The 57671-nt window shown below is 67.1% G+C and carries 53 protein-coding genes (2 of these 53 cut by a window edge); 15 read left to right on the forward strand and 38 right to left on the reverse strand.

The annotated features are described in order from the left end of the window. Both AB0O71_RS07985 and AB0O71_RS07990 read right to left on the reverse strand, forming a co-directional pair. Positions 1–593, reverse strand: partial view of a response regulator gene (locus AB0O71_RS07985; protein WP_363744016.1) — the 5' portion only. It extends 169 nt beyond the left edge of the window; only the first 593 of its 762 coding nucleotides appear in the window; it begins with the start codon at positions 591–593; its stop codon lies beyond the left edge, outside the window. Beyond that, positions 593–1945: an ATP-binding protein gene (locus AB0O71_RS07990; protein WP_363744018.1), complete on the reverse strand. Its 1353-nt coding sequence runs from the start codon at positions 1943–1945 to the stop codon at positions 593–595. The genes AB0O71_RS07985 and AB0O71_RS07990 overlap by 1 nt, the downstream gene beginning before the upstream one ends. A gap of 178 nt (positions 1946–2123) precedes the next feature. Between AB0O71_RS07990 and AB0O71_RS07995 the strand changes: the two genes are divergently transcribed. Next, the gene (locus AB0O71_RS07995; protein ID WP_363744020.1) at positions 2124–3506 is read left to right on the forward strand and encodes a cation:dicarboxylase symporter family transporter; all 1383 of its coding nucleotides are present in this window, start codon (positions 2124–2126) and stop codon (positions 3504–3506) included. On the opposite strand, the gene AB0O71_RS08000 is transcribed toward AB0O71_RS07995, so the two are convergent. The 6 genes from AB0O71_RS08000 to lepA all read right to left on the reverse strand — a co-directional run bounded on the left by AB0O71_RS08000 (position 3478) and on the right by lepA (position 10598). Next, positions 3478–4254 (reverse strand): 16S rRNA (uracil(1498)-N(3))-methyltransferase, encoded by a 777-nt coding sequence (locus tag AB0O71_RS08000; protein ID WP_363744022.1) that lies wholly within the window; start codon positions 4252–4254, stop codon positions 3478–3480. The two genes, AB0O71_RS07995 and AB0O71_RS08000, sit on opposite strands and share 29 nt — an antisense overlap. Positions 4255–4256: 2 nt before the next feature. Beyond that, on the reverse strand, positions 4257–5360 hold the full coding sequence (gene dnaJ / locus AB0O71_RS08005) for a molecular chaperone DnaJ (protein ID WP_363744024.1): 1104 nt from the start codon (positions 5358–5360) through the stop codon (positions 4257–4259). A gap of 56 nt (positions 5361–5416) precedes the next feature. Further along, the gene (gene hrcA, locus AB0O71_RS08010; protein WP_363744026.1) at positions 5417–6454 is read right to left on the reverse strand and encodes a heat-inducible transcriptional repressor HrcA; all 1038 of its coding nucleotides are present in this window, start codon (positions 6452–6454) and stop codon (positions 5417–5419) included. 119 nt (positions 6455–6573) lie between these two features. Next, on the reverse strand, positions 6574–7800 hold the full coding sequence (gene hemW / locus AB0O71_RS08015; RefSeq protein WP_363744028.1) for a radical SAM family heme chaperone HemW: 1227 nt from the start codon (positions 7798–7800) through the stop codon (positions 6574–6576). Positions 7801–7848: 48 nt separating this feature from the next. Further along, on the reverse strand, positions 7849–8748 hold the full coding sequence (locus tag AB0O71_RS08020) for a DUF1990 family protein (RefSeq protein WP_363744030.1): 900 nt from the start codon (positions 8746–8748) through the stop codon (positions 7849–7851). Then, entirely contained in the window at positions 8745–10598 is a 1854-nt protein-coding gene (gene lepA / locus AB0O71_RS08025) for a translation elongation factor 4 (protein ID WP_363744033.1), read from the reverse strand. The genes AB0O71_RS08020 and lepA overlap by 4 nt, the downstream gene beginning before the upstream one ends. A 92-nt stretch (positions 10599–10690) precedes the next feature. Here lepA and AB0O71_RS08030 point away from each other — a divergent pair, with 92 nt between their 5' ends. Beyond that, positions 10691–11587, forward strand: a complete 897-nt coding sequence (locus AB0O71_RS08030) for an MOSC domain-containing protein (RefSeq protein ID WP_363744035.1) — start codon at positions 10691–10693, stop codon at positions 11585–11587. 168 nt (positions 11588–11755) lie between these two features. Beyond that, on the forward strand, positions 11756–12016 hold the full coding sequence (gene rpsT / locus AB0O71_RS08035; protein ID WP_363744037.1) for a 30S ribosomal protein S20: 261 nt from the start codon (positions 11756–11758) through the stop codon (positions 12014–12016). A gap of 72 nt (positions 12017–12088) precedes the next feature. Here the strand turns inward: rpsT and holA are convergent, their stop codons facing one another. The 6 genes from holA to AB0O71_RS08065 all read right to left on the reverse strand — a co-directional run bounded on the left by holA (position 12089) and on the right by AB0O71_RS08065 (position 21385). Then, a complete protein-coding gene (holA, locus tag AB0O71_RS08040) occupies positions 12089–13120 on the reverse strand; it encodes a DNA polymerase III subunit delta (RefSeq protein WP_363744039.1) in 1032 nt (343 codons plus the stop codon). 41 nt (positions 13121–13161) lie between these two features. Further along, positions 13162–13359: a hypothetical protein gene (locus tag AB0O71_RS08045; RefSeq protein ID WP_363744041.1), complete on the reverse strand. Its 198-nt coding sequence runs from the start codon at positions 13357–13359 to the stop codon at positions 13162–13164. Between the two features lie 62 nt (positions 13360–13421). Further along, positions 13422–15917, reverse strand: a complete 2496-nt coding sequence (locus AB0O71_RS08050; RefSeq protein ID WP_363744044.1) for a ComEC/Rec2 family competence protein — start codon at positions 15915–15917, stop codon at positions 13422–13424. A 53-nt stretch (positions 15918–15970) separates the two neighbouring features. Then, entirely contained in the window at positions 15971–16981 is a 1011-nt protein-coding gene (locus tag AB0O71_RS08055) for a ComEA family DNA-binding protein (RefSeq protein WP_363744046.1), read from the reverse strand. Between the two features lie 243 nt (positions 16982–17224). Beyond that, entirely contained in the window at positions 17225–19765 is a 2541-nt protein-coding gene (gene leuS, locus AB0O71_RS08060; protein WP_363744048.1) for a leucine--tRNA ligase, read from the reverse strand. Between the two features lie 189 nt (positions 19766–19954). Beyond that, the gene (locus AB0O71_RS08065) at positions 19955–21385 is read right to left on the reverse strand and encodes an anthranilate synthase component I family protein (RefSeq protein ID WP_363744050.1); all 1431 of its coding nucleotides are present in this window, start codon (positions 21383–21385) and stop codon (positions 19955–19957) included. A gap of 34 nt (positions 21386–21419) precedes the next feature. On the opposite strand from AB0O71_RS08065, the gene AB0O71_RS08070 reads away from it, so the two are divergent. Continuing rightward, entirely contained in the window at positions 21420–22142 is a 723-nt protein-coding gene (locus tag AB0O71_RS08070; protein WP_363744052.1) for a maleylpyruvate isomerase N-terminal domain-containing protein, read from the forward strand. Beyond that, positions 22139–22969 (forward strand): aminotransferase class IV, encoded by an 831-nt coding sequence (locus AB0O71_RS08075; protein WP_363744054.1) that lies wholly within the window; start codon positions 22139–22141, stop codon positions 22967–22969. The genes AB0O71_RS08070 and AB0O71_RS08075 overlap by 4 nt, the downstream gene beginning before the upstream one ends. Here the strand turns inward: AB0O71_RS08075 and cydC are convergent. From cydC to AB0O71_RS08095, 4 genes are all read right to left on the reverse strand, one after another. Next, positions 22944–24659 carry a thiol reductant ABC exporter subunit CydC gene (gene cydC, locus AB0O71_RS08080; protein ID WP_363744056.1) on the reverse strand — a complete coding sequence of 572 codons (1716 nt, stop codon included), beginning with the start codon at positions 24657–24659 and terminating at the stop codon, positions 22944–22946. The genes AB0O71_RS08075 and cydC overlap by 26 nt on opposite strands. After that, the gene (gene cydD / locus AB0O71_RS08085) at positions 24659–26365 is read right to left on the reverse strand and encodes a thiol reductant ABC exporter subunit CydD (RefSeq protein WP_363744059.1); all 1707 of its coding nucleotides are present in this window, start codon (positions 26363–26365) and stop codon (positions 24659–24661) included. The genes cydC and cydD overlap by 1 nt, the downstream gene beginning before the upstream one ends. Positions 26366–26470: 105 nt before the next feature. Further along, entirely contained in the window at positions 26471–27499 is a 1029-nt protein-coding gene (gene cydB / locus AB0O71_RS08090; RefSeq protein ID WP_363744061.1) for a cytochrome d ubiquinol oxidase subunit II, read from the reverse strand. Between the two features lie 9 nt (positions 27500–27508). Next, the gene (locus AB0O71_RS08095; protein ID WP_363744063.1) at positions 27509–28963 is read right to left on the reverse strand and encodes a cytochrome ubiquinol oxidase subunit I; all 1455 of its coding nucleotides are present in this window, start codon (positions 28961–28963) and stop codon (positions 27509–27511) included. Between the two features lie 262 nt (positions 28964–29225). Between AB0O71_RS08095 and AB0O71_RS08100 the strand changes: the two genes are divergently transcribed. The 3 genes from AB0O71_RS08100 to AB0O71_RS08110 are packed head-to-tail and all read left to right on the forward strand — an operon-like array spanning position 29226 to position 32032. Further along, positions 29226–29909 (forward strand): DedA family protein, encoded by a 684-nt coding sequence (locus AB0O71_RS08100; RefSeq protein WP_363744065.1) that lies wholly within the window; start codon positions 29226–29228, stop codon positions 29907–29909. A 9-nt stretch (positions 29910–29918) separates the two neighbouring features. Continuing rightward, entirely contained in the window at positions 29919–30968 is a 1050-nt protein-coding gene (locus tag AB0O71_RS08105; RefSeq protein ID WP_363744067.1) for a phosphatase domain-containing protein, read from the forward strand. Further along, a complete protein-coding gene (locus AB0O71_RS08110; protein WP_363744069.1) occupies positions 30965–32032 on the forward strand; it encodes an FUSC family protein in 1068 nt (355 codons plus the stop codon). The genes AB0O71_RS08105 and AB0O71_RS08110 overlap by 4 nt, the downstream gene beginning before the upstream one ends. 59 nt (positions 32033–32091) lie before the next feature. Here the strand turns inward: AB0O71_RS08110 and AB0O71_RS08115 are convergent, their stop codons facing one another. From AB0O71_RS08115 to ftsY, 10 genes are all read right to left on the reverse strand, one after another. Then, on the reverse strand, positions 32092–32649 hold the full coding sequence (locus AB0O71_RS08115) for a YceI family protein (RefSeq protein ID WP_363744072.1): 558 nt from the start codon (positions 32647–32649) through the stop codon (positions 32092–32094). 103 nt (positions 32650–32752) lie between these two features. Next, positions 32753–33481 carry a glutamine amidotransferase gene (locus AB0O71_RS08120; RefSeq protein WP_363744074.1) on the reverse strand — a complete coding sequence of 243 codons (729 nt, stop codon included), beginning with the start codon at positions 33479–33481 and terminating at the stop codon, positions 32753–32755. Beyond that, entirely contained in the window at positions 33478–34803 is a 1326-nt protein-coding gene (locus tag AB0O71_RS08125) for a MurT ligase domain-containing protein (RefSeq protein WP_363744076.1), read from the reverse strand. Before AB0O71_RS08125 ends, AB0O71_RS08120 begins: the two co-directional genes overlap by 4 nt. Before the next feature lie 50 nt (positions 34804–34853). After that, the gene (gene trmD / locus AB0O71_RS08130; RefSeq protein WP_363744078.1) at positions 34854–35591 is read right to left on the reverse strand and encodes a tRNA (guanosine(37)-N1)-methyltransferase TrmD; all 738 of its coding nucleotides are present in this window, start codon (positions 35589–35591) and stop codon (positions 34854–34856) included. After that, entirely contained in the window at positions 35588–36208 is a 621-nt protein-coding gene (rimM, locus tag AB0O71_RS08135; RefSeq protein WP_363744245.1) for a ribosome maturation factor RimM, read from the reverse strand. The genes trmD and rimM overlap by 4 nt, the downstream gene beginning before the upstream one ends. Before the next feature lie 56 nt (positions 36209–36264). Next, the gene (locus AB0O71_RS08140) at positions 36265–36552 is read right to left on the reverse strand and encodes an RNA-binding protein (RefSeq protein ID WP_363744080.1); all 288 of its coding nucleotides are present in this window, start codon (positions 36550–36552) and stop codon (positions 36265–36267) included. Between the two features lie 5 nt (positions 36553–36557). Next, complete coding sequence (gene rpsP, locus AB0O71_RS08145; protein WP_363744082.1) at positions 36558–36977, reverse strand: 30S ribosomal protein S16; 420 nt, start codon at positions 36975–36977, stop codon at positions 36558–36560. 141 nt (positions 36978–37118) lie between these two features. Then, the gene (gene ffh, locus AB0O71_RS08150; RefSeq protein WP_363744084.1) at positions 37119–38687 is read right to left on the reverse strand and encodes a signal recognition particle protein; all 1569 of its coding nucleotides are present in this window, start codon (positions 38685–38687) and stop codon (positions 37119–37121) included. 120 nt (positions 38688–38807) lie between these two features. Beyond that, positions 38808–39656: a 3-hydroxyacyl-CoA dehydrogenase gene (locus tag AB0O71_RS08155; RefSeq protein WP_363744086.1), complete on the reverse strand. Its 849-nt coding sequence runs from the start codon at positions 39654–39656 to the stop codon at positions 38808–38810. Between the two features lie 144 nt (positions 39657–39800). Then, complete coding sequence (ftsY, locus tag AB0O71_RS08160; protein ID WP_363744088.1) at positions 39801–40676, reverse strand: signal recognition particle-docking protein FtsY; 876 nt, start codon at positions 40674–40676, stop codon at positions 39801–39803. Positions 40677–40901: 225 nt separating this feature from the next. On the opposite strand from ftsY, the gene AB0O71_RS08165 reads away from it, so the two are divergent. Genes AB0O71_RS08165 through AB0O71_RS08180 form a run of 4 tightly spaced genes read left to right on the forward strand, consistent with a single transcriptional unit; the run spans position 40902 to position 44919 of the window. After that, complete coding sequence (locus AB0O71_RS08165; protein ID WP_363744090.1) at positions 40902–42218, forward strand: branched-chain amino acid ABC transporter permease; 1317 nt, start codon at positions 40902–40904, stop codon at positions 42216–42218. A gap of 7 nt (positions 42219–42225) precedes the next feature. Then, positions 42226–43212: a branched-chain amino acid ABC transporter permease gene (locus AB0O71_RS08170; protein WP_363744092.1), complete on the forward strand. Its 987-nt coding sequence runs from the start codon at positions 42226–42228 to the stop codon at positions 43210–43212. Next, positions 43205–44161, forward strand: a complete 957-nt coding sequence (locus tag AB0O71_RS08175; protein WP_363744094.1) for an ABC transporter ATP-binding protein — start codon at positions 43205–43207, stop codon at positions 44159–44161. The genes AB0O71_RS08170 and AB0O71_RS08175 overlap by 8 nt, the downstream gene beginning before the upstream one ends. Next, positions 44158–44919 carry an ABC transporter ATP-binding protein gene (locus AB0O71_RS08180; RefSeq protein ID WP_363744096.1) on the forward strand — a complete coding sequence of 254 codons (762 nt, stop codon included), beginning with the start codon at positions 44158–44160 and terminating at the stop codon, positions 44917–44919. Before AB0O71_RS08175 ends, AB0O71_RS08180 begins: the two co-directional genes overlap by 4 nt. Positions 44920–44983: 64 nt before the next feature. On the opposite strand, the gene AB0O71_RS08185 is transcribed toward AB0O71_RS08180, so the two are convergent. The 3 genes from AB0O71_RS08185 to AB0O71_RS08195 form a co-directional block, all read right to left on the reverse strand. Further along, on the reverse strand, positions 44984–46279 hold the full coding sequence (locus AB0O71_RS08185; RefSeq protein WP_363744098.1) for an ABC transporter substrate-binding protein: 1296 nt from the start codon (positions 46277–46279) through the stop codon (positions 44984–44986). Between the two features lie 117 nt (positions 46280–46396). Further along, complete coding sequence (locus tag AB0O71_RS08190) at positions 46397–50119, reverse strand: AAA family ATPase (RefSeq protein WP_363744100.1); 3723 nt, start codon at positions 50117–50119, stop codon at positions 46397–46399. A 107-nt stretch (positions 50120–50226) separates the two neighbouring features. Beyond that, positions 50227–50622: a DUF4260 family protein gene (locus tag AB0O71_RS08195; RefSeq protein ID WP_363744102.1), complete on the reverse strand. Its 396-nt coding sequence runs from the start codon at positions 50620–50622 to the stop codon at positions 50227–50229. A 178-nt stretch (positions 50623–50800) separates the two neighbouring features. On the opposite strand from AB0O71_RS08195, the gene AB0O71_RS08200 reads away from it, so the two are divergent. Then, entirely contained in the window at positions 50801–51382 is a 582-nt protein-coding gene (locus AB0O71_RS08200; RefSeq protein ID WP_363744104.1) for a chorismate mutase, read from the forward strand. A gap of 8 nt (positions 51383–51390) precedes the next feature. Here AB0O71_RS08200 and AB0O71_RS08205 read toward each other — a convergent pair whose 3' ends face one another. Continuing rightward, complete coding sequence (locus tag AB0O71_RS08205) at positions 51391–51702, reverse strand: hypothetical protein (protein ID WP_363744106.1); 312 nt, start codon at positions 51700–51702, stop codon at positions 51391–51393. Between the two features lie 215 nt (positions 51703–51917). On the opposite strand from AB0O71_RS08205, the gene AB0O71_RS08210 reads away from it, so the two are divergent. Then, on the forward strand, positions 51918–52205 hold the full coding sequence (locus AB0O71_RS08210; protein ID WP_363744108.1) for a helix-turn-helix domain-containing protein: 288 nt from the start codon (positions 51918–51920) through the stop codon (positions 52203–52205). Continuing rightward, complete coding sequence (locus AB0O71_RS08215) at positions 52202–53458, forward strand: type II toxin-antitoxin system HipA family toxin (protein ID WP_363744110.1); 1257 nt, start codon at positions 52202–52204, stop codon at positions 53456–53458. The genes AB0O71_RS08210 and AB0O71_RS08215 overlap by 4 nt, the downstream gene beginning before the upstream one ends. A 101-nt stretch (positions 53459–53559) precedes the next feature. On the opposite strand, the gene mutM is transcribed toward AB0O71_RS08215, so the two are convergent. From mutM to coaD, 6 genes are all read right to left on the reverse strand, one after another. Continuing rightward, a complete protein-coding gene (gene mutM, locus AB0O71_RS08220) occupies positions 53560–54552 on the reverse strand; it encodes a bifunctional DNA-formamidopyrimidine glycosylase/DNA-(apurinic or apyrimidinic site) lyase (RefSeq protein ID WP_363744112.1) in 993 nt (330 codons plus the stop codon). Beyond that, positions 54545–55213: a ribonuclease III gene (gene rnc / locus AB0O71_RS08225; protein WP_363744247.1), complete on the reverse strand. Its 669-nt coding sequence runs from the start codon at positions 55211–55213 to the stop codon at positions 54545–54547. Before rnc ends, mutM begins: the two co-directional genes overlap by 8 nt. A 73-nt stretch (positions 55214–55286) precedes the next feature. After that, the gene (gene rpmF, locus AB0O71_RS08230) at positions 55287–55490 is read right to left on the reverse strand and encodes a 50S ribosomal protein L32 (protein WP_090148415.1); all 204 of its coding nucleotides are present in this window, start codon (positions 55488–55490) and stop codon (positions 55287–55289) included. A gap of 13 nt (positions 55491–55503) precedes the next feature. After that, positions 55504–56106 (reverse strand): YceD family protein, encoded by a 603-nt coding sequence (locus AB0O71_RS08235; protein WP_363744115.1) that lies wholly within the window; start codon positions 56104–56106, stop codon positions 55504–55506. Between the two features lie 24 nt (positions 56107–56130). After that, complete coding sequence (locus tag AB0O71_RS08240) at positions 56131–57369, reverse strand: alpha/beta fold hydrolase (protein WP_363744117.1); 1239 nt, start codon at positions 57367–57369, stop codon at positions 56131–56133. A gap of 142 nt (positions 57370–57511) precedes the next feature. Next, a protein-coding gene (coaD, locus tag AB0O71_RS08245) for a pantetheine-phosphate adenylyltransferase (RefSeq protein WP_363744119.1) crosses the window boundary here: on the reverse strand, positions 57512–57671 show its final stretch. It continues 332 nt past the right edge of the window; only the last 160 of its 492 coding nucleotides appear in the window; its start codon lies beyond the right edge, outside the window; the stop codon is at positions 57512–57514.

Consider the following 57671-nt stretch of genomic DNA (forward strand, 5'->3'; position numbering starts at 1 on the left):
GAGAGCCCGAGCCGCCGGGCGAGCTCAGAAGCGGTGCACGACCCGATTTCGCTCAGTATCACCGAGACCTGATCGAGCGTGCTGGCGGCGAGCCCTTTCGGCAGTGTCGCGATCGGGGTGGTGCGCAAGGAGGCGAACATCGTGTCGATGTCGTGCTGCGTCGCGGCCCCGCCGGCGGCCAGGCACCGACGGTGATACTCGCGAAATGCCTCGATCCGGTCCCTGAACAGTGCGAAGGTGTACGGCTTGATCAAGTACTGCACAGCACCCAGCGCCACCATCTCGCGTACGACTTCGACATCGCGCACCCCGCTCACGGCGATGACTTCCGTGCGCACGCCTCGCGCGCGCACGTGGCGCAGCACGTCGAGGCCCGTGCCATCGGGCATCGTGATGTCGAGCAGCGCCAGGTCGGCCCGAAGCGTCGGTCGAGTGAGCGCAGCGACGGCAGACCTGGCGCCGGAGCACTCGGCCACCACGGAGAATCCGCCTACGCGATCCAGATGGGCGCGATGGAGTTCGAGCGCGAGCGCATCGTCATCGGCGATGATCACCCGTATCGAGTCGCTCGTGTCACGCACGCCTGGAGACATCACAGCTGCTCCGCCGCAGACGCCGAAATCGCACCTGACGATGGCGCGGGCGCCGGACTCGCCGTACGCCCGGTATCAGAGCGCGGCAGCCGCACGACGAAGGTGGTCGGCGCCTCGTGGGCAACGATGGTTCCGCCGCAGTCGCCGACGATGCGATGGACGAGCGCGAGACCGACACCTCTGCCTTCTGCCTCGCGGCCCGGGTGCGCCTGCTTCGTGGAGACGCCCCAGTCGAACATTCGCCTCCGAGCTTCGAGCGTGAACCCCTCCCCCGAATCCGACACGGTCAGTTGCACATGTCCGCGCTCTCCTGGATGCATCCGCAGTTCGACGACCCTGGGCCGGAACTTGCTCGATGCCGCGGCGTCGATCGCGTTGTCCATCAGGTTCCCGATGACGGAGACGAGTTCCATTGCGCCGAGCGCAAGTTTCGGGAGCTCCGGAGCGATGTCGACTGCGACAGAGACGCCCCGCTCGGCCGCCTGGGCGGTCTTGCCGACGATCAGAGCGCTCACGGCCGGGTCGAGCGCTTCGGGAGCGGCCACGACGTCGGCCAGTTCTTGGCTGCGAAGCGCAGTCGCTGCGAGCATGTCGATGGCTTCGTCTTGCCGACCGAGTTCGAGCAGCGCAATCGCGGCGTGCAAGCGATTGCCGTGTTCGTGGGTCTGCGCTGCGAGAGACTCGCTGAGCGAGCGCAACGAGTCGTGCGAGATCAGCGCGTCGCGCACCGCTTCGGCTGAAAGGTCGCCGGTAATGCGACGCGTGACTCGTCGGGCTGCGAAGGCGGCGAACCCACCGATCACCGCGAACGTTCCGCTCACCGCAAGGGCGAGCGGAATCTCATCTGAGATCTTTTCCGCAATCGAGCTGACGGTGATGCCGACCGACACCCACCCGACCGTCGCACCAGAAGACTCCGTGACCGGGGCAATGGTGCGCACTGACGGTCCCAGCGTGCCCGTCCATCGCTCCGTCAAGCGATGCGGCGCATCGGGAATCGTGCCTCGGTAGCGTTTTCCGATCTGCTCCGGATCCGGGTGGGTGAATCGTGTTCCGTCGCGGTCCATCACGGTGATGTAGCTCACACCGACGTCGCGCCTGAGCTCCGACACGTGCTCCTGCATCAGCGCGACGCGCTCGGATTCGAGGCGTTCAGAGAGCGCGATCGCGGTCTCAGGCGCCGAGGCGATCGCGATCGCGAGCGCCTGCGTCGTGCGCTCGGTGTGCCGGTACTCTGCCCGCCGGCTGTCCCACATCAGCAGCGCTGTGACGATGACGCTCACTGCCAGCACTCCGGCCATCAAAATCGCGAAGACGCGCGAGGTGGCACTCGATCGACCTTCGTGACTCATGAGTCACATCATCTCATGTCGACGGGCCTGCTGTACCGGCTGGGGCAGGCCGAGTCCGATATGCCCGAAAAGAGCTGAAGACGCGGATGCGGCCTAGCGTGATTGCGCACCGCGGGTGTGCCGCAGAGGCGCTCTCGGATCGGTGCACACGAACAACGGCGTTCTCAGGAGGAACATCATGGCCGCGACAACACCCAGTGAATTCGGATCGTCACCGCGGAAGCAGCGAAGGAAGGCGTGGGACAGGCACACCTGGCTCTACGTCGCCGTCATCGCTGCCGTTGTGCTCGGCGCGGTCGTGGGGCTCGTGTTCCCGGGCTTCGCCGTCGGGCTCGAACCGCTCGGCAAGGCGTTCGTCGGCCTCATCAAGATGATGATCGCCCCGATCATCTTCTGCACCATCGTCATCGGCGTCGGCTCGATCGCGAAGGCCGCAACCGTCGGAAAGATCGGCGGGCTCGCCCTCGCGTACTTCATGACCATGTCGACCTTCGCTTTGGCGATCGGGCTCGTCGTGGGCAACCTGCTCCACCCGGGAACCGGTCTCGACATGCAGGGCGCGGAGTACGCGGTCGAAGGCGAAAGCAGCAGCACGCAAGACTTCGTGCTGGGAATCATCCCGACGACGTTCTTCTCGGCCTTCACAGGCGAGAGCGTGCTGCAGGTGCTCTTCATCGCGCTGCTCACCGGCTTCGCCCTCCAGGGTCTCGGCGATCGAGCGGCTCCCGTCATGGAGGCGATCCGGCACCTGCAGACGCTGGTATTCCGCATACTCAGCATGATCCTCTGGCTCGCGCCGCTCGGAGCATTCGGCGCGATCGCCGCCGTCGTCGGGAAGACGGGAGCGACAGCGATCTGGAGTCTCGGCGTGCTCATGATCGGTTTCTACATCACCTGCATCATCTTCATCGTCGGCGTACTCGGGACCCTGCTCTATGCGGTCACACGCATCAACATCTTCGCGCTGATGAAGTATCTCGGACGCGAGTACCTCTTGATCGTCGGCACCTCGTCGTCCGAGTCGGCCCTGCCGCGCCTCATCGCCAAAATGGAACACGTGGGCGTCTCGAAACCGGTCGTCGGCATCACCGTTCCCACGGGCTATTCCTTCAACCTCGACGGCACCGCGATCTACCTCACCATGGCCTCGCTCTTCATCGCCGCGGGCATGGGCGACCCGATGAGCGTCAGCGAGCAGATCGGGCTGCTCGTCTTCATGATCATCGCCTCGAAGGGGGCCGCCGGGGTGACGGGGGCGGGCCTGGCGACACTCGCGGGTGGGCTCCAGGCGTACCGGCCCGAGTTGGTCGACGGAGTGGGGGTCATCGTGGGCATTGATCGATTCATGTCCGAGGGACGAGCGCTGACCAATTTCACCGGCAACGCGGTTGCGACGCTGCTGCTCGGATCGTGGACGAAGCAGATCGATACTCAGCGCGTGCGTCGCGTGCTGAGCGGCGAGGTGCCGTTCGACGAATCGACGCTCAGCAGCGATGAGCACGGGGCGCGCACGCTCTCCGCAAGGCCCGCGGTCACCAGCGGGCGAATGCCGCGTTCATGACCGCAATCGCGGCGGGGCCGGCAGAGGAGGTACGGAGCACGGTGTCGCCGAGCAGCAGCACCGTTGCTCCGGCCTCCTGGAGCGCATCGAGCTCATCGTCGGAGAAACCGCCTTCCGGTCCGACCACGAGCAGCAGCTCCTCCGGCGGGCGCCCCGCTGTCGCTGCGGATCGCGCCCACGTCGAGAGTCTCGCGGTGCCGCGCGGGTGCAGCACGACCACCGCTCGATCCTCACGCGCGGCGAGCTCTTGCAGATCCCGCAGCACGAGAGGTTCGCGCACCACGGGAATGCGCGCGCGCATCGACTGCTTAGCGGCCTCGCGGGCGATGCGCTGCCACTTCGCGCGTCCCTTCGCGACCTTCTCCGGCCCGCCCGGGCCGTCCCAACGTGACACGGACCGCGCGGCCTGCCACGGCGCGATCGCGTCGACGCCGAATTCTGTGGACTGCTCGACGGCGCGCTCATCCCGGTCCCCCTTCGCGAGGGCCTGCACGAGCACCAACCTGGGCGTGCTCTCCGCTGCACGCGGGTGAGCGAGATCGATGCGCACCGTGAAGCGGTCCTTGGAGACGGCTTCGACCGTTCCCTCGGCGTACGCGCCCGCGCCGTTGCCGATCGAGGTGCGCTCACCGACCCGCAGACGACTCACCCGCACTGCATGGCGCGCCTCATCACCGCCGACCTCGACCAGCGCCCCAACCACGAGGTCAGCTTCGTCGAGATCTTCGCGGTAGTAGAGGTTCGCCACGATCAGCCCTGACGGAAGAAGCGATCGCGAATCTTGCCGAAGAAGCCCTGGTGGAACTCACCGAGGTGCGGAGCATCGTCCTTGCGCAGCGACGCGAGCTGCCGCACGAGATCCTTCTCCCGATTCGAGAGCTTCGTCGGAGTCGCGACCTGCACGGCGATCTTCAGATCACCGCGGGTGGTGCTGCGCAGGCCCTGGATCCCGCGACCGCGCACCGTAAGCATGTCACCCGACTGCACGCCGGGCTCGACCTCGACTTCGACCTCGCCGTCGAGCCCCGCGAGCTTCGCATCGGCGCCGAGAATCGCGTCGGTCATGGAGAGCTGCATCGTGCACAGCAGGTCGTTGCCGTCACGACTGAATATGTCGTGATGCATCACGCGGAACTCGATGAACAGGTCGCCATTCGGTCCGCCGCCGGGGCCGACCTCTCCGCCGCCGCGCATCTGCAGGCGCGTCCCGGTATCGATGCCCGAGGGCACCTCGATGGGGAACGTGCGGCGTTCGCGCACGCGCCCCTTACCCGCGCACTGCACGCACGGATGCTCGATGATGGTGCCGTAGCCCTGGCAGCTGCCGCACGGATGCATCGTGACCACGTTGCCGAAGAGCGAGCGCACCTGGCGCTGCACCTGCCCCTGACCACCGCAGACGTCGCAGGTGACGGGATGGGTGCCCGGCTGGCAGCAGCTGCCCTGACACACCTCGCAAAGCACGGCCGTGTTCACGGTGATCTCGCGCTGCGTGCCGAAGATGACGTCTTCGAGCGAGACGTCGACGCGGATCATCGCATCGTCGCCGCGCTCCGAACGTGACCGCGGTCCGCGCTGGCCCGCGCCCCCGAAACCGCCGCCTCCGAAGAACGTCTCGAAGATATCGCCGAACCCTGCCGCACCCCCCTGCGATCCTCCCATGTCGTAGTGCTGCCGCTGCTCGGGGTCGCTGAGCACGTCGTAGGCGTGAGTCACGCTCTTGAACTGCTCGGCCGCGTCCTCGCTCGGATTCACGTCGGGATGCAACTGACGCGCGAGGCGCCGGTAGGCCTTCTTGATCTCTTCGGCGGTCGCTTCGCGGGTGACGCCGAGGGTCTCGTAATGATCGGCCACGCTGTATCGCTCCTCAGGGTAGGGGGTGAAGTTCGGTCGGACGGGAGGTGCGGTGGCTACCGCTCCTCCCCCAGGAATCGGTTGAGGTAGCGCGCAATCGCGCGCACCGTGGCGATGTTGCCGGCGTAGTCCATACGCAACGGCCCCAAGACGCCGAGTTTGGAGATGGCGATGCCGTCCTCGTACTTCGAGGCGATGATCGACGTCTCAGAGAGGCCGTACGCCTCGTTCTCGCGACCGATCGACGCCGAAACATCGCGATCGTCGTGCACCAGCTCGCCGAAGAGCCGGAGCAGGGTGACCTGCTCTTCGATGGCCTCGAGCACCACCGGCAGCGATCCGGCGAATTCACCGCCGGGGCGCGACAGGTTGGCTGCCCCGGCGACCGCGATGCGATCGTTGCGGTTGGCCTGCAGCTGGCCAGATACCACCGCGAGTACGCGACGCACGAGATCGATCTCGTCGGGCTGCGACCACGCCGAAATGTCTTCTTCGAGCCGCGCCAACGCGGCCGTCGCCGTCTCCACATCGCTGCCAACTGCCGCATCGGCGATGCGTTGGCGCAGACCGTGCACCCAGGCCTCGGTCACTCGAGAAGCCGGCAGCAGGGCGACCTGCTGCTCGACCACGCCGCTTCCCAGGATGAGAACGCTGAGTACACGATCCTCACCGATGGCGACCAGGTCGATGTGGCGCACCACGGTGCGTCGCAGCGACGGATACTGCGCGACCGCGACCTGATTGGTGAGTTGCGAGAGCATGCGCACCGTGCGCGCCATGACGTCATCGAGATCGGAAGACTCGCCCAAGAACCGTTCGATGGCCGATCGCTGCGCAGAGCTCAGCGGGCGAATGCGCGCGAGCGTGTCGACGTAGAGGCGGTACCCCTTGTCGGTCGGGACGCGACCGGAGGAGGTATGCGGCTGGGCGATCAGTTCGTCTTCTTCGAGCAGCGCCATATCGTTGCGGATGGTCGCGGCCGAGACGCCGAAGCTGTGGCGATCGACGATCGCCTTCGATCCCACGGGCTCGTTCGACGATACGTAGTCGCCGACGATCGCGTGCAGCACCGCGAGGCTGCGCTCTGAAACCATCGCCCCTCCTGACCCTGGCACTCACTTGATCCGAGTGCTAAGTCTAGCGCAGCCCGGCCACTGCAGAGCCGGTCGCGCTCGCAGCGAACACGCCCACACACTGCGGCAGAAGTGCCAGGTTATGCGCCCAGCAGTCGGTGCACCACCGTGTCGGCGAGCAGTCGCCCGCGCAGCGTCGGCACGAGGCGACCGGCGATCGCGGAGCGCCCCTCCAGCAGCCCGTCAGCAATCAGCTGCGGGATCGCGCGGCGCTCTGCGGCGCTCAGCACATCCGCCGGCAATCCGTCGACGATCCTCGTCTCGAGCAGGATGCGTTCTTCGCGTCGCGAAGATTCCGAGAGCGTCTCACGAGAGTGCGCGGGCGAAATGCCCTGCGCCATTCGCTGCGCGTAGGCACCGGGATGCTTCACGTTCCACCAGCGCACTCCGCCCACGTGACTGTGCGCACCCGGACCGGCCGCCCACCAGTCCTCGCCCGTCCAATACGCCAGGTTGTGCCGCGAGCGCGTCTCGGGCGAACGCGACCAATTGCTGATCTCGTACCAGGAGAATCCCGCAGCTGCGAAGCGCGCCTCGGCCAGCTCGTACATCTCCGCGTGCAGATCCTCGTCTGGCTCGGCGACCTCTCCTCGTCGAATCTGGGCGGCCAACTTCGTGCCGCGCTCGATGATGAGCGCATACGCCGAGATGTGATCGGGCTCGCACGCGAGAGCCGCGTCGATCGAGCGCTCCCAGTCGCCGAGACTCTCGCCCGGCGTGCCGTAGATGAGATCGACGCTCACCTGGAGCCCGGCCTCGCGCGCCCATTGCGTGACCAGCGGCACGCGCTCAGGAGTGTGCGTGCGGTCGAGCGTGGCGAGCACGTGCGGCACCGCCGATTGCATTCCGAAACTCACGCGCGTGAACCCCGCGTCCGCGAGCGTCTGCAGGTATGCGGCGTCCACGGAGTCGGGATTCGCCTCCGTCGTCACCTCCGCTCCGGCCGCGAGCCCCCACTCCTCACGAATGCGACCGAGCATCGCGGCGAGGTCGGACGCGGGGAGGAGCGTGGGGGTGCCTCCGCCGAAGAACACGGTCGACACGGGCCGCTCGGGCAGCCCAGCACCGCGGAGCACTCGTGCGCCGAGCGCGAGCTCCTGCCCGACCTGCGCCGCGTAATCGTCGCGGGTCGTTCCTCCGAGCTCGCTCGCCGTGTAGGTGTTGAAGTCGCAGTATCCGCAGCGCACACGGCAGTACGGCACGTGCACGTACACGCCAAAGTTGCGTGATTCGGCGCCGACTGCGACTTCGGGCGGAAGGGAGCCGTCTTCGGGAGCCGGGTCGCCGTCAGGCAGCGCGCTGGGCACAGTGCTCTTCGGTGCGAATGTTACTCGCGATGCTCAACGTTCTCTGCGTCACGGGCGCTTGCTCGGCCGACGCTGATGAGCGACACCGGCCGGCTCAGCGCGATCGGCCGGCTCGGCGCGATCGGTCGGCTCAGCGCGATCAGTCGCGGGCGCAGTGTCGGGCTCCGGCTCCGGCTCTGCCTCCGTCGCGGGCTCTGGCGATACCGGCTGCTCCGGTTCGGGCTGCGGCTCAATATCATCAGCCTGCGCACTCTGGACCGCGGCCTGCTCGTCGTCAGCTGCCTGCCCGAGGTCGGGAGCGGGCTGCGCGCCAGGTGCGAGCGCGGCAATGCCGAGCTTCACGGCGTCAAGGGCAGCGCGCACGTCGGCGCGGCCGCGAAGTCCGAGCAATCCGTTCTTCGGCGCTGCGACGAATCCGCGCGCGACTGCCCACACCGTGTCGTCGGCGCGGAACTCGATGAGAAAGAGCTGCTCGCCGACGGCCCCCGCTTCGTCGCCCGTGCCCCACGCAAAGCCGACGCGGCGCTCCTCGTCGACGGTGTACACCACCAGCACGCTTCGGGGATCCTGACCCTCGACATGCAGCACCGCAGTGGTTCCCGCGACGATGTAGGGCTCTCCGTCGGGGCCGAACTGCTCCTCGACCTCCCCGGCGGCCTCGGGCATTCCATCATCCGTGAAGCTCGGGCCGACGTACTCGGAGCCGCCACCGCGAACGATATCGGTGACTCGAACGCCAGAGCCGCGCTGAGCTCCCCAGGTCATCAGCAGGCTCGACGCGATCAAGAATCGCTCCTGCCCGCTTCCGAGACGCAGTTCTTCCTCGTACGAAGTCATTCCCTCCGGGGGAAACCGAACGATGTCGGGATCCTTCGAGGCGCCGACCGCCGCGTAGGCGACCGGCATCTCCACGTGGCTGCTGCGGCGAGCAGGCTGACCCTTGCTCATCGCTTGCCCCCTTCCTTGCCCTCCACATCGCCCGAGAGTGCAGCGATGAATGCCTCCTGCGGCACCTCGACGCGTCCCACCATCTTCATGCGCTTCTTGCCCTCTTTCTGCTTTTCGAGCAGCTTGCGCTTGCGACTGATATCGCCGCCGTAGCACTTCGCGAGCACGTCCTTGCGGATCGCGCGGATCGTCTCGCGTGCGATCACTCGCGCGCCGATCGCCGCCTGAATCGGCACCTCGAACTGCTGTCGAGGAATGAGCTTGCGCAGGCGCTCGGCCATCATGGTTCCGTACGAGTAGGCGTTGTCCCGGTGCACGATCGCGCTGAACGCGTCGACGGCTTCGCCCTGCAGCAAGATGTCGACCTTGACGAGGTCGGCCTCTTGGTCTCCGCTCGGTTCGTAGTCCAGGCTGGCATACCCCTGGGTGCGACTCTTCAGGTGATCGAAGAAGTCGAAGACGATCTCCCCGAGCGGAATGCTGTAGCGCAGTTCGACGCGTTCGCCGAGGTACTCCATGCCCAGCAGGCTGCCGCGTCGACTCTGGCACAGCTCCATGATCGCGCCGACGTAGTCCTTCGGCGCCAGAATGGCCGTCTTCACCACGGGCTCGCGCACGCTCGAGATCTTCCCATCCGGGTACTCGGACGGGTTCGTCACCGTGATCTCGCGCCCATCGTCGGTGGTCACTTGATAGATCACGCTCGGAGCCGTCGCGATGAGGTCGAGATCGAACTCGCGGCGCAGCCGCTCCGAGATGATCTCGAGGTGGAGCAGACCGAGAAACCCGCAGCGGAAGCCGAAGCCGAGAGCCACCGAGGTCTCGGGCTCGTACTGCAGCGCCGCGTCCTCGAGCTTCAGCTTGTCGAGCGCCTCGCGCAGCACCGGATAGTCGCTGCCGTCGAGCGGATAGAGCCCCGAGAAGACCATCGGCTTCGGGTCGGTGTAGCCCGGCAGCGCCTCGGTCGCCGGGTGGCGCTTCGCCGTGACCGTGTCCCCCACCTTCGAGAGGCGCACATCCTTCACGCCGGTGATGAGGTAGCCGACCTCACCGACGGCGAGACCCTTGGTCGGGGTGGGCTCGGGTGCCGAGACGCCTACTTCGAGCGCCTCGTGCTCCGACCCCGTCGACATCATCTGCACCTTTTCGCGAGGCGACAGGTTGCCGTCGATCATGCGCACGTAGGTGACCACGCCACGGTAAGGGTCGTAGACGGAGTCGAAGATCATGGCGCGCGGCGGGCCATCGGCATTGCCGACCGGGGCCGGGATGCGCTTCACGACACTGTCGAGCAGCTCCTCGACGCCGGCGCCCGTTTTGCCCGACACCTTGAGAATGTCTTCGGGCCGACCGCCGATGAGGTCGGCGATCTCGCGCGAGACGCGCTCGGGATCGGCCGCGGGCAGGTCGATCTTGTTGAGCACGGGAATGATCTCGAGATCGTTCTCCATGGCGAGGTAGAGGTTCGCGAGCGTCTGCGCTTCGATGCCCTGCGCCGCATCCACGAGCAGGATCGCACCCTCGCAGGCCGCCAGCGAACGAGACACCTCGTAACTGAAGTCCACGTGCCCGGGGGTGTCGATCATATTGAGCGCGAAGTCTCCATCGTCGGTTCGCCAGTGCATACGCACCGCCTGCGACTTGATGGTGATCCCTCGCTCGCGCTCGATATCCATCCGATCGAGGTACTGCGCGCGCATCTCGCGATCGGGAACAGTACCCGTCACCTGAAGCATGCGGTCGGCGAGCGTCGACTTCCCGTGGTCGATGTGCGCGATGATGCAGAAGTTGCGAATCTTCGCGGGGTCGGTCGACGCCGGTACTGGAGGGTTCAGGCTGCGTGGAGACATTGTCCGCAATTATCGCACGCGCGGGCGACGGTTCGTACGCTGGACACGACGTCGCAATCCGGTGCGCGTCGCACTCCTGCGAGAATGTGCTCATGCCTCGCGTCGTCGCCCTGTATCGCTACCCGGTCAAGGGATTCACCCCGGAACGCTGCGATCGGATCACCGTGCAGCAAGATGGCCGCGTGGTCGGCGACCGCGTGCTCGCGTTCCGCTTCGCGCAAGCGGCGGTGCCCGAGCTGCGCGACGGGCTCGACTACTGGCCGAAGGCGCGGGGGCTCGCTCTGCAGGACTTTCCCGCGCTCGCCGCACTGCGACTCTCGTTCGACGCGGCGGAGCGCCGCATCACGATCTTTCAAGACGAATCGGTTGTCGTGACTACGGAACTGGACGATGCGGGGCGCGAGTGCCTGGTCGATGCGGTGACCGAGTTCGTGCTCGGCACGCACGAAGGAAAACGATTGCAGCGCCCAGGGCGACTGCCGCTCGAGCTCGTCGGCGACGGCGTGCACTCCCGCTTCCAAGATCGCGAACAGGGTTACGTCTCACTGCACAGTCGAGCGAGCGTGCTCGCGCTCAGCGCCGTGATCGACGAGCCCTCGGCCGCCCGTGTCGATCCCGCGAGCGGTGCCGGCGAAACGTCGGCGCTGGACGATCGCCGCTTCCGATCGAACATCGTGATCGACGGCGTCGAGGCGTGGGACGAGCTCGGCTGGAGTGGACGGGTGCGCATCGGCGCGCTCGAGTTTCGCGTCGCCGAGCCGATTGTGCGGTGCCTCGCGACGCACGCGAATCCCGAGACCGGTGAGCGGGACGCGCGGGTGCTCACCGCCTTGACGCAGCGCATCGGCCAGGAGGAGCCGACGCTCGGCACCCTCCTCCTCCCCCGCGAGTTGACCGCGCCCGTGCGCGCCGGAACGGAGCCGGGAACCGCCCGCTGGGGCGAGATCAGCGTCGGCGACGACGTGGAGCTCCTCGATCCGGCGGCCTGAGCGGCCTGAGCGCGCTGTGCGGCACGCCCCCGTGGACTGGGATCCGCTCACCGATTCTGCTAGACTCGGTTCTTGGCTTGCGTGTGGTTTTCACCACACCACCCGTAAGGTGCCCTCTCTCACCGCGCGGAACAACCCGTCAACCGGATCTAAAGGACACATCTCAACGTGGCAAATATCAAGTCGCAGATCAAGCGCATCAAGACCAACCGCAAGGCGACCGAGCGCAACAAGGCGTACAAGAGCGAACTCCGCACCGTTGTGCGCGCAGCCCGCGAGGCTATCGCCGGTGGCGACAAGTCGGTTGCCGAGGCGAAGCTGAAGGCCGCTGGCCGCAAGCTGGATAAGGCTGCCTCGAAGGGCGTCATCCACAAGAACCAGGCAGCGAACCGCAAGTCGAAGCTTGCCGCGCAGGTGGCAGCGCTCTAACTCGCGCTCGCAGTCGATTCAGGCCCCGCTTCGGCGGGGTCTTTTTCGTGCCCGGAGCCGGCATGGCGACAGCTAGACCCGCCCCCGTTTGGCGACGAACAAGAGGTACTTCTCGAGGGCGTACTCGGGGTCGCGGCTGCCACCCTTGAGCCGCCACTCGGTCTCCGCGGCGAGGTCGATCGCGCGGGCGAGATCTTCTTCACGCCACCCGCGCACCTCGCGCAGCGCACGGTCGACCTGCCACGGCGCCATACCGAGCTCCTTGGCCAACTGGCCGCCGGATCCTGCCGCGCCGTACACCCGCGCCATCGCCCGCACTTTCATATTGAGCGCCGCGAGCATCGGGATCGGGTCCGTACCGGTTGAGAACGCCTGGCGCAGCAGCACGAGCGCATCGGCCGCGCGCCCGGCGGTCGCAGCGTCGGCCACACGGAACGCGTTCGTCTCGACGCGGCCCTCGGTAGCCCGCGTGACCTGATCCTCTGAGATCCGCGTGCCCACATCCGACACGAGTTGTCCGATCGCACCCGCGAGCTCGCCGATCCCGCCCGAGTACGCCGCGGCCAGCTGACGCGCGGCGCCGGGCGTCACCTGGGCCCCCAGGCGCCGAAACTCGGCCTGCACGAACGCGAGGCGATCCTGATCCTTCTTCACCTCAGCGCAGACCACCTCGATACCGTCGCCGGCTCCCCCGCGCACGAGATCGAGCAGGGCCTTGCCGCGCTGGCCGCCCGCGTGCCGCAGCACCAGCGTCGTATCGTCTGCGGGTTCGGCGACGTATCGCTTCGTGTCCTCGAGAAACGCATCCGAGCACTTCTCAACGCTCTCAACGCGAATCAGCCGGGGTTCGGCGAACAGCGACGGGCTCGCGATCGTGAACAGTTCACCGGCCGTATACGCAGCGGCATCAACGTCATGGACCTCGAGATCGGTATGCGCATCGGTCAGCGCGGCACGAATCGCTTGCCCGGCGCGATCCGCGAGGAATCCCTCGGGTCCCGAGATCAGCACGACCGCCGCCGGACGCGCGTCGCTCCACTCGACCTGCGGAATCTTCGTCTTCGCAGACGCTGCTCTGGGAGCTGCTTTTCGTGCCTGTGCCACCCGTCCAGACTACCGTTCGAGCGGGCGCGGGATCGCGCAGGTTATCCGACGAGACCGCCGAAGAGCAGTGACACCATCATGGCCACGATGACCGAGTTGAAGGGGAACGCGAAGACCACGTTGATGCGGACCAGCGTCCAGGCCTTTCGCGATCGAACCCGCGCCGAGACTGTGGCTGCCATGGTCGAGAGCAGCACGGCGAGCGTGAGGTAGTCGGCAAATCGTGGCGCGCCCGGCAACTCGCGACCGTCAGCAACCCCAACGCGACGAACTGGGATTGTGTTGCCACAGGTACTCCCCACTACTCGCCGTCCTCGACCCAGATGTCGAGCGCGCCGGGCGCCCCGCTGACCGCGATCGCGCCCATCTGGTCGGTTCGCAGCACGGCCGTGCGCGAGCGCCGCAGACCAGCAATCGTCGACGGGGCCGGATGCCCGTAGGAGTTCTCCGCGCCCACCGAGATGAGCGCGACCTCCGCCGAGCTGGCGGCGAACACCCCGGGGTCGTGGTCTGCAGACCCGTGGTGCGCAACTTTGAGCACGTCGGCCTCGAGGCGAACACCGGTACGTTGCAGTGCGAGCTGCTCGTCCTCTCCCGTGTCGGCCAGCATGAGCACCGAGATGTCACCGGCTCTGACTCGAAGCACCAGGCTCGCCCCATTGGTGTCCGGCGGGGTCACGCCGGACTCTGGGGCGAGCACCTCCCATGACAGTCCGCCGACCGCGTCAGCCATTCCGCGTGTGCCGATCTGCGTGGGCACCTGCGCCGCATGGAGTTGTGCGAGCACCGGGCGCGCATCGCCGTCCTCCCGGTTGTTCGGGGCGACGATCGCTTGGTCCACACGGTCCAGGACCTCACTCAGCGCTCCGACGTGGTCGCGGTCGTCGTGAGTCAGCACGAGTATGGCGATGCGCTGCACGCCAAAGCGATCCAGGCAAGAGCCGAGCATCTCGCGATCGTCGCCGGTGTCGACGAGCATCACGGCCCCGGGGTTCTGCGGGTCGCGAAGCAGAAACGCATCGCCCTGACCGACATCGCAGGCGACCACGCTCCAGTCGTTCGGAATCGTGAGTCTCTCAGTCGTCGGAACGACGAGCGTCGGCCCGATGAATACTCCGATCGCGGCGCAGAGAAGACCCGAGATGCAGACGACGACGCGTCGGGGGCGCGGTAGCTTCCGCTCCCACGGCACCGGGCCGCTCGTCACAGGCGACTCGGCTCGCGCAACTGGACGTTCTTGGGCACCGCGCTCACCGAACCGCCGCTCCAGCAGCCACCACGCGACGAGCACCGCGGCTTCCACTGCTGCGAGCAGGAGCGCGCCGAACCAGCCGCCAGGCCACGCCCACCGTGCGCCGGGCAGCGCTGACGTGACTTCGGCCGTGGCCGCGATCCAGCGAGCCGGCAGGCTTCCCAGCCACACGAGCGCCGAGGCCGCCATCGGAGCCACGGGCGCGGCGAGCATCGCGAGGAGCCCGAGCCCAGTTCCCCAGGGCGCCGCCGGCGCCGCGAGAACGTTGGCGATGAAGCCGGCTGCGGGAAAGCCGGCTTGCACGAGGAGGAGCAGTGGTCCGCACGCGAACTGCGCTGCTACCGCGACGGCGATCGGAAGCCTCACCCATTTCGGACTCGGCACTGCACGCCCCAACGCCGCAGTGAGGTAGGGCACCCACAGCAGGATTCCGGCGGTCGCCGCGACGGAGAGCGCAAAACCCGGTTGCAGCGCCTGCCACGGATCTGCGACGAGGAGCACGAGGATCGCGAGCCCCAGTCCGGGAAGCGCAATCGCACGCTTCCCTCCGAACGAAGACAGCAGCACGACGCATGCCATGACGGCTGCCCGCTGGAGGCTCGGGTCGGGCCCTACGACGGTGACGAACCCCGCTAAGGCGAGACCGCCGAGCAGCAGTCTTCCGCGACGCGGAACGCCGAGCCAACCGGCCAAGGCGGTCATCGCGCCCACGACAAGGGCGCAGTTCGCACCGGATACCGCTACGAGATGTGTGAGCGAGCTCTCCTGCATCTTCGAATCGAGGCGCGCAGACACGAGCGATGTGTCACCCACCGCGAAGCCCGGGACGAGCTCTGCGCCCGCGATGCTCGAGGCCGCTTCGCGGAGCCCGACTCGGAGATGCGCCGCGAGTCGCGCTGTTCCGGTGCGCAACGAACCCCACGCTCCCGCCGCAAGGTCGTCGCGTGGTTGTTCGAAGGAAGCGATCCGTATCCCGTACCGCGCAGATGAACCAGGATCGAGGGCGACCAGCGTCCCCACGACGCGGAGCGGTGTGCCTGGGCCCCAGAGCAGGGCTCCTTCACTGTGCGAGGGGCCTGCCGGTCGCTCGTTCGATTCACCGCGGCGACTTCCTGGCGTCGCCTCCGAGATCGCCGCTGAACGTGCCGGCGAAACGGTCGGCGCAACGTCATCGTCGAACCAGAGCACAACGGGCATCTCACCGCGCTCAGAGTGCGCAGAGGCACGCACCCATGACGAACGATTGCCGCTCGAATCTGAGGAGCTTCTCGGAAACCCGCGCAACTCGAGATCGATGGTTTGCGCGCTCTGTCGTGCCGCAGCCTCGGCGAACTGCGGGTCCGCTCGAACGACTTCGAGCGCGTCGATTCGTGCGCTGAGGAGCACCAGCATCGCGCACCCCAGTGCGACGAACGGCAACAGCAGCCCGCCCCGTCGCGTGCGGACACACGCAATCCCGACGATCCCGACGGTGAGTGCCGCGAGCCCGAGCCAGCGGCCGCTTCCGGGAACCCCGATCGCACCCGCGACCAGTGCCCAGGCCAAGACTGCCGGAGCGAACACGCGCCATGTCCCGGGCGGGGACCGCGACGACTCGTTCATGGCACGACGAGATCTCTGAGGCCATCGAGGGTTTTCGTCCCGATGCCCGGCACTTCGAGCAATTGGTCGACCGCCGTGAATCCGCCGTTCGCGTCACGCCAATCAACGATCCGCTGCGCCAATGCCGGCCCGATGCGGGGCAGCGTGTCGAGGTCGGCAACGGTCGCCGCGTTCAAGGAGACCGTGCCCGCACCGGCGGATCCCGACTCTCCTCCGCCCGCCGATGCGGCTGCTGAGCTCTCCGCACCTCCTGCACCTTCTGCGCCTCCCGCACCTCCCGCACCTCCCGCGGCGAGCGACGGATTCGCCTTCCAGGCCTCGGCGAGTTCGGCGTCGGGCACCATCACCTGCTCCCCGTCGGCAACCGTGCGAGCGAGATTGACGACGTCGAGTACAGCACTCTGCGTCACCCCGCCAGCTGCGTCGAGCGCGTCGGCGACGCGCGATCCCGCTGGCAGTTCCACGACGCCGGCATCGTTCACCTCGCCGACCACGTGCACCATAACCGGCGCGCTCGACTGCTCCGCACTGGTAGCCCCCGGGTCGCCCCCGCCCGCGCGATCGGTCGAGTCGCCTTCGGTCCCGGCACCCTCGGCCGCTAGCTCTTCCACTGTGTCGCTTGCGTTCACCCGCGAAGCAGCAGGCGAGGGCGAAGACGCATCGGCGTGGACCCCGTGCCCGCGCGCCATCGTAATGCCGATCGCGATCGCGACTGCGGCGGTGAACACCACCACACCGACCAACACCGGAACTGCAACGCCCCGGCGGAGGCGCTCGCCGAGGCGCACATTCGGCTCCCACCGCAGTGCCGAGGTTCCGTCGGCTTTCGCCGTGTCGTTGACACGCCAGTGACCGCGGGACAGCACGGACTCACTGGTGAGGCGAGGCGTCTCGTCCGAGCTTTTCTCGTCCGAGATCTTCTCGTCTGGTAATTGAGGTACGTCGCCGGCAGGCGCGTCGTCCAGCGTGCTTCGCGCCGGTGATTCGAGTGCTTCGTGCGTTCGCATGCACTCACGCTAGAGCGGTGCACGGGCCGAGGAGCCGCGATCGCGCACACGGTGGAAAGCTGGCCATCGGCGACAGCTCGCAGCGCATTGTGAGCGACGATGTGCGCCCTCAGGAGGACGCCCGCGCCCACGTCCTCACCATCCTCTGCGAGCGGGGTCACTCTCGGTGCGTGTCGCGGGTCCGACACGCACGAAGAGTGACCCCGCTCGCAGAGGAGGAGGAGGAGGAGGAGGAGGAGGAGGTTAGGCGGCCGGCTTCGTCGCGATACTGACGATCTTCGGCACGCGCACGATCACGTTGACGACCTGTCGATCACCGATCGCGCGCTGCACCGCGGCAGACGCGCGGGCGGCCGCTTCGGCCTCGGCCTCCGACACCGACGCCGGCAGCGTCAGGCGATCCCGCACCTTGCCGTCCACCTGCACGACCATGGTGACCTCGTCTTCGACGAGCAATGCTTCATCGGCAACCGGCCACTCCACGAGCGCGACGCTCGGCTCGAACCCGAGCTTCGCCCACATGTCCTCGGCGGCATAGGGCGCGAAGAGCGAGAGGATGACGGTGATCGCCTCGGCCGACTCGCGCACCGCCGGATTCGCGGCGCCGACGCCCGAGTCGATCGTCTTGCGGGTCACGTTCACCTGCTCCATGAGGCGCGCGACGACCACGTTGAACTTGTAGGCCTCGATGAGCCCGGGCGCATCGGCGAGCAGGCGGTGCGTGGCTCTCCGGAGCCCGGCGTCGCCTTCGGAGAACGCTGCCCCGCGCGGCGCCCCCGCCGTCTGCACGTCGTCGACGACGCGCCAAGCCCGGGCGAGGAACTTCGCCGAGCCCTGCACCGATACGTCGGCCCAGTCGATGTCGTCTTCAGGCGGGCCCGCGAACGCGAGCGTCACGCGCAACGCGTCGGCGCCGTGCGCCTTGAGCTCGCTCGCGAACTCCACGAGATTCCCCTTCGACTTCGACATCTTCGCACCGTCTTGCAGCACCATGCCCTGGTTGAGCAGCGAGGTGAATGGTTCGTCGAAGTCGAGGTAGCCGAGGTCGTGCAGCACCTTCGTGATGAAGCGCGAGTACAGCAGGTGCAAGATGGCGTGCTCGACGCCGCCGGCGTACTGGTCGATCGGACCCCAGGCGTTGACCACCTCGGGGTCGAAGGCCCGCGTCGCATCGTTCGCTGACAAGAAGCGCAGGTAGTACCAGGAGCTGTCGACGAAGGTGTCCATCGTGTCGGGGTCGCGCGTCCAGGTCTCGCCGGTCTCGGGATCGACGACGGTCGCCCACTCCGTCGCGGCACCGAGCGGCGACGCTCCCTTCGGCTTGAGGTCCAGCCCCTCGGAGGCCGGCAGCTGAACGGGAAGCGCCTCGGAATCGACCGGGCGCATCTCGCCGTTCTCGTGATGGAGAATCGGGATCGGCGTGCCCCAGTAGCGCTGCCGCGAGATCAGCCAGTCGCGCAACCGGTACGTGGTCGACGCGCGACCGGTGCCGCGCTCCTCGAGCACCTCGATCGCACGGGCAATCGCCTCGCTCTTCGGCAGGTCATCGAGCTCGCCCGAGTTGACAAGCACCCCTTCGCCGGCCGTCGCGACGCCGCTCACCGCGGGATCGGGCAGGGCGGCGCCGTCAGCGTCGCGCACGTCGACCACCACGCGCACCGGCAGCTCGAACTTCAGCGCGAAATCGAGGTCGCGCTGATCATGCGCGGGCACCGCCATGATCGCGCCGTGCCCGTAATCGGCGAGCACGTAGTCGGAGGCCCACACCGGAATGCGTTCGCCATTAACCGGGTTCACTGCGAAGTGGTCGAGAAAGACGCCGGTCTTCTCACGATCCGCGCTCTGCCGCTCGATCTCCGTCTGCTTCTGCGTCTGGGCCAGGTACTCCTGGAAATTTGCGCGCACCTCTTCCGAGGCGCCGGCCGCGAGCTCCGCCGCCAGGTCGGCGTCGGGGGCGACCACCATGAAGGTCGCGCCGTGCAGCGTATCGGGGCGCGTGGTGAAGACCGGAACCTTCTCCTCACGGCCCTCGATCTCGAACTCGACCTCGGCCCCGCGCGAGCGCCCGATCCAGTTGCGCTGCATGTTGAGCACCTTGGTGGGCCACTGACCCTCGAGCGCGTCGAGGTCGTCGAGCAGGCGATCCGCGTAGTCGGTGATGCGGAAGTACCACTGCGTCAGCTTCTTCTTCACGACCATGGCGCCCGAGCGCTCGGAGGTGCCGTCCGCGAGCACCTGCTCGTTCGCGAGCACCGTCTGGTCCACGGGATCCCAGTTGACCCAGCTCGCCTTGCGGTACGCGAGGCCCTTCTCGTACATCTTCAAGAAGAGCCACTGGTTCCACTTGTAGTACTCGGGGTCGCTCGTGTGGAGCACTCGGCTCCAGTCGAAGGAAGGCGCGTAGAGGCGGAACGAGGCCTTCTGCTGAGCGATGTTCGCGTACGTCCACTCGCGAGGATCCACCCCGCGCTTGATGGCCGCGTTCTCGGCCGGCAGCCCGAAGGAGTCCCACCCGATCGGGTGCAGCACGTCGTAGCCGCGTCCGCGCCAGTAGCGCGCGAGCACGTCGCCGAAGCAGAACGCTTCTGCGTGCCCCATGTGCAGATCGCCCGAGGGGTACGGGAACATGTCGAGCACGTACTTCTTGGGGCGCGCCGCCCCGGGTGCGGAGGCGCCCTCGGTGTCGACCTCGAACGGCTTCAGCTCGTCCCACACGGGAAGCCAGCGATCCTGGATCGCCTGGAAGTCATAGCCCTCGGCGTCGCGCTCCTGCTGCTCGGTCACACATACCTCGATCTCGGTTCGAATCGCCCGCGTTCGCGAGCGCACACTTCCGACCAGAATACCCGGTAACGAGATTGCGGGGCGCCCGGCGCCACCCCCTTCCTCGCGGATCGGCGTCGAAATCCGGGCACCGGCGATCGCCGAACACCCCAGATTTCGCCCCCGATCCTGCAAATATCGGATCGCGCGTCAGGGTGCAGGGTCCGCCACGAGCGGCACGAGCGGCACGAGCGCGTCGAGCAGCGCGGCGGCCTTGAGGTGCTTCTCCGCGACCTCATCGGCGGCGACGGAATCGATGGTGATGCCTCCCCCAGCGCCGACAGTGGCTGCCGGCCGGTCGCCCCGCCGCATCTCGACGCTGCGAATCGTCATCGCGAGCTCCGCGTCGCCCCGGCGATCGATCCACCCGAAGCACCCCGAGTAGAACCCGCGCGGCCCGCCCTCCAACCGCTGCAGCAGCTGCACGGCCCGGAGCTTCGGGGCACCCGTCATCGAACCGCCGGGAAACGCGGCGACGATGGCGTCCCAGATGCCCTGGCCGCCCGCCAACGTGCCGGATACCGTGCTCACAAGCTGATGCACGTGCGCGTGGGTCTCGACATCGAGAAACCGGTCGACGCGCACCGAGCCCGGCTCGCACACGCGACTCAGGTCATTGCGCATCAGGTCGACGATCATCAGGTTCTCCGCGCGCTCCTTCGGATCGGCCGCGAGTGCCGCCGCGAGCGCACGATCGCTGCTCGGCGACCCTCCCCGACGACGGGTGCCCTTGATCGGGTGCGTCGAGACCGTCGCACCGCGGACCGACAGGAATCGCTCTGGGCTCGCGCTCACGAGCACGTGCGAGCCCGCGTCGATGATGCCACCCCGCACCGGTGCTCTCGACGCACCCAGGCGTCGGTACACCTCGATGGCGTCGAACACGCCCGCGGCCTCGGCGGTGTCGGTGAGGCAGAGCACGTAGGCGTCGCCCTCTCGAATGGCGTCCCGGCAGCGTTCGACCGCCGCAGCGTAGGCGCCATCCCCGCTGCGCCACTGGGCCGGGGCGGATTCGGGATCAGACGCCCGCGCCCGCATCTCAGCTCCGCGCTCCCGGACGCGCAGATGCTCTCCGTGCTCCGCGAGCCACGCGTCGACCGCGGCCGTGCTCGGTCCACGCAGTTCGACGGCTCCCGAGTCGTGGTCGACCGCTACCACCACGTCGCACCGAAGTGCAACGGCAGCAGGGCCGGCAGGGTCGGCAGGGGCGGCAGGGAGTCCGGGCTCCGCATCCGACGCCACAATCGGCTCGAGGAGCGCGACACCGAATTCATAGGTGAGCGCAACCACCCATCCTCCATCGAAACCTCGGTGCGGGCCAGGCATCCTGTCATCGGCATGCGCCCGATTTCCGGTCGCGCGCCGCATCGCGTCGAGATACGCGCGTTCGTCCCCGGGCACAGCGAGGCGCACCTCGCTCGCGATCCCGAGCGTCGACACCCGCGGCTCCCCCGGCGCTGCCCCGGCTCCGTCAAACCAGAACCAGGGCGACCCGGCTTCGGCGAAGCTGCGTGCGATCTCGGCGGCGCTCACGCGCGCACGCACGGCGCGAGCGGCCGGTTTACGCGTCGGGTCGGGCATCGTCTCAGCGTACCGCCGGTGCTACGCTCACGACATGCACGGGGCAGATGAGGTCGTTCAGTCGCGAACGGAATTCGCTGCGGCCACCGCGTGGGCGGTGAGCGTCGTCGACGCCGTGCCCGCCACCCTCTGGGGTTCGCCGGGACTCGGCGATTGGGACCTGCGTGCGCTCGTCGGGCACACGAGTCGCGCGCTCCTCACGGTCGAGCGGGGGCTGGCCGAGCCGCTCAAGGTCGATCTCGTCGGGGGCGCGGAGCAGTACTTCGCCCGAGCGGCCGACGCGACTGCGGCGAGCGGCACTTCGGTAAGCGCGCGCGGCGTCGAGGCGGGCGCGGCGCTCGGGGAAGACCCCGCCCTGCGCTTCGCCGAGATCGCTGCCCGCGTGCTCGGCTCCGTGCGAGACGCCGGCGACCCGATCGTCGGCACCATTGTCGGCGGCATGCGCTTGAGCGCGTACCTGCGGACTCGCACCTTCGAGCTGATCGTGCACGGTCTCGACATCTGCGAGGCGGTGCGTGCCGCGACTGACGCCGCGAGCACGCGAGTGGGTAGGCCTGACGAGCTCGCCGATCCTCCGACCACTCCGCTCCTGAGCGCAATGCGGCTCGCGGGAGCCCTCGCGGTAGGCAACGGAGACGGCCAGGAGGTGCTGCGCGCCCTCACGGGACGGAGTCCGCTACGACCGGGTTACACCGTGCTCGCGCAGCCGCGTGGAGGTCGCAGCGCGAGCGCCGAGACTCAGGACCGGGCTCAGTGACACTGGAGAGCGGCGCCCACGAGGTCACCGGCAGGCTCCTCGCGGCCGACTCGTTCCGCGTGCGCGGCACGGTGAGGGGCGGAGAACCGGGCGCACACGTCGGCGCACCCGCCGGCGCAGCGGCGCGCGGTTTCACGCGCCACATCGAGCGCTTCGCGCGGACGGCCCACGCCGCTTGGCTCGACGTGTCGCCAGAGGCGAACCCCGCGGAGGTCAGAGGTCGCGTCTCCGCGTTCCTCGATTCGGCGCGGACCCGTCTCGCGAGGAGCGGTGACGGGTTTCCTCGGTTCGAACTGTGGGAACCCGACCCGAGCGACGGCATTCGCGAACCCCGACTCGCTCTCGCGATCCGGAAGCTGCCGCAGTTGCAGCTCACGATCGCACTCCGATCGGGTCCGAGCGGGCCGCTGCCTCGCGCTCGCAGCAAGGGGCCCAACATCGCCCGGTATGCCGCACTCAGGCACGAGCTCGGGGCCGAGCCGCTCCTCCTCGATCGCGAAGGTCGTGTGCTCGAGGGAGCGACGACCAGCCTGATCTGGTGGAGCCGCGAAACGCACCGGGGCGCCGTTTCTGCGCTCCCCGACCGCGTTCCGTCGGTCACGGAAGCGCTCATCCGCGATGCTGCCGAGCTCGAGCCGCGGGTCGCAACGCTGAACGAGCTGCTGCACCACGAGGTCTGGGCGGTCAACGCCCTCCACGGCATCCGACCGGTATCGCACATCGACGGCGCCCGGTGCGCACCGCACGATAAGGAACGGCTGGCGCACTTCCGCGAGATGCTCGATCGCCGCTGGGAGCCGATCACAGATCCACGCGCGAGGCGCTGATCTCCTGCGGCAGCTCGGTATGGGTGATGAGGATCACCGCCCGATCATCGGGCACTGCCCCCAGCAGGTCGAGCACCAGTCGGTCGGCGAGTTCGCGATCGACGCCCGCGGTCGGCTCGTCGAGCACGACGACCGGGAAATCGGCCAGAATGGCGCGGGCGAGCGCGATCCGCTGCGCCTGACCGCCGGAGATCCATGCTCCGTCCGCACCGAGCCGAGCATCGAGGCCGCCGCGCTCGAGCGCCCAGTCGGCGAGGCCGACGCGATCCAGCACGGCCCAGAGATCGTCATCACTCGCGGTACCGCGGTCCACGCTGTCGCGGGCGAACTTGAGATTCTGGCGCAGATCGGAGTCGAAGAGGTAGGGCCGCTGCTCGCAGAGGCCGACGACCTCGCGCACGGCGTCGGCAGGCAGCGCCCGCGCATCGAGGCCTCGCACACGGTACTCCCCGCGCGATTCGAGGAATCTCACGAGGGCGAGCGCGAGGGTGCTCTTGCCCGCTCCGCTCGCACCGCGCACGACGAGCGTCTCGCCCGCATCGAGAACGAAATCGACGCCGCTGATCGCATCGCTCGCGGCCCCCGGGTACCTGGCGGCGAGCCCACGCACTTCGAGCAGCGGCGCTCCGACGACGGGGGCCCGTGTCGCTTCGCGCTCCGTCGGCATCTGCTCATCAGCCTCGGGCGTGTCGGCGACGAGTTCGCTCGGCAGCGCGCCCTCCGTGAGATCGGCGACGCGATCGGCGCTCGCCTGCACCGTGCGCCGGGCAGAGAGGGCTGCGGGAATCTGCGCGAAGACCTCGAAGACGGCGGCGGGAACGACGACGGCAGCAGCGAAGAGCGGCGCGGAGAGCCCGTCCCCCAACGTCGGCAGCATCACGACGATTGCGAGGAGCGAGGCCGCCCCAGCAGCGCACCCGAGCACCGCAGCCGTGAGGCCGGCCGAGCGCGCACGGCGGAGCTGGAGGGTGGCGAGTCGCTGCTCGGCGGCGGCGATCCGCGCGCGCTGCATCTCGACGGCGTCGAAGGCCACGAGCACCTCGCTGGCCGAGAAGCGCTCGAGCAGTGCGTCGACGACCGCGGCTCGTGCGGCGCTCAGCTCCCGATCCTGCGCGCCGGAGAGCCGGCTCGCCAGCACGACCGACAGGCCCCCGCCGAGCACGAGCGCTCCGAGCAGCACGAGCGCGGCCGGCACCGATATGAGTGCGACGACCATCACGCTCAGACCCGTGACGATGCCGCTCACGATGAGCGGCTGGCGCACCCGCAGTGCTTCGTCTTGCAGCTGGTCCACGTCGTCGACGAACGCTGCGAGCACTTCTCCCCGCCGGTGCGATTCCAGCGCGCCCGGCACCCTCGGCACGAGTGACGCGAAGGTGCGCGACCGCAGCACGGCGAGCTGGGCGAGCGCCGCATCGTGGCTCGTGAGCCGCTCGGCGTACCGGAAGGCGGCGCGACCGATCGCGAGCGCTCGCACGCCGACGATCGCGAACGTGAGATGGAGGATCGGGGGCTGCTCCCCCGCCCGCACGATCAGCCACATGCTCAGCCCGAGCAGGCCGACGACGCTCGCATCTGCCAGCACACCGAGCAGAACGCCGGGAAGGCGTCGCGACCCGCTCGGCAACGCCCGATCGAGTACCGTGCGCCGCTGCTGACGGGTGACCGCTTCGGTCTGCATCGCGCGCATCAGGCGTTCACCACCGCAACGCTCGGCTCCGGATGACTCGCGTCGATGCGCACGACGCGGTCGGCTGCCCGGTGCACCGCTTCCCGGTGACTGACGACGAGCACGGCGCGCCCGGCGTCTGCCTCCGCGCGAAGGGCGGCGCACACCAGCGCCTCGCTCGACGAGTCCAAGGCAGAGCTGGGCTCATCGAGTACGAGCGCGCCGCAGTCGAGCCGCCATGCTCGATACAGCGCCCTGGCCACGGCGATGCGCTGAGCTTGACCACCGGAGACGCCGGCACCTGCGACGCCCAGTTCGAGGCCGAGGTCGAGGTGCTCGAGACCGACGGCGTCGAGCGCGCGCCGCGCGAGCGCGCGATCGGGTTCGCCTGAGCCGAGCGCCACGTTCTCGGCGATACTGCCGTGCAGCAGGCCGGGACGCTGGCCCGACCACGCGAGTGCACCGGGTGCCAGAAGACGCCCGCGGATCGGCTCGACGAAGCCCAGCAGCGCCGCGACCAACGTCGATTTCCCGGCGCCGGATGGTCCGGACATCGCCACCATCTCTCCTGGAGCCACATCGAACGAGACGGGGCCGACGACGCGCCGGCCTCCACGGGCGACGCTGACCGCGTCGAAGCTCAGGCCGAGCTGCCGCCCGTCCGCGGATCGCCGCACGTCGCGGGTGCCGTCGTCCTCCCGGGATGCTGCGCCGTTCAGGCGCGAATCCGCTCCCTCGATGATCTCGAAGACCCGCGACGCAGCCGCCAGGCCTTCGGTCGACGCGTGGAATGCAGCGCCCACCTGCCGGATCGGAACGAAGGTCTCGGGGAGCAGCAGCAGTACGAAGAGCCCGAGCCCGAGCGGGAATTCTCCACTCACCAGCCGAGTGCCGACCGTCACTGCGACGAGCGCGATCGAGAAAGTGCCGGCGAGATCGAGCACGAACCCTGAGAGGAAGGTGACGCGCAGCACGCTCATGGTGCGCGAGCGGTACTCATCGGTCTCGCGGGCGATGCGCGCGACCTGCCGATCCTGCCTGCCGAAGATCCGAAGGGTGGCGAGGCCGGCAACGACGTCTAGGAATGACGAGGAGAGGCGCTGCAATTGATCCCACTGCCGATCCTGTACGGCCTGGGTCGCGAGACCGATGAGGATCATGAAGACCGGGATGATCGGGAACACCACGACCACGATCAGCCCGCTCAGCGGATCTGCGAGCAGTACGGCGAGGATGAGGATGGGCGTGGCGACACCGGTGAGCAGGAGCTGCGGGATGTACCCGGAGAAGTACCCGTCGAGCGCGTCCAGCCCTCGGCCGAGCGACGTCGCCAGTGCGGCATCGCCCGGCCCGTCATCCCGCTGGGGCGAGCGGGCGTCGAGCGCATCGAGCGCCGCGGCTCGGAGCTGAGATTTGACGCGCACCGCACCGCGCGCCGCGACGGCGTCCATGCCCCAACCGGCGATGGAACGCACGCATACGGCGGCCAGCGCGCCGAGCATGAGCCAGGGAAGCTGACCGGTATCGAACGCTCCCTCGTCGATTCTGCCCCGCACACCTGGAATGCCGTCCATCACGGGAAGGGCTGCAGCGGTGACTGCCTGCGCCAGGCACCACGCCCAGGCCAGCACCGCGCAGGTGCGCAGCAGACCGAGCCCGGCGCCGATGATCAGCACACCGCGCGCAGCGCGCGCATAGCGGAGCAGTCTCGGGTCGAAGGGTTTCACGAGGTTCCTGAGTGTCGATGGGCGGAGGAGTCACCACCGCTCGAGGCAGTCTACGGGAGCCCGGGGCTTCACATCAGATGAAACCCCGGGCCGATCGGAGGGACGCTAGTGCGCCCCCACCGGGATCGCCTCCCGCGTGAGGCGCTTGCGGAAGATCCAATACGTCCACGCCTGGTATGCGAGCACGAGCGGCAGGGTGAAGACCGCAACCCACGTCATCAGTTCGAGCGTCTTCTGCGAACTCGCGGCACCGACGATCGACATGGAGTACGAGGGGTCGATGCTCGATGCCATGAGGTTCGGGAACATGGCCATGAAGATCGCGAGCAGTGCGAACGCGATCGCGATCGCGTTGCCCGTGAACGCCCACCCCTCGCGTCCCACGAGATTCGCCACCCAGCCACCGATGAGTGCGACTGCGGCGACTGCCGAGCAGAGCACGATCACCCACAGCGTCGGGCTATCGACGTGCTGCATGATCGTCCAACCGAGGAAGGTCGCTCCAGCGAGGATAGCCGCAGCGCCCACCTTCGTCGCGAGGGAACGCGCGCCCTCCCGCATGTCACCTGCAGTCTTCAGCGAGATGAAGACCAGGCCGTGCGCGAACGTGATGAGGAGCATCGTGAGTCCGCCCAGCAGGCCGTAGGGGTTCAGCAGGGTGAGCAGGGTGCCCTGGTAGATCCAGCCGCCGTTCTCCATCGGGGCAATCGGCAGCCCCTGCGCGAGGTTGGCGAACGCGACGCCCCACAGCAGCGGCGGCACCACCGAACCCCAGAAGATGAACTGATCGAACCACCTGGTCCATTCGCGACCCTTGCCCTGGTGCCGGTACTCGAACGAGACCCCGCGCAGAATCAGGGCGACGAGGATCACGAGGAGCGCCAGGTAGAAGCCGGAGAACATCGTCGCGTACCACTCGGGGAACGCGGCGAAGAGCGAGGCGCCCGCGACGATGAGCCACGTCTCGTTGAGATCCCAGACGGGACCGATCGTGTTGATGATGAGGCGGCGATCCCGATCGTCCCCACCGAGAAACGGGAGCGACATGCCGACCCCGAAATCGAAGCCGTCGAGCACGAAGTAGCCGATGAGCATCGCTCCGACGATGAAGAACCAGAGTGTGGTGAGTTCCATGTCCGTCTCCTAGTAGACCGTGGCGAGCTGCTGGTGGTCGGCGTCGCCCGGCTTGCCGTCGGCACCCGAGCTCAGTGCGATCTCGGGCGGGCCCTCTTTCGCCGCCTTCGTGATGAGCTTGAATTCGACGACGGCGAGGGCGCCGTACACGATCGTGAAGACGAGCAGGGAGATGAGCACCGCCCACCCGGGCACGCCCGGCGACACCCCCTGCTCCGTGGTCATCACTCCGAAGACGATCCACGGCTGGCGGCCCATCTCGGTGAAGACCCACCCGACGAGCGACGCGAGCATCGGCAGCGGCGCCGTCCAGATCGCAACCTTCCAGACCCAGTCGGGAAGATCCATGTTCTTCCGGGTGATCCAGAGCCCCACGACCGAGACGAGCGCCGCGAGTGCGCCGAGGCCGATCATCCAGCGGAATGCCCAGTAGGTGACCCAGATGATGGGTGCGAACTGGCCGTCGGTCGGGCACGTCAGCAGCGAGTCGGCGCCGCAGTACTGAGCGGTGTACTCGGCCTGCAGATCGCGGATGCCCTCGACGGAGCCGTTGAACGTTCCATTCGAGAGGAAGGACAGGAGGTAGGGGATGCGGATCGAGAAGATCTCGTGGGCCCCATCGGGGGTGCCCAGGCTGAACACGGAGAACGATGCATCGGCGCCCGAGGCGTTTTCGTAGAGCGCTTCTGCAGCAGCCATCTTCATCGGCTGCGTCTCGGTCATCACCATGCCGAGCGAGTGGCCCGTGAGCCCGACGCCCATGAAGGCCGCGATATTCGTCCATGCGCCGAACTTGAGCGCCGTGCGCATCTCGTCGAGGTACTGGCCCCGGCGCAGATGCCAGGCGGCGGTCGAGACGACGACGACTCCCGCGAACATCACCGCGGCGAAGATGGTGTGCGGAAACTGCGTCACGGCGACCGGATTCGTGAGCACCGCCCCGATGCTGTCGAGTTCGGCACGCCCGCGCTCCTCGTTGATGGTGAATCCATCAGGATTCTGCATGAATGCGTTCGCAGCGAGGATGAAATAGGCCGAGGCGACGGTGCCGAGCCAGACGAACCAGATCGTCATCAGATGGATCTTCTTCGGCAGCTTGTCCCACCCGAAGATCCACAGCCCGATGAATGTCGCTTCGAAGAAGAAGGCGATGAGGCCTTCCATCGCCAATGGGGCGCCGAAGATATCGCCGACGAAGCGGGAGTAGTTCGACCAGTTCATGCCGAACTGGAACTCCTGCACGATGCCGGTCACGACGCCCATCGCGAAGTTGATGAGGAAGATCTTGCCGAACAGGCGGGTGAGGCGCAGGTATTTGATCTTGCCCGTCTTCACCCACGCGGTCTGCAGGATGGCGACGAGCAGGCACATGCCGATCGTCAGTGGAACAAAGATGAAGTGGTACAGCGTCGTCAACCCGAACTGCCATCGCGATAGCGTCAGGGGATCAAAGAACTCGTTCATGTAACGCTCCAGAACGAAGGTCGCGCGCCCCACCAAGGGTGCACTCCCTTAGTGAGATCCGCTACGAGATGTAATTCTCGCCGGAGCCATCGGCTGGATGCCGACTGACTCGATTTTACCGTTTCTGTGAGTTTCCTGCGAATCTGATTCGGTTTCGAAGCATATTTCACTCGGCGCCGAACGGTATATCTCTCGACGTCGAGCCAGTGGTGCATGCCCCGCTCAGCGCGCTTCTCGAGCCACCGTCGTTACACTCAGTGGCGTGACCGAATTCCTGAGCACGCTGATCGAATGGATCCGCGATTTGGATCCGATCCTGCGCACGCTGCTCGCTGGCTTCGGCATGATGCTTGAGACGTCGATCTTCGTCGGCCTCGTGGTCCCGGGAGACACCATCGCTCTGGTGTCGGCCATCGGAGTGACCTCCCCGGCGCAATACGTGTGGCTCGTCGTCGCACTGATCATGGGCGCCGTGGCCGGAGAGAGCATCGGCTTTTTCCTGGGGCGATGGGTCGGTCCTCGAATTCGAGCCAGCCGTGCGGGGCGCAAACTCGGCGAGCGCAATTGGCGCATTGCCGAGCACTACCTTGGCGAACGCGGTGGAATCGCCGTGTTCTTGTCACGATTTCTTCCCGTACTCCACTCGCTCGTGCCGCTGACCGCGGGCATGGCCGGAATGCGATACGCGCGATTTCTCGCCTGGACCGCGTCGGCGAGTGTCGTGTGGTCTGTCATCGTGGTGTCGCTCGGCGTCGGAGCTGCAGCTGGATACGATCAGCTCGCGGCGCGGGTCAAAGGGGCCGGGTTCGTGTTCGCCGGGCTGGCCGCGCTGGTCGCTCTCGCCATCTGGGGAGTCAAGAAGTGGTTCTTGCGACGCGAGCAGCGGCATCTCGATGCGGCAAGCTCGGCGGGGGCGCCTGATGATCCGCACACCCCGACGCCCTAGACTGTCCGGGTGACTTCGCCGCCCCAGCCAGACCATCGACCCCGTTTCGCGGCTCGCCTGGAGGATTGGCTGCACGTGCGCCGCGCTCGACGCGCCATCTCGCGCGGCAAAAAGCCCTCGGTGATTCCCTACATCGGGTACGGCACCGATGAATGGGTGCGCATTCTCGGTCGAGTGCTCTACCTGCGCCCCGAAAGCCGCGAGCACACGCGCTTCCGACCCGACGTGGCCGAGGTGTCGCGCGTGCGAGGTTGGCGCACGTTCACGAGCCTGTCGGTGCCGCACCAGACCGTGCGGGTACTCATCGACGGCGAGCCGGTCACCGAGGTGACGGCCGATCGCGGTGGCGTGATCGACGCCATCGTCCCGGTGCGCCTCGACCCGGGCTGGCACACCGTCACCCTGCAAGCGGGCGACAGCGAGGCCGCAGACGCGCCGGTCAACGTCGTCGACCCTCAGGCCGAGTTCGGGGTCATCTCCGACATCGACGACACCATCCTGCTCACGGCGCTCCCCCGACCGTTCGTGGCAGCCTGGAACAGCTTCGTGCTCGACGAACACGCGCGGTCGGCGACGCCCGGCATGGCGGTGATGCTCGACCACCTCATGGCCGAGCACCCGGGATCGCCCGTGGTCTATCTCTCCACCGGCGCCTGGAACGCGGCTCCCGCGCTGAGCCGCTTCCTCGCACGCAATCTGTATCCCATGGGACCGTTGCTCCTCACTGACTGGGGCCCGACCCACGACCGCTGGTTCCGCAGCGGTCGCGAACACAAGCGCCGTGAGTTGCGAAGAATCGTGCGAGAGTTCCCGGGAATCAAGTGGATCCTGATCGGCGACGACGGCCAGCACGACGAAGCCCTCTATCACGAGTTCGCGACGGCCCATCCCGAGAGCGTCGCCGCCGTACTCATCCGCCAGCTCTCCGTCGGCGAAGCCGTGCTCGCCGGCGGCCGATCGAAGGCCCGTCTGCACCGGAGCACCAGCGGTGTGCCGTGGGTCTACGGCCCTGACGGTGCGACACTGCGCGAGGAGCTGCGCAAGCTGGGACTTCTGTGACCGGTCCTGTCACCCGACCCTGGCGCCGGTTCGAACGCGATCTCACCGGCCGATTCATGGTGGCGGTGCGACCCGCCTGGTGGCAGCTGGCCAAGGGCGCGGCCGCGGCGATCCTGACCTGGTTCATCTGCCTCGCCATCTTCCCCGAGCAGCTTCCCATCTTCGGGGCGATCGCAGCACTGATCGTGATGCAAGACAACGTCGATCAGTCGCTCACCCGCGGCATCGAACGAGTCGTCGGCGTGCTCGTGGGCGTGGGCGTCGCCATCGGCGCCGGGGCGCTCTTCGGACCGCAATCGTGGTTGTTCATCGCCGCCATCATCGTCGCGATGGGTGTGGGCTGGCTGCTGCGCATGACGCCTTCGGCCGCCAACCAGGTGGCGATCAGTGCGCTGCTGATGATCGCTCTCGGCGGCCTCCAACTGCATTACGGCGCCGAGCGGCTCATCGAAACTGCGATCGGCGCGGCGATCGGCGTACTTCTGAATGCGCTCGTGATCGCTCCGGTCAGCACCTCGTCAGTGCACCTCGCGATCGTCGACCTCACGCAGCACTCAGCGGAGGTGCTGCGCCGCATCGCCGACGCACTCGATGAGCCCCGCAATCGACCGTGGCTCGCGGAGATGCTCGCCGATGCACGCGGGCTGCAAGACGAGCGAACGCGGGTGCACGCGCTGCTGCGTCAGGCACGAGAGAGCCTCCGATTCAACCCGCGCAGCAGACGCTACCGCGAGGGCCTCGCAGAAGACGACGCGCAGTTCGAGCGCCTGCAGCGGATCGTCACGCAGATCGTAGGCATGGCGCGGGCGCTCGCAGACCTGTACGATCCCGAGCTGACGGAAGATCCCTTTGTTACGGGAATGGCGGAGGAGATGCGCCGCGCAGCGCACGATCTCGAACTGCTCGCCGAGCCCGGGTCAGAGGCCCAGGGCGAGCCAGGAGCGTTCGCGCTGACGACGCCACTCACCATTCCGCGGCCGAATGAGCGACACTGGGTGCTCATCGGGTCATTGATGGAGGATCTGCGCCGCGTGCGCGGACGCATCACCGGCGAACTCGACTGAAACGACGAATCGCCGCCCCGCATGCGCGGAGACGGCGATTCGAACGTGCGTGGTGTCGACTACTTGACGAGAGCCGCCTGCACGTCCAGGGTGATCGTCACATCGGAACCGAGCAGCAGGCCGCCCTTCTCGAGCGGAGCGTTCCAGGTCAGACCGAAGTCCTCGCGCTTGACACGGGTGGTGGCGGTGAAGCCTGCCTTGTAGTTGCCGTATGCGTCCTCGCCGAACCCGCCGAACTCGAAGTCGAAGGTCACGGGCTTCGTCACGCCGCGGAGCGTCAGGTCGCCGTCGACGAAGAAGTCGCCGTTCTCCTCGCGCACACCGGTCGATACGAAGGTGAGCTTGGGGAACTCATCGGCAGCGAAGAAGTCTCCGGTAGCGAGGTGCCCGTCACGGTTCTTCTCGTTCGTGTTGACCGAAGCGACGTCGGCACTCGCGGTCACGCTCGACTCGAGCGGATTCTCTGCGGTCGTGAAGGTCGCCTCAAAGGTCTCGAACTTTCCCTTGACCTTGCTGATCGCGAGGTGGCGTACGGAGAAGCCGACCTCGGAGTGCGTGGGGTCGACGGCCCACGTTCCCACGCGGTACCCGGGGATCTGCTCTGCAGTGATTGACATGTCGTGCCTTTCGTTCGAATGTTCGAGGTCCGATGAGCACAACTAATACATGCAAACGAATATTCCCGTGCGAGCAGAAACTTTTCCGCGCGCGGATGTCAGCCTATCGAGGTCGCCGTTTAGCGCTTTCTCTCGCTCGGAGCACGGTTTCGTGCGTCGGCGCTACAGGAGTGAACGAGCCATACCGCCGGCGAGCCGCCTCGGCGATGAGGAAGTCGCTGATCGCGGGGTTCTTCGGCAGCAGCGACCCGTGCAGATAACTGCCGAGAACGTTGGCCGTGCGCGCACCTTCCACGCCGGCATCGGGAGCGTTTCCCGCGCCCTGCACGACGCGCCCCAGCGGAGACGAGCCCGGCCCGAGTTGGGTGCTGCCGCTGTGGTTCTCGTAGCCGACGACTTCGCCGAATTCCTCGGTGTCGAGCACCACGTTGCCGATCATGCGCTCGGTGCCGCCGAGCGTCTCGACGTCGAGTACACCGATTCCCACGAGCTCGTCTCCCGCATGCGTGATGAAGCGGTGGCCGAACAACTGGTAGAGCCCGCAAATCATCAACATCGGCACGCCGTCTTCGGCGAGGGCCCGCATGTCACCGGCGCGCTGGGCGAGATCGAGCGCGACGCGCCCCTGCCCCGAGTCCTGGCCTCCTCCGCCCACGACCATATCGATGGTCTCTGGCAGTGGGTCGCCCGGATTCACCTCGACGACTTGCGGTGAGAAACCCTGCGCGGCCGTGCGACGGGCGAGGGAGAGCACGTTTCCACGGTCGCCATAGATGTTCATGTCACGCGGATAGAGCGAGACGATGACGAGCTCGCGATCGGTAGCGTTCACCAGACGTCCTCCACATCGGTCACGTCGGCAAGCGCGCGACGCAGTTCGAGCATTGCCGTGTACGTGCAGTAGATGCGTCGCGGGCGACCGCGGGTGCGCTCTCGGAACGCGGCGAGGGCGCGACGGAGATCTTCTTCGACGTGCCCGACCGAGACGTCGTCGTGCTCGAGTCGCAACGCCATGTCCCAGGCGCGAGTACCGCTGACGGTGTCGACGCCCGCGCCGGCGAGCGACGTGAAATCGACGTCCCACAGCCACGACATGTCGCGGCCGTCGGCATACTGATCGTTGATCGCGATCATCGCGGCAACGCCCTCCGCGTGAAACGATGCAAGACCGAGCCGGAAGCCGGCGGGGTTCTTCACCAGAACCAGCTCGAGGGGCTGGTCGTCGAGCACGAGTTGCTCGCCTCGGCCGAACGCCGGGCGGATCTCGGCGAGGGCGCCGATCAGCTCGTCGGTCGTCGCGGTCGCGCCCGCGCCCGGGGCGATCGGGCCGGCCTCCAGGATCTGACGCACGAGCGCGAGCGCCGCTGCCGCGTTGAACGTGTTGTAGAGCCCTTCCAGCTTCAACGTCGTTCGGTAGTCGTTCCCATCGATGCCGAATCGGGCTTCGTGATCGCCGACTTCGAGCAGCATCACGTCGGCCGGGGTGCGCTGCTCGCGCTGCGCATCAGTTGCCGCCGCAGCGAGGTGGAAGTCGTCGTCGCTCGGGAATGTGGCGAGGAGCGCATCGGAGAGCCCGAATTCGCGAACATCGACACGGGCGCCCGTGCGCTCTCGCGTGAGCGCGCCGATGGCCGCAATCAGTCGATCCTCGCGATTCACCACCAAGCCCTCGGTTGTGGCATCGGCGATGCGCTGGAGCAGCTTCGCGGTCGTATCGATCTCACCGAAACGATCGAGCTGATCGCGCAGCACGTTCAACAGCAGCGTGAATCTCGGCGCCACCCGGTCGATGAAGTACATCGCGTGGGCTTCATCGAGTTCGAGCACCGCGATATCGGCCTCGAGGCGGCCGCGAAGATCGCTCTCCTGAATCGCCGCGGCAACGACGCCCCGCGAGAAGTTCGATCCGGTGCGGTTCGTGAACACGCGCAGACCCCTGGCCTCGAGCAGTTCAACGACCATTTTCGTGGTCGTCGTCTTGCCATTCGTGCCGCTGACGGCAACGACTCCATAGGGAAGCCGCCCCAGTACGCGCCTCAGAAAACCGGGGTCGAGTTTCTCGATCACGAGCCCTGGCAGGGCCGAACCGCCACCCCGGAGCCGGGCGACCTGGCGCACCGACTTGCCGACAACGGCTGAAAGCACATCACGCATGACCCCAGCCTAGAGGCAGCAACCGACACGACCGAACACGCGCGCCGGGCTCACTCCGCGGCGTGCCGCCCGGGCGGTCGGCCCAGAAGCTCGCGTGAGAGCAGCTCGGGTCGCACGCGAGCCGTTCGTGCGATCCGCTGCTCACGGCGCCAGGCCTCGATCGCAGCGTGGTTGCCGCTCAGCAGCACGTCGGGCACCGTTCGGTCGCGCCAGGTCGCCGGCTTCGTGAAACTCGGGTACTCGAGCAGGCCGTCCTCTTCGTGCGATTCCTCAACGAGACTCTCGGGGTTGCCGACAACGCCGGGAACAAGCCGACCGATCGCCTCGATCATGGCGATCGCGGCAACCTCTCCCCCGTTCAGCACGTAATCGCCGATGCTCACGAGACGCACCCGACCCCGATTCGCGTACTCGTCGAACACGCGCTGATCGATGCCCTCGTACCGACCGCAGCCGAAAACGAGATGAGCTTCACCGGCGAGTTCACGCGCCATCGGCTGCGTGAAGACTTCACCAGCCGGCGACGGGAAGATGATGAGCGGATCGGCATCGGTTGCCGCCTCCGTCAGAATGCCGTCGAGGGCCTCCCCCCACGGCTCCGGCTTCATCACCATGCCGGCCCCGCCACCCGCCGGGGTGTCATCGACGGTACGGTGTTTGTCCCGGGTCGCGTCGCGCAGATCGTGCACGTTCAGGTCGATCAGGCCCCGCTGCCGTGCTTTGCCGAGCAATGAGAGCTCGAGCGCATCGAAGTAGCCGGGGAAGATCGAGACGACGTCGATCCTCATGCAGTCGTCTCATCCGTTTCGTTGCGCTGCGGAGCATCCGAGTCGTCACGCTGCGGGGCATCAGTGCCATCGGATTCGGCCTCAGACGCGTCGAAGAGCCCGGGCGGCGGCGTCACATGCACGAGGCCGGCCGCGATGTCGACGCTCGGCACGATCGCCGTCACGAACGGCACGAGCACCGGTCCATCGGCTGAGGTGACCACCAGCAGATCCTGCGCCGGAAGATGCTGCACCTCGGCCACGACGCCGAGCTTCACCGGCTCACCGCCCGGCTCATCTGCGGCGCGCACCACATCGAGACCGACGAGCTGATGGTGGTACCACGCATCTTCTTCCTCGCCCGCCTCGACCGCCTGCTCATCGATCCAGAGAATCGCGCGCACAATGCTCTCGGCGGCGGTGCGATCGGGAACCTCGGTGAAGAAGCCCACGGGCGATTCGTTGAACCACCGGAGTTCGCGCATCGTGATGGTACGTCCGAGCCATGGCGAGTCGGCAGGCACCTGGAGATGGAACACCGCACCCGGCACGAACCGGAGCTCCGGATTGTCGGTGAAGAGCTCGACCTTGAGGCCACCCTTCAGTCCGTGGGGCTTCGTGAGGCGCCCCACGCGCAAACTCCCCGCCCCGCTAGCGGGACGGGGAGCCTGCGCTCGCCCTTGCAGATCTGCCATCAGGCTTCGTTCTCCGCTTCGGCAGCGTCGGCGTCTTCCGCAGCGTCGGTGTCGACGACATCGACGCGTACGCGATCACCACCGGCGAGCGACAGTACGAGCGTGCGCAGCGACGAGGCGGTACGACCGCCTCGTCCGATGACTCGACCGAGGTCGCTCGGGTGCACGTGCACCTCGAGCACGTCGCCCCGCCCCCCGTCACGCGCGTCGACGCGCACCCGTTCAGGGTGATCGACGATACCGCGGACGAGGTGCGCGAGCGCCTCCGCGAGTGCCTGCTGAGCCAAAAGGGTCAGGCCTCGGTCGACTCGGCTGCTGCGTCGTCGGCCGGAGCCTCTTCAGCGGGGGCAGCAGCTGGCTTCTCAGCCTTCGGGCGCAGCACGGGCTTCTTCGCGGCATCAGCCTCGAAAGGAACCTTCGCCTCGGGGGCGAGGATCTTGGACTCGGTCTCGCCGGTTCCCGTGAACTTGCCCCAGTCACCCGAGAGCTTCAGAATGGCGGCGACCTGCTCGGTCGGCTGAGCGCCGACGCTGAGCCAGTACTGCGCGCGGTCGGAGTCGACCTCGATGAACGAGGGGTTCTCGGTCGGGTGGTACTTGCCGATCTCCTCGATGACGCGACCGTCGCGCTTGGTGCGCGAGTCGGCGACGACGATGCGGTAGTAGGGCGCGCGGATCTTGCCGTGGCGCTTGAGACGGATCTTGACAGCCATGATGACTCCTTGAATCGATAGACGATGCCGCATCTCATGCCGGACGGCCGGATCGCGGAAGCGTGGGCGCGCGAGTTGCGCGAACTCGTCAATCTTGCCACACTCCGCGGCGGTTTGCAATTTTCGCCGTGAACAGGGTTTTTAGCGAAGACCCTTGCCGAGCATCTGCTGCAGCTTCGCCAGATCCTCTTCGCTGGGCTGTGCGGCGCCACCCGCGCCGAGACCGAAACCCGACCCGTTCTCAGCCGCGCCGGCTGGCTTCGCGGCGATACCGGCTGCCTCCTGCGCACGCTTCGCCGGGTTTCCCGAGCGCTGCTTGCCCTTGCCCTTCGCGGGCTGCTGCTTCTTTCGGCCGCCGCCGCCCATGCCGGGCACCGGGCCCATGCCGGGAATCTGCGGAACGCCGCCACGGGCGACCGTCTTCATCATCTTCGCCGCCTGCTCGAAGCGCTGCACGAGCTGATTCACGTCGGTGACGGTCATACCCGATCCCCGGGCGATGCGCAGACGCCTCGAGCCGTTGAGCAGCTTCGGGTTGTCGCGCTCGGCCTTCGTCATCGACTGGATGATCGCCTCGGTGTGCACGATCTCGCGCTCGTCGAAGTTGTCGAGCTGCGACTGCATCTTGCCCATGCCGGGCAGCATGCCCATCATCTTCTTGAGCGAACCGGCCTTGCGCAACTGCTGCATCTGGCCGAGGAAGTCGTCGAGCGTGAACGCATCCTTCGCGATCTTCTCCGCGACCTTGCGCGCTTCGTCCTCGTCGAAGGCTGACTGCGCCTGCTCGATGAGGGTGAGAATGTCGCCGAGGTCGAGAATACGACTCGCCATCCGGTCGGGGTGGAATGGCTCGAAGTCGTTCAACCCCTCGCCCGTCGACGCGAAGAGGATCGGCCGACCGGTCACACTGCGGATCGAGAGCGCCGCACCGCCGCGCGCGTCGCCGTCGAGCTTGGTGAGCACGACGCCGGTGAAGTCGACGCCCTCTTGGAAGGCCTGAGCCGTGGCGACTGCATCCTGCCCGATCATCGCATCGATCACGAACAGCACTTCGTCAGGATCGGTGGCCTTGCGAATATCGGACGCCTGCTGCATCAGCTCGGCATCGACGCCGAGTCGACCCGCGGTATCGATGATCACGAAGTCGTGGTGCTTGGAACGCGCCTCTGCGACACCGCGCTTCGCGACCTGCACGGGATCTCCGACGCCGTTTCCCGGCTCCGGCGCGAAGATCTCGGCGCCCGCCTGTTCAGCGACGACGCCGAGCTGCGTCACCGCGTTCGGCCGCTGCAGGTCGCACGCGACGAGCAGCGGTGTATGCCCCTGGTCGCGGAGCCACTTCGCGAGCTTGCCAGCAAGCGTGGTCTTGCCCGCGCCCTGAAGTCCGGCGAGCATGATGATCGTGGGCGGATTCTTCGCGAACTGCAGACGACGCTGCTCTCCGCCGAGAATCGCCACGAGCTCCTCGTTGACAATCTGCACCACCTGCTGCGCCGGATTGAGCGCCTGGTTCACCTCGTCGCCGAGGGCGCGCTCGCGCACCTTGGCGGTGAACTCCTTGACCACGTCGAGCGCGACGTCGGCCTCGAGCAGCGCGCGACGGATCTCGCGAACCGTGCTGTCGACGTCGGACGCAGAGAGCTTGCCCTTCGAACGAAGGTTCTTGAGGGTGTCGGTCAGTCGCGCCGAGAGGTTTCCGAAAGTAGCCATAGCGGGTTCATTCTAGCTCGCATCGGTGGGGAAGGCGGCCTCGGTGAGCCATTCGCCCCCACAGGGGTCTCACCGAGGCCGAATGCCTCACCGAAGCCAATGCCGCAGCCGGGCTTCCGCCTACTCGTACGTGTAGAACCCGCGCCCACTCCCCTTGCCCAGGAACCCCTTGTCGATGTACTCCCGCTTCAGGTACTCGGCGAACTCGCGCGCGCCGGGCTTCTCACTGTCCTTGTTGAGCATGTATGGGGTCATCATTCCGACCACGTCGAAGATCTGAAAGGGCCCGAGTGGCGCGCCCGTGCCGATGCGCCAGGTGCGGTCGATGTCTTCCGGCGTCGCCACTCCACCCATCAGGAGCCCGCTCGCTGCATCGAGGAAGGGAACGAGCAACGAGTTCAGCACGTATCCGGGCTGCTCCTTGAGCACGCGGATCGGCACCATGCCGATCTCCTCCGCGAACTGGGCAACCGCTTCGAATGCGGCGGGGTCGGTTCCCGCGTGACCCATCACCTCACCGGTGTTGTTCTTCCACACCTCGTTCGCGAAGTGCAGCGCGAGGAAGCGCTCGGGGTGGCCAGATGCCGGCGCTATGTCGCTCGGCAGGAGCGTCGACGAGTTCGTTGCGAAAATGGTGGTGTCAGGCACGAGCTCGCCGACGCGACGCCAGGTGTCGCGCTTGATCTCGAGGTTCTCGGGAACCGCTTCGATGACGAGTTCGGCCTGCGCCAGAGCCTCGCCCAGATCGGTGGTCGCCCGGATCCGGCCGATAGCCGCCTCGAGCTTTTCGGGCGACGCGTCCGGAAGATCGCGGATGTAGAGCGGCTTCAGGTACTCCCAACGCTCCGGCAGCTGTGCCAGCGCCTCGTCGTTGATATCGTAGGCGACCACCTCTTTGCCGAAGTACGCGGCCTGGAAGATGATCTGGGAACCGAGCACTCCGGTGCCGAGTACGGTGAGACGCTGCATGATGACCCTTTCTCGTTGAGCGAGCCCGGGCGGGGCCCGCCTCTATCACCGGTCTACTCCTCATGCCGCGCCGGCGCTACAGATTTCGCGCTCGGCGATCGGGTTGCGCTATCGGGTTTCAGCGGCAATACTCAGCAGCGGCACTCAGCCGATCAGCTGCTGCGCGAACACGTGCGGCGTGAAGCCGGTGAGATCGCCGATCCCCTCGCCCTGGCCGATGAGCTTCACCGGCAGTCCGGTCTTCTCCTGCACCGAGAGCACGAACCCACCCTTGGCCGAGCCGTCGAGCTTCGTGAGCACGAGCCCGGTGACGCCCGCGTGCTGAATGAAGGCCTCCGCCTGGGCGAGCCCGTTCTGGCCCGTCGTCGCATCGAGAACGAGCAGCACCTCGGCGACCGGAGCCTGCTTCTCGATGACGCGCCGCACCTTGCCGAGCTCGTCCATGAGCCCGCCCTTGGTCTGCAGACGCCCGGCGGTATCGATGATCGCGATCTCGTAGTCGCTCTCGATCGCGCGCTGCACCGTCTGGAACGCGACCGATGCCGGATCCTGCCCCGCCTGCTGCGGCTTGACGATATCGACGCCTGCGCGATCCGCCCACGTCGCGAGCTGCTCGACCGCCGCCGCGCGGAACGTGTCTGCCGCACCGACGAGCACGCGCTTGTCGAACGCCGTGAGGTACTTCGCGAACTTGCCGATCGTGGTCGTCTTGCCCACGCCGTTGACGCCCACCACCAAGATGACCGCGGGGCGCTCCGAAAGGCGGAGCGTCGGGTCGTAGGCGGCGAGGCGCTCCTCGATTGCGTCGCGCAGCATGCGACGCATCTCGGCCACCTCGGTTACGCGATGCCGTTCGACGTCGGCGCGCAGTGCGTCGAGAATCGACTCCGTCACGTCCGGGCCGAAATCGGCCATGATCAGGGCCGTCTCGAGATCATCCCAGGTCTCATCGGTGATGAGCTCGGGTCCGCTGAAGAGATTGCGGAATGCTTTCGAGAAAGACCAGGATCGCTCTGCCATCTCCCCAGACTACCGCCGACCGCGCCGACAGCCGCGCGGCGTGAACGCGCAACAAATCTGCGCCGAAGGCACGAATGCGCACGAGTCGGCACCGCGTCGGTATATATTTGGGCGACACTGTTGTCAGGGCACACCCGTCGCCTCGACCGTTCAACGACCAATGGAGGTCCGGTGAACCCGACTCTGCAACGCAGACGAATGCCCGTCAGGGGAATCCTGATGCTGATGATCGTCGCTCTCCTCGCGATTTTCGGTATCGCCCTCGCAGCCGCCCCCGCGCACGCCGCCGACACCTGCGAGCCCGATCCCGCAACCGCCTGCGTGCAGGGCGTGATCAAGCTGAGCAGCGGCGATCCCGCGCCCGGCATCGACGTCACACTCAGCGGAGCCGGCGAGGAGTCGACAACGACGACCGACGATGCCGGGCGCTGGGTCTTCAGCGCTGCCGAGGCCGGCACCTACACGGTCGCGATCGATGAGACCACGTTGCCAGACGACGAGTTCTTCAAGACCGCGGGAGAACGCGAAGTGGAGGTGTCGCTGCACAACACTGCGAGCGCGCTGTTTCCGCTGACCGACGACCCCGAAGCGGCGAGCACGACGCCCGAAACCGGCGACGATGAGGCGAAGCCGGCCTCAGCATCCTCCTCGGCAGACGCGTTCTCGTGGCCGCGCTTCTGGCAGCAGTTCGTCTCCGGCATCCGCATGGGCTTGCTTATCGCCCTCGCCTCGCTCGGGCTCTCGCTCGTGTTCGGCACCACAGGCCTCAGCAACTTCGCCCAGGGCGAGATGGTCACGATGGGCGGACTGCTGGCGGCCGCGTTCATGGGAGTCACCGGCAATCTCTGGCTCGCGGGGCTGCTCGCGGTCATCGCGTGCGCGGGCTTCGGCTTCGTGCAAGACAAGGTGCTCTGGAAACCGCTGCGCAAACGACGACTGAGCCTCATGCAGCTCATGATCGTCTCGATCGGTCTATCGATCACGCTGCAATACACCTTCCAGTTCTTCTTCGGTTCGGGCGTCGTGCGCATCGACAAGAGCACCGCTGCAACCGTCACGATCGCAGGAGTCACGCTGACGGTGCAGTCGTACATCGCGATGGGGGTCTCGCTGCTCGCGATCATCGCTGTGGGGCTCGGTCTGATGTACACGAGGTTCGGCCGCGCGACCCGCGCGATTTCAGACAATCCGGCTCTCGCCCGCGCGTCTGGCATCGACGTCGATCGCGTCATCAACGTCGTGTGGGTGGTCGGAGGCGGCCTGGCAGGCCTCGCAGGCGTGTTCTTCGGTCTTGTCTTCAACGGACTCAACTGGTTCACCGGCGGCACGATGCTGCTGATGTTCTTCGCCGCGGTCACCCTCGGCGGGCTCGGCACCGCGTTCGGGGCGTTCGTCGGCTCGATGATCATCGGCATGATCGTCGAGCTCACGAACATCTGGCTGCCCGGCGACCTGAAGTATGCCAGCGCGCTGCTTCTTCTCATCCTGATCCTGCTGGTGCGACCGCAGGGCATTTTCGGACGCAAAGAGCGGATCGGCTAGGAGCATCATGGAATTCTGGACTGGACTCCTGCAGAGCATCCTGCAGACCGCGCTCTCCCCGACCACCGCCGCGTTCGTGCTCGCCGCCATCGGCCTCAACGTGCACTTCGGGTTCACGGGCCTCATGAATATGGGGCAAGCCGGCTTCATGCTCGTGGGCGCCTATGGTTTCGGCGTCTCCGTGGTGCTCGGAGCAGGCTTCTGGACGGCGATGCTCATCGCGATCCTCGCCGCCGTGCTGTTCGCCCTCATCCTCGGCATCCCCACGCTCAAGCTGCGCGGCGACTATCTCGCGATCGTCACCATCAGCGCCGCAGAGATCATCAGAATGGTGGTCAAGCTCGCGGCGCTGCAAGACATCACGGGCGGCCCCACGGGTATTCCCGGGCAGAAGTATCGTCACGTCTTCACCGAGCTCTCGCCCCTTCCCGAGGGCAAGACGACGATTCTCGGGCTGACCTACTCGAACACCGGAGTCGACGACTGGTGGACCCGTCTCGTCGCGTGGGGCCTTGTCGCTCTCTTCATCCTCATCACCTGGGCACTCGTGCGCAGTCCCTGGGGGCGCGTACTGAAAGGCATCCGTGAAGACGAAGACGCGGTGCGCAGTCTGGGAAAGAGCTCATTCGCCTACAAACTGCAGGCGCTCATTCTCGGCGGCGTCATGGGAGCGTTCGGCGGTATCGTCATGGCGCTCCCCGCGGCCATGCAACCGGATTCGATGGGCCGACCGACAACATTCAACCTCTGGATGATCATGCTGCTCGGCGGCGCTGCCACGATCTTCGGCCCGTTGCTCGGCAGCATCCTCTTCTTCGTCATCAGGCTCGTGCTCACCAGCCTTGCCGGCGAGTTCGTACCGGCGTCGGTGCTGAGCGCGCAGCAGACCGAGCAGCTCGCCTGGATTCTCATCGGCATTTCGCTGATTCTGCTGGTGGTCTTCAGACCGCAAGGCATACTCGGCAACAAGAAGGAGCTGTCGTTCAATGTCTGACGCGCAGAATTACCCCAGCGACCGGGCGGCACTGCGAGCGGAACTCGCCGCGCTCGCGCAGACTCCCGGAGTCGCGAAACCAGACCCCATACTCTCGGTGGATCACATCGTGCGGCAGTTCGGCGGGCTGCAGGCCGTCAACGTCGATCATCTCGAGGTGCAGCGCGGCGCGATCACAGCACTGATCGGCCCCAACGGTGCGGGCAAGACCACCTTCTTCAACCTCATCACGGGGTTCGATCGGCCGTCGAACGGGAAACGGCTCATCGGCGGGGGCGATGCGACCTGGACGTTCAACGGCAAGGCGCTCAATCGCACCGGCGCGTCGCAGGTCGCCCGATCCGGCATGGTGCGCACATTCCAGCTCACCAAAGCCCTGTCGCGCATGACTGTGCTCGAGAACATGCTCATCGGCGCGAACGATCAGCCCGGCGAGAACCTGTTCGTCGGTCTCATCAAGCCGCTCTGGGCGAAGCGGGAACGCGAGAACATCGCGCGCGCCGACGAGCTGCTCGCCAGATTCAAGCTCGATGCCAAGCGTGACGACATGGCTGGCGACCTCTCGGGCGGCCAGAAGAAGCTGCTCGAGATGGCGCGTGCGCTCATGTCGAAGCCCGCGATGATCATGCTCGACGAGCCCATGGCGGGCGTGAACCCCGCGCTCACGCAGAGCCTGCTCGATCACATTCAAGCCCTGCGCGACGAGGGAACGACCGTGCTCTTCGTCGAGCACGACATGCACATGGTGCGCCATATCTCCGACTGGGTCGTGGTGATGGCGCAGGGCACCATCATCGCCGAGGGCGAGCCGGAGCAGGTGATGGCGAGCGAGGCGGTCGTCGACGCCTATCTCGGCGCGCACCACGACCGCGACCTCGGCGACGACGATGTGCTGACCACCGGCGTGATCCGAGCGATCGCCACAGAGGTCGAGGAGGAGACCCGATGAATGCTGACGCGCCACTGGTGATCAAGGCAGACAATCTCACAGCCGGGTACCTTCCCGGCATCAACATTCTGAACGGATGCACCCTCGAGGCATACTCGGGGGAACTCATCGGCATCATTGGCCCGAACGGGGCGGGCAAGTCGACATTGCTGAAAGCGCTGTTCGGCCTCGTGAACATTCGCGAGGGCGCGGTGACGCTCGACGGGGACGACATCACGCACACCTCCACGAACCATCTCGTGCGCAAGGGCATCGGTTTCGTCCCGCAGACCAACAACGTCTTCCCCTCTCTGAGCATTGAAGAGAACCTGCAGATGGGGCTGTTCCTGAAGCCCAAACAGTTCGCTGCGCGCGCCGACGAAATGTGGGAGCTCTTTCCCATGCTGGCGGATCGCCGCAAGCAGCGCGCCGGATCGTTGTCGGGCGGCGAGCGACAGTCGGTGGCCATGGCCAGAGCGCTCATGATGAACCCCAAGGTGCTGCTGCTCGACGAGCCGAGCGCCGGCCTCTCACCCGTGCGACAGGATGAGACCTTCATCCGCACGCGGCAGATCAACAAGACCGGTGTCACCATCATCATGGTCGAGCAGAATGCGCGTCGCTGCCTGCAGATCTGCGATCGCGCGTACGTGCTCGATCAGGGGCGCAACTCGTACGAGGGACCGGGCCGCGAGCTCGCGAACGACCCGAAGGTGATCGAGCTCTATCTCGGTACGCTCGCCGCCGATGTTGAGAAGAATTCCGCGCAGACGGAGTGAAGGCAGAACTCGAAAAGCCCCTGGCGCCGGATTCGGCGCCAGGGGCTTTTCGATGGGTTGCGGATTACTCGGTCTGGCCCTCCACGGCCTTCTGGAACACCGGGTTGTTCGAACCGTCGTACTTGTAAATGCCGATGAACGCGGATGAGGGATCGTTATTCTCGTTCAGCGGCCCGGTGCCGGCCTTGCCGACGTACTGGATCTCGGAGCCATCCTGGATCAGCGTCGCGCACTCCTCGAATGTGGAGCACTCCTCGCCGCCCTCACTGCCCGACACCGCGTGCAGGTTCTCCTGGATCGCCGCGGAATCAGTCGATCCGGCCTTCTCCGCGGCCAGCGCAACGAGGGTCACGAGGTCGTAGGCCTCGGGCGCATAGGTGAAGCTCTCGAGCTCGCCGTCGTACTCCTCGGTGTAGATCTCCTGCAACTGCGTCTGAAACTCGTCGTTCGCCTGCGCACCGGGGATCGATGCCTGGGCATTCTCGAGCGTTCCGGCCTCGAAATCGCTCTCGTAGCCGTTCGCGTTGCCGTCGACGAGGTAGAACGTCGAGAGATCGAGCCCCTGGTTCACGGCCTCCGGCACGATCTGCTTGAACTGGTCGTACGTCACCACGACGATCGCCTCGGCGCCTGAGTCCTTCGCCGCGGTGATCTCGGAAGCGAACGAGGTCTGCTCGACCGGGAACTCGTTGCCGTCGCCCTTACCGCCGTAGACGACCTCGGCGCCGGCGGCTTCGACCGTCTCCTGGATCACGTCTCGCAGCCCGAGGCCGTACGGATCGTTGAAGGTGAGGAACGCAACACTCGTCACGCCGTCAGATACGATCTGGTTGCCAAGCGCGTCGCCCTGCACCGTGTCCGGCGGCGCGGTGCGGAAGTAGTTGGGGCTGATGCCGCTGAGATCTGCCGACGTGTTCGAGGGCGAGCCCATCAGGATGCCCGCTTCGGCGATCTTGTCGACGACATGCTGCGTGCGACCCGATCCCATCGCGCCGAGCACGAACGACGCCCCGCTGGCGATGACGTCGTCGGCGCCCGATTCGACGACCGTGAGGTCGCTGGCATCGCCCTCGTTCGCTTCCGCGACGACCTCAACGTCTTGGCCGAGCACGCCGCCCGCACCGTTGATGTCGGAGAGCGCCTGGGCGATGCCGGCCTGAACCGGCGGCATGAGGAACCCGAGGGAACCGGTCTGAGGCAGCAGCGTGGCGATTTGCAGCGCCTCGCTGCTCCCGCCTCCGCCGTCGCCGCCCGTCTCCGTCGGCTCGGTCTCACCGCTCGATGAGCATCCCGAGAGCACGAGCGCTGCGCTGGCGACCAGCGCGAGCACGCCCACTGATGTCTTTGAGTGAACCTTCATTGGTGCACCTTTCTGAAGCAGAAAATGACGCCCCGACGCTGGGGCGTTGATCCGAGCATAGTCTGCCGACCGCCCGCCGTTGAACACGATGAACGAGGCGTCACCAAGTCGTAACCGTTACGCGACTTCTTGCCCCACTCGCTGACCGACGACCGCTGAGATCCCGTCCTGCCGCATCGACACTCCGTACAGTGCATCGGCTATCTCCATCGTGCGCTTCTGGTGCGTGATGATGATGAGCTGCGAGTTCTCGCGCAAGCGCTCGAAGACCTGCAGGAGGCGCCCGAGATTGGCATCGTCGAGGGCGGCCTCGACCTCGTCGACGATGTAGAACGGGCTCGGGCGCGCCTGAAAGATCGCCATGAGCCATGCGACGGCGGCGAGGGAGCGCTCGCCGCCGGAGAGCAGCGACATGCGCTCCACCTTCTTGCCAGCGGGTCTCACCGCGATGTCGATGCCCGTGTTCAACAGATCGTCGGGGTCGCTCAGCGCGATCTCCCCCGAGCCGCCCGGGAAGAGGATCGGGAACACCTCGGCGAACGCCACCCGGGTGTCTTCGAACGCCGCCGCGAAGATGCCCTGCATCTTCTGGTCGAGCTCTTCGATGATCGCCATGAGATCGGAACGAGTCTTCGTGAGGTCTTGCAGTTGCTCAGTCAGAAAGCTGTGACGCTGCTCGAGGGCCGCGAACTCCTCGAGGGCGAGCGGGTTGATGCGCCCGAGTTCCGCCAGGCGTCGCTCGGCCTTCGCGAGTCGACGCTCCTGCTCGGCGCGCACGAAGGGACGGGTCTCCACCGCTTCACCCGGTTCCACGCGGTGATCAGCCTCGTCCACTGACGATGCTGCGCCATCCTCGCCCGCGTCCGCGCGCGCGTCCAACCCCAACTCTGCCGCGAGCTGCGCCTCGAGGTCATTGGCGTACTGAATGGTTTCGGCCGCTCCGTCGCTCTGCAGCTCCGCTACGACATCGTCGGGCGGCGACACCGGGATCGGCACCCGCGGGCCGTATTCGGCGATCAGCACGTCTTCGACCAGACCGAGTTCATTGCCCGAGCGTTCGAGCAGTGCCGAGAGCTGCAGTTTGCGTTCGTAGCTCTTGAGCTCGGCGCCGTGCACCCGCTCGGCCAACGTCTGCAGCTTCTGCCGCAACCCAGACTCCTCCGAGCGCAGCAGCGTCAGTTCCTGACTGTGCTTCGCCCGCTCGCGCTCTGCATGCTGCTGCGCCAGGCGAGCCTCTGCGAGCGATCGATCGCAGGCATCGAGGATCGCGGGAAGGAGGGCGCCCACACGCTCTGCCTGCGCCACCTGCCGCGCGCGCAGCACCGCTCGACGTGCGGCGTCCTCGGCGGCACGGCGCTCGGCCTCGAGCTGCTCGCCGAGCGTCTTGCGCTGCTCCGTCGCGGCCCGTGCGCGCTCGCGCGCGGTCTCGAGCGAGAGGCGAGCCTCGAGCTCGGCAGCCCGCGCCCCGTCTACCTCGCGCGACAGGCCGTCGCGCTGACTCGCGTCAAGCATCGGACGCGGTTGAGACGCCGCCTCGCCGAGAGCCTGCGCAGCCCGCTCGGCCTCTGCTGCGGCAGCATGCGCCGACTCCGCGACCACGATCAGGGCCTGGCGCGCGCGCTCGGCTTCAGCCACGGCCGATTCCGCCCGCGCCGACAGCCGGTTGCGCTCCTTCGAGACCTCGGTGAGCCGAGCGTCGGCAGCCCGGAGTTCGGCGAACGCCTGCTGGGCCTCCGACTTCGCCAGCGTCGATGCCGCACGCAGCTCTGCGAGTTCCGCTTCGAGCTCGGCAACGGCAGACGCAACCTCGGAGCGGCGCTGCGACGCCTGCTCGAGTTCCGCGGTCAACTCGATGCGCGACGGAGCAAGGGTCGACCCTCCACTGATCGTGTTCGCCGTTGCGACATCCCCGGCGCTCGTGACGACGGTGAACCCCCCGCCTGGCCAATGCTTGCCCAGCACGGCGACCGCGGCGATCGCGGCATCGAGGTCCGCGGCGATGTAACTGCGCTCGAGCAGCGCTCGCACGCCCGCGGGCGCATCGAGCAGCACCGTGTTCGCACGCACGAGGCCCGCGAACTCAGGTGCCTCAGCTGAGACCCCGCGCTCGTCATCTCGTCTCCCCGCGGCGGCGACCACCGCTCGCAGTCGACCGAGATCCTGCTCGCGAGCCCACGCGACCGCGCGGCCCGCAGCGCCGGGGTGCTCCGCGAGCAGCGCATCGGCGAAGGTGCCGAGCGCCGCGGCAACGCCCGCTTCGTGCCCCTCGGCCACGCGCACGTGATCGGCGACCCGGCCGGTAACGCCATTCGGGGCCTGGGCCAGCAGCGCGGCCGAGGCATCGCGCTGGTCGAGCGAACGCGTCAGAGCGCTGACGCGGGCTTCGAGACCCGCCAGCTCCTGTGCGAGCCCGTGCAGACGCTCCCGCACTTCGTCGCGACGCTGCTCGGCTGCGGCCTGTCGCTCCTGGGCGGCGCGATAGGCATGATCCTGATCCGCACCCGATGCGTCACCCTCGGCGTCGCCCCCAAGTTCCTCGCGCTCTTCGAAACCCGCGAGCTCCAGCTGCGCCGCCTCGGCCCGCGACTCGGCCTGGGCGAGCGCCTGCTCGCGACGCTCCACCTCCTGCGCCACCGTGGCGCGCTTCTGCTCGGCCGCCTCGGCGCGGCCCCTGAGCTGCGAGAGCTGCAGGTCATGCTTCGAGACGAGCTCGCTCTGCGCAGCAATGTGTTCGTCGATCGCGTCGAGCGCCTGCTGGGCCGCGCGCGTGGCCGCACCCGCACGCTGCCATACCGACTCCGCTTCGGGAATCAGCGCTTCGAGCCGTGCAGCTTCTTCTCTGGCCTCGTCGACCGAGGCTCGCGTGACCCGGTGCACGTGCTCCGGAGCTTCCGCCTGCGTCGCAAGGAACGTGAGCCGCTGCTGCGTTTGCGAGAACAGACCGCGCAGCTTCGACTGCACCGACTCGAGACCGAGGGCCACACGCCGCGCACTGTCGAGCTCATCGCTCTGCTGGCTCTGCTCCAAGCGCTGGATGCGCAGCTGCTTCTGCTCAACCTGCTCCTGCAGCACGATGCGCTCGGAGTGCTGTTCCGACTCGTCGCGCGCGAGGGCGTCGAGTTCGGTGCGCAGGCGGTGCACATCGTCGGCGAGCAGACGCGCTTTCGCGTCGCGCACCTCTGCGGCGATCCCCTGTGCGGCACGCGCCACCTCCGCCTGGCGCCCGAGCGGCTTCAGCTGGCGTCGAATCTCGCCGGCGAGGTCATTGAGCCGAGTGAGATTCGTCTCCATGGCCTCGAGCTTGCGCAGCGTGCGCTCCTTGCGGCGGCGGTGCTTGAGAATGCCCGCAGCTTCTTCGATGAACCCGCGGCGATCCTCCGCCGTGGCGCGCAGCACCGCATCGAGTTGTCCCTGGCCGACGATGACGTGCATCTCACGACCCAGACCGGAATCGCTCAACAGCTCCTGGACGTCGAGCAGGCGACACGCATCACCGTTGATCGCGTACTCGCTCGAACCGTTGCGGAAGAGCGTGCGACTGATCGTCACCTCGGTGTACTCGATCGGCAGCGCCCCGTCGGCATTGTCGATCGTGAGCTTCACCTCTGCGCGCCCCAGCGGACCGCGCGTCGAGGTGCCGGCGAAGATGACGTCTTCCATTTTGCCGCCGCGCAGCGTCTTCGCCCCCTGCTCCCCCATCACCCAGGCGAGCGCGTCGACGACATTGGACTTGCCCGAACCGTTCGGCCCGACGATCGCTGTGACGCCCGGCTCGAACTGGAAGGTGGTCGGCTGTGCGAACGACTTGAAGCCCTTGAGCGTGAGGCTCTTCAGATGCACGCCGTCTCCCTTCCGTTCACCCGCGCGGGCGCTGGTGCCTACTGTATGGCACGGCTCGATCCTGGCGAGCGTGGCACTCCCCAGACGGCGGGATTCGGATCCGCGCCCTAGACGACGAAGCCGACCGGGATGATCGAGCCCTCGGAGTCTCGGAAGCCGAACCCGAAGGCGCGATCCGCCGCAATGTGCACGAACCATGCGGCACCGGCGAGCGCGATATACACGAAACCGCCATCGATACCGCCCGTGATGAAGAAGGTCACCAGCCCGATCACGAGCAGCACGATCGGGAGCGTCATCGTGTGCACCGTGTTGTACAGGCGCACGCGACCCGGCTTGAGGCGCCCGCGCTCGGCGAACGCGCCGATGAGCGCGAGGTCGGGCCCGAGACCGAAGACGAGGGCGACAACGACAGCTGTGGGCCCGAGCGCGACGCACACCAGCACGATGACGGCGAACCACACAGCGGCGCCCATTCCCCAGCTCACGCGCATCATATTCATCCTGCCAGTTTACGAGCTTCACTCCCGCCGCCCGGCTCCCGTGCCAGGCGACATGCGCCCACGATGCGACAGAACCTCCGTTCAACCCCGTCCCTCTCACAGATGTTCTGTCGCATTCCGATGACGCGGATCTGTCGTGTTCGACGTGCGCACGCGCGCTGCCCAGTACGCTGAGCGTATGACCGAGCCAGATCCCCTCGCCGAGGTCCGCAGCCAGATCGATGCCATCGACCGCCGTATCGTCGCGCTCCTCGCCGAGCGGCAGCAGTGGGTGCTGCGTGCAGGATCGCTGAAGACCGACGAGGCCGCCGTGCGTGCGCCTGCCAGGGTCGAGCAGGTGATCGCGAAGGTGCGTTTGCTCGCCTCGGAGGCGGGAGCATCGCCCGAGGTGATCGAGTCCGCGTATCGTGCGCTCATCTCCGCATACATCTCATTGGAGCTCGACGCGCATCGCGGGGCGGCCAGTGGGTCGGAGAACCCCGAACTGTTGCTGCAGCGCGCCCTGTCAGCCGCGGATCAGGGCGACGCGGTGGTGGCGACCAGTGAGCTCAGCCAGCTGCTCGAGATCACGTCCGACCTTCCGCTCCGTCTGCGCTCCGCAGCCGCTCTCGGCGAACTGCTCATCGCCGCGGCCCGAGCCGCTGAGGCGGAGATCGTGCTCGCAGCCGCCGTCACCGCGGCCGATGGGGCGGACGAACTGGACGACATCGACAAGGCGGAGCTCGAACGTGTGATCGAGCTGCTGAACCGCGTTCGCTGAACGGGGCGTTAGTGCGAGCCCTGCGGGTTCGTGGACTCGTCGGGTTGTTCCAGCGGCTCGGACTGCACGGCGGATCCACCCTTCGGGCACTTCACATAGGTCGGCTTGCCTGGGCCGCCGCGATCGATGTGGTGATCGCTCATCGGGCGCCGACAGATCGGACACTTCGGGTTCGCGGGCGGCACGTATGCCGGCTCATTGGGGTCACCGAGCTGAGCGGTGCCCTCGAACTGATAGAAGAAGCGTCGCCAGGCGGCCCAGAAGCCCGGCTGACCGTCCCAGGGAGTCGCATGCCACAGCCGCCGTTTTCGTTCACGCACGTGTTCAGCCTACCAGATTAGTTAGGGCACTAAGTAAATCAGAGATTCATCCGAACCCCGCGTGGTCGCCGCCAGGCATCGACCATGGGCGCGCATTCCAGGACCTCCTCACCGTGAGATGCACGCGACGAACGGCACGGAAGGAGTATGACGACATTCCTCGCCGTATCTAGACGAAGTGGCGTGTATAATCGCCACAGGAGAGAGGAACCGCGATGGCAGGGTACAAGATCGACCGTCAACTCACCGCGTTTGGCAAGCACGTGCACGGCTGGCGCATGGTCCTGGGCCTGACGGCCCAGCAGGTCGCTGAACGCGCCGGCATCACGCGCGACACCCTGCGCAAGATTGAGAACGGGGACACCGGCGTGCGCTTCGGCAGCGTCATGCAGGTCCTGCGCGCGCTCGGCGCGCTCGACCAGGCCCTCGACGCGATCGATCCGCTCAACAGCGACATCGGGCGGCTGCGGGCCGGGAGCCTCGCGAAGAAGAGAGCCCGATGACCACCGTCGAGGTCCTCGTTGGCGAAGGGGACGACGCCAGGCTGGTCGGCCAGGCGCACTTCACCCGGACGCGCGGCCAGATCTCCACGACGTTCCTGTACGACCCTGGCTACCTCGCGGGTGGCGGCATGAGCATCGATCCCGCGCTGCCGCTCGTGTCCGGGTCCCAGCATCAGGCGGGTCTCGCGCGCGCGTTCGCGGACAGCGCCCCTGACCGGTGGGGCCGGAACCTCATCGAGAAGGCCGAGCGCGGACGCGCGCGCGAGGAACGCAGGGCATCGCGCCGGTTGGACGATCTCGACTTCCTCCTCGGCGTCAGCGACGACACACGTCAGGGCGCGCTGCGCTTCAGGCTCCCCGGGGACGGAGCGTTCCTCGGGAAGCCCTCGAGCGTGCCGCAGCTGGTGTCGCTGCCAGAGCTGCTGCGGGCGGCCGACGAGGTCGCCTCCGACGAGGACCCTGCTCGGGCGATCAAGCAGCTCCTGGAAACGGGCACGACGGGCTTGGGAGGCGCACGCCCCAAGGCATCGGTGCGCCTCGAGGACGGGTCGCTGGCGATCGCGAAGTTCCCTCACGGAAGCGACCGGTGGGACGTCATGGCTTGGGAGGCCACGGCCCACGACCTGATGGAGGCGGCGGGGATGAGGGTGCCCCGTAGAAGGCTCACGCGTGTGGGCGGACGCAGCGTGCTGATCCTGCGCCGGTTCGACCGCGCGGACGAGGGCCGCAGAATCGGCTACATCAGCGCCATGACGGCGCTGGGCTCGACCGATGGCGAGCACCGAGACTACGCCGATATCGCCGAGGTGATCCGTGACTTGTCGCTCTCTCCGAGGGCGGACCACCACGAGCTCTTCGACCGCGTCGTTGCGAGCGTCGCGTTGGGCAACACCGACGACCACCTGCGCAACCACGGCTTCCTCGCCGACCGCGGTTCCTGGACCCTCAGCCCCGCGTTCGATGTCAATCCGACCCCGGACCCGTGGCGAGCGAGATCGACCTCGGTCATGGGAGCCGATGCCCGGCCCGACGAGGCTGAGGCTCTGCTGGCGTTCGCAGGGGAGTGCAGCTTGAACACCGCAAGCGCCCGGGAGAGGATGGGCCGCGTCACCACTGCAATGAACTCCTGGCGCGACGCCGCGCGGAGCAACGGCGTCCGCGCGCAGGAGATTTCGATGATGGCCGAGTCGATCCAGCCCCGGCTCGACGCCGTCCTCGCCGCTGCGTCCGCGGAAGGGGCCGGTCGAGCATGAACTTCCGCTGCGCACCGTGAGTCGTCGGAGTCGGCCGCAGGGGCCCTCATCCAAGGCCACCGGTGACGCGGGAGGTCGACCGCGCCCGAAGAGAGACCTCCCTAACCTTTCGGGCTCGAGTGCAGCAGCCGCTCCCCGGAGCCAACATAGCGCCGCCTCTGGCACTTCGGGCAGAAGTGACTCGATCGCCCGCCGAACGGCACGCGCCTGATCGGGGTTCCGCAGCGCGGGCAGGGCGCTCCCCCGCGCCCGTAGGCGTTCAGCGAATGCGCGAAGTAGCCAGCCTGCCCGTTCACGTTCACGTACTGCTCGTCAAAGCTCGTACCGCCCTCGCTCAGCGCCTGCGCGAACACCGCTCGCAGCACCGCAAGCAGCTCGACGGCCTTGCGGGGGCCGACCGCGATTCCCGACGTATCGGGATGCAGTCGAGCACGCCACAGCGCCTCGTCCGCGTAGATGTTGCCCACGCCGCTGATGAGCGTCTGGTCGAGGAGCAGCTTCTTCACTCCTGAGCTGCGATTGCGCAGCACCGCGATGAACCGCCCGTCGTCGAACGCCGGATCGAGCGGATCGCGTGCGATGTGACCGGCCTGCGCCGGCACCATGCCCGGGCCGTCATCGGCGGGCCGAAGCGCGTCGAGCGCAAGCGAGCCGAACAACCGCTGGTCGGCGAAGTCGACGCGCAGCTCGCCGTGCTCCGGGTGCTCGATCCACATGCGGATCCGCACGTGCCGATCGTCGGCAGCGTCGTGCGCGCGCAGCAGCACCTGCCCGCTCATGCCGAGGTGCGCCAGGAGCGCGAGCGGGGCGGCGTCAGCAGCGGACCCCGATATCGGAATCCACATGAACTTGCCCCGGCGTTGCGGGGCGTCGAGCGTGACACCGGTGACGCGACGCTCGAAGTCCGCGCTGCGGGCCGCGGCGGCTGCGGCGCTGAGAGTGACGCCGTGGCCTCCGAGCCCATCATCGCCGCTCGTCGGCAGGTGTCGCTTGAGCGCACGAGGGTCACGCACATCGACGGCGACGACGCGAGCACCCGTCAACGCGGGGGCGAGCCCCGAACGAACGACCTCGACTTCGGGAAGCTCAGGCACGTCGGCGCTTGGCCGGGAGGCGCAGTCGGGTCACGGCGTCGCGCGCAGCGGCGAGCTCAGCGGCCTTCTTACTCGTTCCCTCGCCCCTCCCCGTCACGTTGTCGAGCGTCACGTGCGATGCATAGCGGCGATCGTGGTCTGGGCCGGTACCCGTCGTCTCGTACGGCGGGTGCGGCAGGCCTCGGCGCGAAGCCTCCTGCTGCAGCGATGTCTTGGGATCGAGCGCTTCAAGTGCTTCGAGAAAGCGGTCGGCGTCGTCGAGCAGCGGTGCGACGAGGTCGAGCACGAACTTCGTCGCCGTCAGCGGGTCCGTCGACAAATACACCGCACCGATGACCGCTTCGACAGCGTCAGCGAGCAGCGAGTCCTTGTCACGACCGCCCGTGAGTTCCTCACCCTTGCCGAGGCGCAGCATCTCACCCAGGCCGTGCTGGCGCGCGACCGCCGCGAGTGCGACCGTCGACACCAGCGCGGCGCGGCGTTTCGCGAGCTCGCCTTCACTGAGGTCGGGAAACGTCGTGAACAACTCGACCGTGACTGCCTGGCCGAGTACTGAGTCACCGAGGAATTCGAGGCGTTCATTGTGCGGCGCACCGCCGTGCTCGTACGCCCACGACCGATGGGTCAGCGCGAGCTGCACCAGCTCAGGATCGGCGCGCACGCCGAATGCATGGAGAAAGCCGCCGGGATCCCCTTTCGAGGAGCCCGACGGCTCTGCAACGCTCTGGGTCAACTCAGGCGTCGGCGACCTTGCGACCCTTGTACTCGAGGAAGAGGGCGTTGCCCTGCGAATCCTCGACCACGCGGGCGCGGTGCGGCAGGCTGTACACGGTGCGACCGTTTTCTTCGGTCTTCACCAGGGTGGGAGCCGTAGCCTTCCACGCCGAACGACGGTGACGGGTGTTCGATCGCGACATCTTCCTCTTGGGAACAGCCATGATGCTCTCTTTCCTACTTGCTTGCGGACTCGGGAGTCTCACCCGAGCCGTGGTCTACTTCAGCCTCGACTGCATTGGTCTTCACATCTTCAGGAGCCTGCGCACCTTCCGGAGCAAAACCCGCCAGCGCTGCCCAGCGCGGATCGATATCCGCACTGTTATTCACTGCAGCCTCGGTATCGCGCAACTCACCGGACTCGGGATCGAGACCCGGGCAGTCCGGACGACACACAGGCTGGAACGGAAGTGCAAGCACTACCGCGTCTCGGAGCGGAGGTTCAAGATCCACGTGATCACCGTGAACCTCATACTCGTCGGCCTCCGTAGGAGTATACGCGAAAAGTTCCTGGAACTCGACTTCAAACGGCGTGGTGAAATCTTTCAGGCATCGTCCGCACTGCGCGTGCATCGTCGTAGCGACTTCCGCCGACACGAGAATGCCCTCGTGCACAGACTCGAGGCGCACGTCGAGGTCGAGGTCGACCCCCGCCGGGATCTCCGCGAGGCTTTCGCCCAGCTTCTCGGGAACCGTCGCAGTACGCGATCGTTCACGCATCTCCCCTGGACGATTGATAATGTCGCGGATGTTCTCCTCATAGACTCGGCTCTTACTCACCGACCCATCTTACCGCGCATTCGGCTACGAACCCGAGCCCGCCAGCTGCTCGTCGAGCCAAGCAAAAGCGCGCTCAGCGAACAGTGGCCGGGCGAGCGGTTCGCAGTGCCCGCCCGCGCCCTCCGAAGCGGTGAACGGGAGCAGGGTCGACACCGTCGGCGCCAACTCTGCGAGGCGCTCCGACTGGCCCGGCCAGAACTGCTCACCCTCGGGCGATGCGATCAGCATCGGCGTGCGGATCTGGGGCACGACATCAGCGACGGAGTACTGCCTCACGGCACGCAACGTCGCCGCGTACCCCTGGGTGCCGTACGGCCGGGCCCGGAACGACCAGGTGCGAGCCGTGGTCGGCGAGAATTTCATGCCGATCGCCATCTCCTGATCGAAGCGATCGTCGTCACCCCGTTCGAGCGCCACGAGGAGACTGCGCGGAATGTGCTGTTCCCACGACGCCGCGACGTCGACCACGCCGGGATCGAGCACGGCGGCGGCGAAGCGGTGCTCGAAGGCCAGCGCTCGAGCCACCCAGTATCCCCCCTGACTGATTCCCAAGAGCGCCACGCGAGCGGGATCCCGATCCTCTTTCGCAGCGAGCCAATCGTAGATCGGCGTGAGCACGTGCTCCCAGTCCGGGCGAAAGCGACCGCCCCGTTCGAACAGGTCGGACTGCTGCCCTGGCCCGTCGAAGACGAGCACATCAAGCCCACGGCGCAGCGCCGGTGCTGCAGCGGAAGCCCAGACGGAAGCGAGCGAGCCGTCGCTGCCGTTCACCACGACGAGCGTGTGCCGATTCTCGGCCGCCGCATTCGCAGGAGATCGAAACAGCCATCCCGTAACCTCGCCCGAGTCGATCGTGATGCGGGCGCGCTCAGATTCGACATCCACGCACGTGAGGAACGCTTCCCATGCGGCGCTCTGGGCGCGGAAGGTGCGAAGCAGATCGTCCGGTCGATCGAGTGCGCTGAGCGCGTTCACCGCGACGCCGAAGTAGGCCGACGCGCGCAGATATGCGTCCGCGGCACTGGCCAGCTGACCCTCCTGCTGCGTTTTCGCGGCAGACCGCGACGAACGCTCAGCGAGTTCGCGCCAGGCCTCATACCAGCCCGCGTGATCGTGCGGACGGATGGATGCCGTCGCAGCCAGCACTTCGCCGATCACCGCAGCGCCTTCGTGGGCAGCTCCGATGACGCAGCGAATCTCGTAGTCGAAGTCGGGCTGGGCGGCGAACTGAACGGTCTGATCTCGGTGTGCGAAGAACGACATGCGGCTCCCGTCCGGCCTGACATACAGGGCTCTGGATTCAGTATGAGCGCGAATCGGCGATGAGTCGAGATGCGCGACGCGATCCTTCGCGCCCCGTTCCGCCTTCAGTCCGGCGAATCAGCGCCCTCTCGCGCCGGTCCGATCACGCCGGGAGGCGCTTGTCGAGGAAGCGCGCCACGGCGGGCGGAACGTAGGGACTCACATCGCCGCCCATTCCCGAGACTTGACGCACCAGCGTACTCGACACGTGCGCATGCCCCGGATCCGGCAGCATGAAGACCGTCTCGACGTCGGCGAGGCTT

The organism is Leucobacter sp. NPDC077196, from assembly GCF_040687075.1.
GTDB lineage: Bacteria > Actinomycetota > Actinomycetes > Actinomycetales > Microbacteriaceae > Leucobacter.

Bases quoted from the DNA above. Each gene is read 5' to 3' on its own strand.
- AB0O71_RS07990 (WP_363744018.1), bottom strand. From the start codon at position 1,945: ATGAGTCACGAAGGTCGATCGAGTGCCACCTCGCGCGTCTTCGCGATT.
- AB0O71_RS07995 (WP_363744020.1), top strand. From the start codon at position 2,124: ATGGCCGCGACAACACCCAGTGAATTCGGATCGTCACCGCGGAAGCAG.
- hrcA (WP_363744026.1), bottom strand. From the start codon at position 6,454: ATGGTTTCAGAGCGCAGCCTCGCGGTGCTGCACGCGATCGTCGGCGAC.
- AB0O71_RS08020 (WP_363744030.1), bottom strand. From the start codon at position 8,748: ATGAGCAAGGGTCAGCCTGCTCGCCGCAGCAGCCACGTGGAGATGCCG.
- lepA (WP_363744033.1), bottom strand. From the start codon at position 10,598: ATGTCTCCACGCAGCCTGAACCCTCCAGTACCGGCGTCGACCGACCCC.
- AB0O71_RS08030 (WP_363744035.1), top strand. From the start codon at position 10,691: ATGCCTCGCGTCGTCGCCCTGTATCGCTACCCGGTCAAGGGATTCACC.
- AB0O71_RS08055 (WP_363744046.1), bottom strand. From the start codon at position 16,981: ATGCGAACGCACGAAGCACTCGAATCACCGGCGCGAAGCACGCTGGAC.
- AB0O71_RS08065 (WP_363744050.1), bottom strand. From the start codon at position 21,385: ATGCCCGACCCGACGCGTAAACCGGCCGCTCGCGCCGTGCGTGCGCGC.
- AB0O71_RS08070 (WP_363744052.1), top strand. From the start codon at position 21,420: ATGCACGGGGCAGATGAGGTCGTTCAGTCGCGAACGGAATTCGCTGCG.
- cydC (WP_363744056.1), bottom strand. From the start codon at position 24,659: ATGCGCGCGATGCAGACCGAAGCGGTCACCCGTCAGCAGCGGCGCACG.
- cydB (WP_363744061.1), bottom strand. From the start codon at position 27,499: ATGGAACTCACCACACTCTGGTTCTTCATCGTCGGAGCGATGCTCATC.
- AB0O71_RS08095 (WP_363744063.1), bottom strand. From the start codon at position 28,963: ATGAACGAGTTCTTTGATCCCCTGACGCTATCGCGATGGCAGTTCGGG.
- AB0O71_RS08115 (WP_363744072.1), bottom strand. From the start codon at position 32,649: ATGTCAATCACTGCAGAGCAGATCCCCGGGTACCGCGTGGGAACGTGG.
- AB0O71_RS08125 (WP_363744076.1), bottom strand. From the start codon at position 34,803: ATGCGTGATGTGCTTTCAGCCGTTGTCGGCAAGTCGGTGCGCCAGGTC.
- trmD (WP_363744078.1), bottom strand. From the start codon at position 35,591: ATGAGGATCGACGTCGTCTCGATCTTCCCCGGCTACTTCGATGCGCTC.
- rpsP (WP_363744082.1), bottom strand. From the start codon at position 36,977: ATGGCTGTCAAGATCCGTCTCAAGCGCCACGGCAAGATCCGCGCGCCC.
- ffh (WP_363744084.1), bottom strand. From the start codon at position 38,687: ATGGCTACTTTCGGAAACCTCTCGGCGCGACTGACCGACACCCTCAAG.
- AB0O71_RS08155 (WP_363744086.1), bottom strand. From the start codon at position 39,656: ATGCAGCGTCTCACCGTACTCGGCACCGGAGTGCTCGGTTCCCAGATC.
- ftsY (WP_363744088.1), bottom strand. From the start codon at position 40,676: ATGGCAGAGCGATCCTGGTCTTTCTCGAAAGCATTCCGCAATCTCTTC.
- AB0O71_RS08165 (WP_363744090.1), top strand. From the start codon at position 40,902: ATGATCGTCGCTCTCCTCGCGATTTTCGGTATCGCCCTCGCAGCCGCC.
- AB0O71_RS08170 (WP_363744092.1), top strand. From the start codon at position 42,226: ATGGAATTCTGGACTGGACTCCTGCAGAGCATCCTGCAGACCGCGCTC.
- AB0O71_RS08175 (WP_363744094.1), top strand. From the start codon at position 43,205: ATGTCTGACGCGCAGAATTACCCCAGCGACCGGGCGGCACTGCGAGCG.
- AB0O71_RS08180 (WP_363744096.1), top strand. From the start codon at position 44,158: ATGAATGCTGACGCGCCACTGGTGATCAAGGCAGACAATCTCACAGCC.
- AB0O71_RS08185 (WP_363744098.1), bottom strand. From the start codon at position 46,279: ATGAAGGTTCACTCAAAGACATCAGTGGGCGTGCTCGCGCTGGTCGCC.
- AB0O71_RS08195 (WP_363744102.1), bottom strand. From the start codon at position 50,622: ATGAATATGATGCGCGTGAGCTGGGGAATGGGCGCCGCTGTGTGGTTC.
- AB0O71_RS08200 (WP_363744104.1), top strand. From the start codon at position 50,801: ATGACCGAGCCAGATCCCCTCGCCGAGGTCCGCAGCCAGATCGATGCC.
- AB0O71_RS08210 (WP_363744108.1), top strand. From the start codon at position 51,918: ATGGCAGGGTACAAGATCGACCGTCAACTCACCGCGTTTGGCAAGCAC.
- AB0O71_RS08215 (WP_363744110.1), top strand. From the start codon at position 52,202: ATGACCACCGTCGAGGTCCTCGTTGGCGAAGGGGACGACGCCAGGCTG.
- rpmF (WP_090148415.1), bottom strand. From the start codon at position 55,490: ATGGCTGTTCCCAAGAGGAAGATGTCGCGATCGAACACCCGTCACCGT.
- AB0O71_RS08240 (WP_363744117.1), bottom strand. From the start codon at position 57,369: ATGTCGTTCTTCGCACACCGAGATCAGACCGTTCAGTTCGCCGCCCAG.